At 63.5% G+C, this 53,869-nt stretch carries 68 protein-coding genes and 1 pseudogene; 47 read left to right on the forward strand and 22 right to left on the reverse strand.

Annotation, left to right across the window (positions count from 1 at the left end; translation table 11 throughout):
• Window positions 1–140: 140 nt before the first annotated feature.
• The 4 genes from AC3WTE_RS25370 to AC3WTE_RS25385 all read left to right on the forward strand — a co-directional run bounded on the left by AC3WTE_RS25370 (window position 141) and on the right by AC3WTE_RS25385 (window position 3,709).
• Window positions 141–419 carry a hypothetical protein gene (locus AC3WTE_RS25370; RefSeq protein WP_492441990.1) on the forward strand — a complete coding sequence of 93 codons (279 nt, stop codon included), beginning with the start codon at window positions 141–143 and terminating at the stop codon, window positions 417–419.
• 1,328 nt (window positions 420–1,747) lie between these two features.
• The gene (locus AC3WTE_RS25375) at window positions 1,748–1,999 is read left to right on the forward strand and encodes a hypothetical protein (RefSeq protein WP_492441992.1); all 252 of its coding nucleotides are present in this window, start codon (window positions 1,748–1,750) and stop codon (window positions 1,997–1,999) included.
• Window positions 1,992–2,753, forward strand: a complete 762-nt coding sequence (locus AC3WTE_RS25380; RefSeq protein WP_492441994.1) for an LppU/SCO3897 family protein — start codon at window positions 1,992–1,994, stop codon at window positions 2,751–2,753. The genes AC3WTE_RS25375 and AC3WTE_RS25380 overlap by 8 nt, the downstream gene beginning before the upstream one ends.
• A gap of 23 nt (window positions 2,754–2,776) precedes the next feature.
• Window positions 2,777–3,709 carry a hypothetical protein gene (locus AC3WTE_RS25385; RefSeq protein WP_492441996.1) on the forward strand — a complete coding sequence of 311 codons (933 nt, stop codon included), beginning with the start codon at window positions 2,777–2,779 and terminating at the stop codon, window positions 3,707–3,709.
• Window positions 3,710–3,992: 283 nt separating this feature from the next.
• On the opposite strand, the pseudogene AC3WTE_RS25390 reads toward AC3WTE_RS25385, so the two are convergent.
• Window positions 3,993–4,316, reverse strand: a pseudogene (locus AC3WTE_RS25390) (helix-turn-helix domain-containing protein); the annotation flags it as partial.
• A 703-nt stretch (window positions 4,317–5,019) separates the two neighbouring features.
• Here AC3WTE_RS25390 and AC3WTE_RS25395 point away from each other — a divergent pair.
• The 10 genes from AC3WTE_RS25395 to AC3WTE_RS25440 all read left to right on the forward strand — a co-directional run bounded on the left by AC3WTE_RS25395 (window position 5,020) and on the right by AC3WTE_RS25440 (window position 8,948).
• Window positions 5,020–5,361, forward strand: coding sequence for a hypothetical protein (locus tag AC3WTE_RS25395; RefSeq protein ID WP_492441998.1), 342 nt, complete (start codon window positions 5,020–5,022; stop codon window positions 5,359–5,361).
• A 37-nt stretch (window positions 5,362–5,398) separates the two neighbouring features.
• On the forward strand, window positions 5,399–5,764 hold the full coding sequence (locus AC3WTE_RS25400; protein WP_492441999.1) for a hypothetical protein: 366 nt from the start codon (window positions 5,399–5,401) through the stop codon (window positions 5,762–5,764).
• A complete protein-coding gene (locus AC3WTE_RS25405) occupies window positions 5,761–6,231 on the forward strand; it encodes a transcriptional regulator (RefSeq protein ID WP_492442001.1) in 471 nt (156 codons plus the stop codon). The genes AC3WTE_RS25400 and AC3WTE_RS25405 overlap by 4 nt, the downstream gene beginning before the upstream one ends.
• Before the next feature lie 30 nt (window positions 6,232–6,261).
• Window positions 6,262–6,462 (forward strand): hypothetical protein, encoded by a 201-nt coding sequence (locus AC3WTE_RS25410; protein ID WP_492442003.1) that lies wholly within the window; start codon window positions 6,262–6,264, stop codon window positions 6,460–6,462.
• Between the two features lie 208 nt (window positions 6,463–6,670).
• A complete protein-coding gene (locus AC3WTE_RS25415; protein WP_492442005.1) occupies window positions 6,671–6,871 on the forward strand; it encodes a hypothetical protein in 201 nt (66 codons plus the stop codon).
• Window positions 6,872–6,991: 120 nt separating this feature from the next.
• Window positions 6,992–7,393 (forward strand): hypothetical protein, encoded by a 402-nt coding sequence (locus AC3WTE_RS25420; RefSeq protein ID WP_492442007.1) that lies wholly within the window; start codon window positions 6,992–6,994, stop codon window positions 7,391–7,393.
• 2 nt (window positions 7,394–7,395) lie between these two features.
• Entirely contained in the window at window positions 7,396–7,830 is a 435-nt protein-coding gene (locus AC3WTE_RS25425) for a nucleoside triphosphate pyrophosphohydrolase family protein (RefSeq protein ID WP_492442008.1), read from the forward strand.
• A gap of 171 nt (window positions 7,831–8,001) precedes the next feature.
• On the forward strand, window positions 8,002–8,184 hold the full coding sequence (locus tag AC3WTE_RS25430; protein ID WP_492442009.1) for a hypothetical protein: 183 nt from the start codon (window positions 8,002–8,004) through the stop codon (window positions 8,182–8,184).
• Window positions 8,135–8,368, forward strand: a complete 234-nt coding sequence (locus tag AC3WTE_RS25435) for a hypothetical protein (protein ID WP_492442011.1) — start codon at window positions 8,135–8,137, stop codon at window positions 8,366–8,368. Before AC3WTE_RS25430 ends, AC3WTE_RS25435 begins: the two co-directional genes overlap by 50 nt.
• Window positions 8,369–8,510: 142 nt before the next feature.
• The gene (locus tag AC3WTE_RS25440) at window positions 8,511–8,948 is read left to right on the forward strand and encodes a three-helix bundle dimerization domain-containing protein (protein ID WP_492442012.1); all 438 of its coding nucleotides are present in this window, start codon (window positions 8,511–8,513) and stop codon (window positions 8,946–8,948) included.
• Between the two features lie 308 nt (window positions 8,949–9,256).
• Here the strand turns inward: AC3WTE_RS25440 and AC3WTE_RS25445 are convergent, their stop codons facing one another.
• A complete protein-coding gene (locus AC3WTE_RS25445; RefSeq protein ID WP_492442013.1) occupies window positions 9,257–9,517 on the reverse strand; it encodes a hypothetical protein in 261 nt (86 codons plus the stop codon).
• A 90-nt stretch (window positions 9,518–9,607) separates the two neighbouring features.
• Between AC3WTE_RS25445 and AC3WTE_RS25450 the strand changes: the two genes are divergently transcribed.
• A complete protein-coding gene (locus tag AC3WTE_RS25450; protein WP_492442015.1) occupies window positions 9,608–9,985 on the forward strand; it encodes a hypothetical protein in 378 nt (125 codons plus the stop codon).
• A 103-nt stretch (window positions 9,986–10,088) separates the two neighbouring features.
• Here the strand turns inward: AC3WTE_RS25450 and AC3WTE_RS25455 are convergent, their stop codons facing one another.
• Complete coding sequence (locus AC3WTE_RS25455; RefSeq protein ID WP_492442016.1) at window positions 10,089–10,766, reverse strand: helix-turn-helix domain-containing protein; 678 nt, start codon at window positions 10,764–10,766, stop codon at window positions 10,089–10,091.
• 178 nt (window positions 10,767–10,944) lie between these two features.
• Between AC3WTE_RS25455 and AC3WTE_RS25460 the strand changes: the two genes are divergently transcribed.
• The 4 genes from AC3WTE_RS25460 (at window position 10,945) to AC3WTE_RS25475 (ending at window position 14,924) form a co-directional block, all read left to right on the forward strand.
• Complete coding sequence (locus AC3WTE_RS25460; protein WP_492442018.1) at window positions 10,945–11,229, forward strand: hypothetical protein; 285 nt, start codon at window positions 10,945–10,947, stop codon at window positions 11,227–11,229.
• Between the two features lie 229 nt (window positions 11,230–11,458).
• Window positions 11,459–12,733 carry a PE-PPE domain-containing protein gene (locus AC3WTE_RS25465; protein WP_492442020.1) on the forward strand — a complete coding sequence of 425 codons (1,275 nt, stop codon included), beginning with the start codon at window positions 11,459–11,461 and terminating at the stop codon, window positions 12,731–12,733.
• Window positions 12,734–12,735: 2 nt separating this feature from the next.
• Complete coding sequence (locus AC3WTE_RS25470; RefSeq protein WP_492442021.1) at window positions 12,736–12,876, forward strand: hypothetical protein; 141 nt, start codon at window positions 12,736–12,738, stop codon at window positions 12,874–12,876.
• Window positions 12,873–14,924 carry a hypothetical protein gene (locus AC3WTE_RS25475; RefSeq protein WP_492442023.1) on the forward strand — a complete coding sequence of 684 codons (2,052 nt, stop codon included), beginning with the start codon at window positions 12,873–12,875 and terminating at the stop codon, window positions 14,922–14,924. Before AC3WTE_RS25470 ends, AC3WTE_RS25475 begins: the two co-directional genes overlap by 4 nt.
• A gap of 10 nt (window positions 14,925–14,934) precedes the next feature.
• On the opposite strand, the gene AC3WTE_RS25480 is transcribed toward AC3WTE_RS25475, so the two are convergent.
• Window positions 14,935–15,267: a hypothetical protein gene (locus tag AC3WTE_RS25480; protein ID WP_492442025.1), complete on the reverse strand. Its 333-nt coding sequence runs from the start codon at window positions 15,265–15,267 to the stop codon at window positions 14,935–14,937.
• A gap of 316 nt (window positions 15,268–15,583) precedes the next feature.
• Between AC3WTE_RS25480 and AC3WTE_RS25485 the strand changes: the two genes are divergently transcribed.
• Window positions 15,584–16,303 (forward strand): 8-oxoguanine DNA glycosylase OGG fold protein, encoded by a 720-nt coding sequence (locus AC3WTE_RS25485; protein ID WP_492442027.1) that lies wholly within the window; start codon window positions 15,584–15,586, stop codon window positions 16,301–16,303.
• A 111-nt stretch (window positions 16,304–16,414) separates the two neighbouring features.
• Here the strand turns inward: AC3WTE_RS25485 and AC3WTE_RS25490 are convergent, their stop codons facing one another.
• From AC3WTE_RS25490 to AC3WTE_RS25510, 5 genes are all read right to left on the reverse strand, one after another.
• The gene (locus tag AC3WTE_RS25490; RefSeq protein WP_492442028.1) at window positions 16,415–16,930 is read right to left on the reverse strand and encodes an Imm61 family immunity protein; all 516 of its coding nucleotides are present in this window, start codon (window positions 16,928–16,930) and stop codon (window positions 16,415–16,417) included.
• A 215-nt stretch (window positions 16,931–17,145) separates the two neighbouring features.
• Window positions 17,146–17,400, reverse strand: a complete 255-nt coding sequence (locus AC3WTE_RS25495; protein WP_155944266.1) for a hypothetical protein — start codon at window positions 17,398–17,400, stop codon at window positions 17,146–17,148.
• Window positions 17,397–20,474, reverse strand: a complete 3,078-nt coding sequence (locus AC3WTE_RS25500; protein ID WP_192830261.1) for an MMPL/RND family transporter — start codon at window positions 20,472–20,474, stop codon at window positions 17,397–17,399. The genes AC3WTE_RS25495 and AC3WTE_RS25500 overlap by 4 nt, the downstream gene beginning before the upstream one ends.
• Window positions 20,471–20,908, reverse strand: coding sequence for a DUF6188 family protein (locus AC3WTE_RS25505; RefSeq protein ID WP_020103722.1), 438 nt, complete (start codon window positions 20,906–20,908; stop codon window positions 20,471–20,473). Before AC3WTE_RS25505 ends, AC3WTE_RS25500 begins: the two co-directional genes overlap by 4 nt.
• 54 nt (window positions 20,909–20,962) lie before the next feature.
• Window positions 20,963–21,571 (reverse strand): TetR/AcrR family transcriptional regulator, encoded by a 609-nt coding sequence (locus AC3WTE_RS25510; RefSeq protein ID WP_020103723.1) that lies wholly within the window; start codon window positions 21,569–21,571, stop codon window positions 20,963–20,965.
• Between the two features lie 216 nt (window positions 21,572–21,787).
• Here AC3WTE_RS25510 and AC3WTE_RS25515 point away from each other — a divergent pair, with 216 nt between their 5' ends.
• Window positions 21,788–22,465: a TetR/AcrR family transcriptional regulator gene (locus tag AC3WTE_RS25515; protein ID WP_020103724.1), complete on the forward strand. Its 678-nt coding sequence runs from the start codon at window positions 21,788–21,790 to the stop codon at window positions 22,463–22,465.
• Between the two features lie 34 nt (window positions 22,466–22,499).
• Here AC3WTE_RS25515 and AC3WTE_RS25520 read toward each other — a convergent pair whose 3' ends face one another.
• Window positions 22,500–22,622, reverse strand: coding sequence for a hypothetical protein (locus tag AC3WTE_RS25520; protein WP_020103725.1), 123 nt, complete (start codon window positions 22,620–22,622; stop codon window positions 22,500–22,502).
• A 139-nt stretch (window positions 22,623–22,761) separates the two neighbouring features.
• Between AC3WTE_RS25520 and AC3WTE_RS25525 the strand changes: the two genes are divergently transcribed.
• Window positions 22,762–22,950, forward strand: coding sequence for a hypothetical protein (locus tag AC3WTE_RS25525; RefSeq protein ID WP_492442031.1), 189 nt, complete (start codon window positions 22,762–22,764; stop codon window positions 22,948–22,950).
• 67 nt (window positions 22,951–23,017) lie between these two features.
• Here AC3WTE_RS25525 and AC3WTE_RS25530 read toward each other — a convergent pair whose 3' ends face one another.
• From AC3WTE_RS25530 to AC3WTE_RS25550, 5 genes are all read right to left on the reverse strand, one after another.
• The gene (locus tag AC3WTE_RS25530) at window positions 23,018–23,482 is read right to left on the reverse strand and encodes a hypothetical protein (protein WP_020103727.1); all 465 of its coding nucleotides are present in this window, start codon (window positions 23,480–23,482) and stop codon (window positions 23,018–23,020) included.
• Window positions 23,469–25,607, reverse strand: coding sequence for a hypothetical protein (locus tag AC3WTE_RS25535; RefSeq protein ID WP_020103728.1), 2,139 nt, complete (start codon window positions 25,605–25,607; stop codon window positions 23,469–23,471). The genes AC3WTE_RS25530 and AC3WTE_RS25535 overlap by 14 nt, the downstream gene beginning before the upstream one ends.
• Window positions 25,604–27,337 (reverse strand): hypothetical protein, encoded by a 1,734-nt coding sequence (locus tag AC3WTE_RS25540; protein WP_052506453.1) that lies wholly within the window; start codon window positions 27,335–27,337, stop codon window positions 25,604–25,606. Before AC3WTE_RS25540 ends, AC3WTE_RS25535 begins: the two co-directional genes overlap by 4 nt.
• 137 nt (window positions 27,338–27,474) lie before the next feature.
• The gene (locus AC3WTE_RS25545; RefSeq protein WP_110789130.1) at window positions 27,475–28,917 is read right to left on the reverse strand and encodes a site-specific integrase; all 1,443 of its coding nucleotides are present in this window, start codon (window positions 28,915–28,917) and stop codon (window positions 27,475–27,477) included.
• Between the two features lie 51 nt (window positions 28,918–28,968).
• Window positions 28,969–29,223, reverse strand: a complete 255-nt coding sequence (locus AC3WTE_RS25550; protein ID WP_492442034.1) for an Imm61 family immunity protein — start codon at window positions 29,221–29,223, stop codon at window positions 28,969–28,971.
• A gap of 114 nt (window positions 29,224–29,337) precedes the next feature.
• On the opposite strand from AC3WTE_RS25550, the gene AC3WTE_RS25555 reads away from it, so the two are divergent.
• The 3 genes from AC3WTE_RS25555 (at window position 29,338) to AC3WTE_RS25565 (ending at window position 31,716) form a co-directional block, all read left to right on the forward strand.
• On the forward strand, window positions 29,338–29,802 hold the full coding sequence (locus AC3WTE_RS25555; protein ID WP_492442035.1) for a hypothetical protein: 465 nt from the start codon (window positions 29,338–29,340) through the stop codon (window positions 29,800–29,802).
• A gap of 4 nt (window positions 29,803–29,806) precedes the next feature.
• Window positions 29,807–30,340, forward strand: coding sequence for a hypothetical protein (locus tag AC3WTE_RS25560; RefSeq protein ID WP_492442037.1), 534 nt, complete (start codon window positions 29,807–29,809; stop codon window positions 30,338–30,340).
• Between the two features lie 287 nt (window positions 30,341–30,627).
• Entirely contained in the window at window positions 30,628–31,716 is a 1,089-nt protein-coding gene (locus AC3WTE_RS25565) for a DUF732 domain-containing protein (protein ID WP_492442039.1), read from the forward strand.
• A gap of 96 nt (window positions 31,717–31,812) precedes the next feature.
• Here AC3WTE_RS25565 and AC3WTE_RS25570 read toward each other — a convergent pair whose 3' ends face one another.
• A complete protein-coding gene (locus AC3WTE_RS25570) occupies window positions 31,813–33,408 on the reverse strand; it encodes an integrase (protein WP_492442041.1) in 1,596 nt (531 codons plus the stop codon).
• Window positions 33,409–33,762: 354 nt separating this feature from the next.
• Between AC3WTE_RS25570 and AC3WTE_RS25575 the strand changes: the two genes are divergently transcribed.
• Window positions 33,763–34,518 carry a hypothetical protein gene (locus AC3WTE_RS25575; RefSeq protein ID WP_492442042.1) on the forward strand — a complete coding sequence of 252 codons (756 nt, stop codon included), beginning with the start codon at window positions 33,763–33,765 and terminating at the stop codon, window positions 34,516–34,518.
• A 101-nt stretch (window positions 34,519–34,619) separates the two neighbouring features.
• Here AC3WTE_RS25575 and AC3WTE_RS25580 read toward each other — a convergent pair whose 3' ends face one another.
• Window positions 34,620–35,048 (reverse strand): type II toxin-antitoxin system VapC family toxin, encoded by a 429-nt coding sequence (locus tag AC3WTE_RS25580; protein WP_492442044.1) that lies wholly within the window; start codon window positions 35,046–35,048, stop codon window positions 34,620–34,622.
• 3 nt (window positions 35,049–35,051) lie between these two features.
• The gene (locus AC3WTE_RS25585; protein ID WP_492442046.1) at window positions 35,052–35,315 is read right to left on the reverse strand and encodes a type II toxin-antitoxin system VapB family antitoxin; all 264 of its coding nucleotides are present in this window, start codon (window positions 35,313–35,315) and stop codon (window positions 35,052–35,054) included.
• A 54-nt stretch (window positions 35,316–35,369) separates the two neighbouring features.
• Here AC3WTE_RS25585 and AC3WTE_RS25590 point away from each other — a divergent pair, with 54 nt between their 5' ends.
• Together AC3WTE_RS25590 and AC3WTE_RS25595 are read left to right on the forward strand one after the other, a co-directional pair.
• Window positions 35,370–35,711, forward strand: a complete 342-nt coding sequence (locus AC3WTE_RS25590) for a hypothetical protein (RefSeq protein WP_492442048.1) — start codon at window positions 35,370–35,372, stop codon at window positions 35,709–35,711.
• A gap of 75 nt (window positions 35,712–35,786) precedes the next feature.
• A complete protein-coding gene (locus AC3WTE_RS25595) occupies window positions 35,787–36,242 on the forward strand; it encodes a Panacea domain-containing protein (protein ID WP_492442050.1) in 456 nt (151 codons plus the stop codon).
• 490 nt (window positions 36,243–36,732) lie between these two features.
• Here the strand turns inward: AC3WTE_RS25595 and tnpA are convergent, their stop codons facing one another.
• Complete coding sequence (gene tnpA, locus AC3WTE_RS25600; protein WP_492442052.1) at window positions 36,733–37,161, reverse strand: IS200/IS605 family transposase; 429 nt, start codon at window positions 37,159–37,161, stop codon at window positions 36,733–36,735.
• A gap of 41 nt (window positions 37,162–37,202) precedes the next feature.
• Between tnpA and AC3WTE_RS25605 the strand changes: the two genes are divergently transcribed.
• Together AC3WTE_RS25605 and AC3WTE_RS25610 are read left to right on the forward strand one after the other, a co-directional pair.
• Window positions 37,203–37,826, forward strand: coding sequence for an RNA-guided endonuclease InsQ/TnpB family protein (locus AC3WTE_RS25605; RefSeq protein WP_492442054.1), 624 nt, complete (start codon window positions 37,203–37,205; stop codon window positions 37,824–37,826).
• 33 nt (window positions 37,827–37,859) lie between these two features.
• The gene (locus tag AC3WTE_RS25610; RefSeq protein ID WP_492442205.1) at window positions 37,860–38,462 is read left to right on the forward strand and encodes an RNA-guided endonuclease TnpB family protein; all 603 of its coding nucleotides are present in this window, start codon (window positions 37,860–37,862) and stop codon (window positions 38,460–38,462) included.
• Window positions 38,463–38,902: 440 nt separating this feature from the next.
• Here the strand turns inward: AC3WTE_RS25610 and AC3WTE_RS25615 are convergent, their stop codons facing one another.
• Window positions 38,903–39,166, reverse strand: a complete 264-nt coding sequence (locus AC3WTE_RS25615) for a hypothetical protein (RefSeq protein WP_492442056.1) — start codon at window positions 39,164–39,166, stop codon at window positions 38,903–38,905.
• Between the two features lie 101 nt (window positions 39,167–39,267).
• On the opposite strand from AC3WTE_RS25615, the gene AC3WTE_RS25620 reads away from it, so the two are divergent.
• The 5 genes from AC3WTE_RS25620 (at window position 39,268) to AC3WTE_RS25640 (ending at window position 43,519) form a co-directional block, all read left to right on the forward strand.
• The gene (locus AC3WTE_RS25620; RefSeq protein WP_492442058.1) at window positions 39,268–39,633 is read left to right on the forward strand and encodes a hypothetical protein; all 366 of its coding nucleotides are present in this window, start codon (window positions 39,268–39,270) and stop codon (window positions 39,631–39,633) included.
• A gap of 151 nt (window positions 39,634–39,784) precedes the next feature.
• Complete coding sequence (locus AC3WTE_RS25625; RefSeq protein ID WP_492442060.1) at window positions 39,785–40,021, forward strand: hypothetical protein; 237 nt, start codon at window positions 39,785–39,787, stop codon at window positions 40,019–40,021.
• Between the two features lie 17 nt (window positions 40,022–40,038).
• Window positions 40,039–40,317: a hypothetical protein gene (locus AC3WTE_RS25630; RefSeq protein ID WP_492442062.1), complete on the forward strand. Its 279-nt coding sequence runs from the start codon at window positions 40,039–40,041 to the stop codon at window positions 40,315–40,317.
• Window positions 40,314–41,120 carry an ESX-1 system-associated protein gene (locus AC3WTE_RS25635; RefSeq protein ID WP_492442064.1) on the forward strand — a complete coding sequence of 269 codons (807 nt, stop codon included), beginning with the start codon at window positions 40,314–40,316 and terminating at the stop codon, window positions 41,118–41,120. Before AC3WTE_RS25630 ends, AC3WTE_RS25635 begins: the two co-directional genes overlap by 4 nt.
• Window positions 41,117–43,519 (forward strand): EspK C-terminal domain-containing protein, encoded by a 2,403-nt coding sequence (locus AC3WTE_RS25640; RefSeq protein WP_492442066.1) that lies wholly within the window; start codon window positions 41,117–41,119, stop codon window positions 43,517–43,519. The genes AC3WTE_RS25635 and AC3WTE_RS25640 overlap by 4 nt, the downstream gene beginning before the upstream one ends.
• Before the next feature lie 11 nt (window positions 43,520–43,530).
• Here AC3WTE_RS25640 and AC3WTE_RS25645 read toward each other — a convergent pair whose 3' ends face one another.
• Both AC3WTE_RS25645 and AC3WTE_RS25650 read right to left on the reverse strand, forming a co-directional pair.
• Window positions 43,531–43,923, reverse strand: coding sequence for a type II toxin-antitoxin system VapC family toxin (locus AC3WTE_RS25645; protein ID WP_492442068.1), 393 nt, complete (start codon window positions 43,921–43,923; stop codon window positions 43,531–43,533).
• Window positions 43,920–44,177, reverse strand: coding sequence for a hypothetical protein (locus AC3WTE_RS25650; RefSeq protein ID WP_492442070.1), 258 nt, complete (start codon window positions 44,175–44,177; stop codon window positions 43,920–43,922). Before AC3WTE_RS25650 ends, AC3WTE_RS25645 begins: the two co-directional genes overlap by 4 nt.
• A 267-nt stretch (window positions 44,178–44,444) precedes the next feature.
• Here AC3WTE_RS25650 and AC3WTE_RS25655 point away from each other — a divergent pair, with 267 nt between their 5' ends.
• The 12 genes from AC3WTE_RS25655 (at window position 44,445) to AC3WTE_RS25710 (ending at window position 53,473) form a co-directional block, all read left to right on the forward strand.
• The gene (locus tag AC3WTE_RS25655) at window positions 44,445–45,134 is read left to right on the forward strand and encodes a hypothetical protein (protein WP_492442072.1); all 690 of its coding nucleotides are present in this window, start codon (window positions 44,445–44,447) and stop codon (window positions 45,132–45,134) included.
• Window positions 45,135–45,643: 509 nt separating this feature from the next.
• A complete protein-coding gene (locus AC3WTE_RS25660; protein WP_492442074.1) occupies window positions 45,644–46,267 on the forward strand; it encodes a Fic family protein in 624 nt (207 codons plus the stop codon).
• Window positions 46,268–46,435: 168 nt separating this feature from the next.
• A complete protein-coding gene (locus AC3WTE_RS25665) occupies window positions 46,436–47,620 on the forward strand; it encodes a Fic family protein (protein ID WP_492442076.1) in 1,185 nt (394 codons plus the stop codon).
• A 1,174-nt stretch (window positions 47,621–48,794) separates the two neighbouring features.
• Window positions 48,795–49,226: a hypothetical protein gene (locus AC3WTE_RS25670; protein WP_492442078.1), complete on the forward strand. Its 432-nt coding sequence runs from the start codon at window positions 48,795–48,797 to the stop codon at window positions 49,224–49,226.
• A gap of 144 nt (window positions 49,227–49,370) precedes the next feature.
• The gene (locus AC3WTE_RS25675) at window positions 49,371–49,916 is read left to right on the forward strand and encodes a hypothetical protein (protein ID WP_492442079.1); all 546 of its coding nucleotides are present in this window, start codon (window positions 49,371–49,373) and stop codon (window positions 49,914–49,916) included.
• Window positions 49,917–49,947: 31 nt separating this feature from the next.
• Window positions 49,948–50,343 (forward strand): hypothetical protein, encoded by a 396-nt coding sequence (locus AC3WTE_RS25680; protein ID WP_492442081.1) that lies wholly within the window; start codon window positions 49,948–49,950, stop codon window positions 50,341–50,343.
• Window positions 50,344–50,363: 20 nt separating this feature from the next.
• Window positions 50,364–50,699: a hypothetical protein gene (locus AC3WTE_RS25685; RefSeq protein ID WP_492442083.1), complete on the forward strand. Its 336-nt coding sequence runs from the start codon at window positions 50,364–50,366 to the stop codon at window positions 50,697–50,699.
• Between the two features lie 33 nt (window positions 50,700–50,732).
• A complete protein-coding gene (locus tag AC3WTE_RS25690) occupies window positions 50,733–51,179 on the forward strand; it encodes a hypothetical protein (protein ID WP_492442085.1) in 447 nt (148 codons plus the stop codon).
• Between the two features lie 28 nt (window positions 51,180–51,207).
• Entirely contained in the window at window positions 51,208–51,537 is a 330-nt protein-coding gene (locus tag AC3WTE_RS25695; RefSeq protein ID WP_492442087.1) for a hypothetical protein, read from the forward strand.
• 34 nt (window positions 51,538–51,571) lie between these two features.
• On the forward strand, window positions 51,572–52,360 hold the full coding sequence (locus tag AC3WTE_RS25700) for a hypothetical protein (RefSeq protein ID WP_492442088.1): 789 nt from the start codon (window positions 51,572–51,574) through the stop codon (window positions 52,358–52,360).
• Window positions 52,330–52,902, forward strand: a complete 573-nt coding sequence (locus AC3WTE_RS25705; RefSeq protein ID WP_492442090.1) for a hypothetical protein — start codon at window positions 52,330–52,332, stop codon at window positions 52,900–52,902. The genes AC3WTE_RS25700 and AC3WTE_RS25705 overlap by 31 nt, the downstream gene beginning before the upstream one ends.
• On the forward strand, window positions 52,871–53,473 hold the full coding sequence (locus AC3WTE_RS25710; RefSeq protein WP_492442092.1) for a hypothetical protein: 603 nt from the start codon (window positions 52,871–52,873) through the stop codon (window positions 53,471–53,473). Before AC3WTE_RS25705 ends, AC3WTE_RS25710 begins: the two co-directional genes overlap by 32 nt.
• Window positions 53,474–53,869: the final 396 nt, after the last annotated feature.

The following is a 53,869-nucleotide window of genomic DNA, read 5'->3' on the forward strand; positions in this document are numbered from 1 at the left end:
CGGCACCGACACGGCCTGAACATCTCCGCCCACCTCAGCCCCGTCCCCGAATTCCCACCACCCCAGGGGACTTAGCCCCGCACAGCGGCGCAGGCTGGCGCGCATCACTGGACGCATGGTTCGAGGCAACCAAGACATGCTTGACCGACCTCGCCGCAGCCGAACAGCACCTTCGATCCCGGACCACCACTACAGTCGGCGAAGACCTCGACCACTCGGTCATCGATCGAGACCTGGCCACCGCCTCATACCGCGCCGGACTCGCCGCCGGGGGCCTGGACGTCGACTGGTGGACCTGGCTCTTCGACCGCGCCAACCAATGGCCCGACAAGGCCCGCCGGGACTACCAACTGGACCTGATGACCTTGGAGCCCCGATACCGCGACACCGTCCAGCATCTGCCCATCTACTGGCGATGATCCACTCCACTGCGGGACGTCCGCAGCGACTCGTGTCAACGGTCTCTGAAAATTGAACCCCTGCGGATCTCGGGAAGTTGACCCACCCCAGGATCATGATTTCAGCGTCGCGCGCGTTTTGGCGTGCCGGGATCGACGCGAGCGAGGATCAAACGCGACGATTCTGACCCGCCGCTGCCCTCCCTGCCTACGTCGTTGCGGGACTCAGTCCAGCGAGGCGCGCGGTGGGGGTGGGCTTGGTTGCGATGTCTCGTGAGTTAGCTCACCGTCGGCGCCGCCGCCTCGCGGGGTGCCCGTGCCGACCGCGGGACGAAGCGAAAAGCACAGGCGAAGAGGGCGATCTCAGGTCTGATCGTCCGACGCCGCCGTTATTGATTGACACGGCAGTCCGCGTGTGTGAAGGTAGCTGAGAATGCGCTGGGGGGTGCAGTTCGCCATTTAGGGGAGGGATAAGCAGCTTGAAGGAACCATTGCGGTTGTCGCCGTGGCTGCGGCGGTCCAGTGTCGTGCTTGCCGTTGCGTCGGTCCTGGTGGCCGGGGTCACGGTCATCGACCGAGACCGCTCCGGCGGCGTAGGTCTATCGGCGCTGCCCGGAGCTACGGGGCAGCCGGCCCCGACGGGCCCGGCCGGTGGTTCTGGTGGTGGCTCCGGCGGTGGTGCTCCGCCTTTTCCTATGGAGCCGCCGAGCATGCCCAGTGGTCCGCCAAACGGCTACAACAGTGGCTCGTATCCGGCCCCTGACCAGGGCAATGGTATTTCCATCTACAACGGTGGTGCCCCGCAGAGCCCGAGTGGCCAGGGCGGCTACAACCAGGCCCCGAGCTACCCGCAGCAGTTGCAGCCCGCCAACGGATCCCAGCCGCCTAACTACGACGCTCCGCTTCAAACCCAACCGGCTCAGCCGTCGGTAGTGCCGTCGCAGGCACCGCACAGTGCCGCGCCGCAGCAGCCTCAGTCTAGCCCGGCGCAACAGCCCTCGCAGCAGCCAAGTTCGACGCAGGAACCGCAAAACACCCAACAAACTGGACAAGATCAGCAGCGGCAGACGCAGTGCCAGCAAGCCGCCGCTGAGGTAGCCGCGCAGTCCGCAGGGCCTGCAATACCCACGGGCGGCGGTCGTGGCCTGCTCCTGGGCGGCTTCGGTCGTGGCGGTCGGTGGAAGCTTGACCCACCTCCGCCGACGAACCCGTCGTGTCCTGACTGCCCGCCTTCAACGCAAAAGCAGGGGCCTTCTGACGCTAAAGGCAAACAGGCGCCAAAGATCGCCCAGAACTTTCACTGGTGGGGTTGGTCAGAGAATATCCAGAACAGCGAAGGTATGACCTCGATGTCTGACGACTTTGGTCACCTCGTCAACTGGATGCAGTATTGCGCTGGAGCTGGCATTGCCGAGGGCGCGCTCGCACCTCCTCCGTTCGATGCGGTCGGTATCGCAGCCACAGTTGTCTGTGCGGTCGGCGCAGGTGTCATTGGCGAAGAGAAGCAGGCCATTGATACTGCAGCCCGCGACGGGATGTGCATCACGCTGAACCAGACCTGGGCATTTGCATATTGGACTGAGAGGCACGCCTGTGGCTAGCGAGCGCCAAATCAAGTACGTACAAGGGGCACTGGTTATCGGCGCGATACTGGTGTGTATCGCCGCGTATCTCACACGCAATACCGATAACTCGCGCTGGGTGATGATTCTGATCATGCCGCTGGGAATCGCCAGTCTGGTGCTGGCTTTTCTACGTCGGCGTGGCCGATTGGACGGCAAATTTTATTGGACCGCACTGGCCGTATCGGTGCTGGTGGTGTGGGTGATTGTCATGTTCGTCATGGCGTCGACTGAAGCCCACCCTGTCCCGTCACCGTCACCCTCACCGGCAGCGGCGCTAGATTTCGGGAAGATTCCGGGGGAATTCCCCGTGGGTGAGCCTGTCGCTGCGGGGGCGCAGTTGGCACCGGTGGGTGCGTGCGTCAGCCTTCAGGGAGCGCCGCCTGAACCGTCGTTGTCGGTTGTTGATTGCGGATCGCCCAACAACGGATTCAAAGTCGTTCAACGGGTTTCAACGCCAGCTGAATGCACGTCTGACGTTGATCAGCGGTTCTACATGAACCCCGAAGGTGGCCAGTTCACGGCCTGTTTGGACTACGCCTGGAGCACCAAAGACTGCCTGAGCATCAGCAAATACACCGCCACGCGCGTTGCCTGCGATGCGGCCGGCGCGGGTGATCGAGAAAAACCAGTGAACGTGATCACTGATGCCACGTCGATCGCTGGCTGCCCGACCGGCGGCTTCGCCCACGCCGTGCGACGGTTCACTATTTGCACCCAGACAATGCACTAACGCCCAGGGACAAGCTGCTGGTGGTGGGTTCTCGGGTGGGTGTGCGGCAGGTGCGCTGGAGCGACGCCGAGTTGGCGGTCGCGCTGGATCGGTCGTTGACGGCGCGTGAGGCGGCGGCCCGGTTGCCGGGCCGGTCGATGTGGTCGGTGGACGATGTGCGCCGCACCCGCCGCGCAGACCTGGTCGAGCCGGGATCCACGGGGCCCACGCGCTGGAGCGATGCCGAGCTGGCGATCGCGCTGGATCGATCGTTGACCGCACAGGAAGCAGCGCAGCGATTAGGCCGTCCCATCACGGCGGTCCGGTCGGCGCGCTCAACGCGCCCCAATGGCCCCCACGACACCAACGGCCGTAAATATCGGTGGACCGACGCCGACATCGCGGTCGTGCTTGATGAATCGCTGACCACCGCGCAAGCGGCAGCCCAACTGGGCAGATCAGTGGGGGCGGTGTACTACGCCCGCCGCCGGTACGGACGTCCGGTGCCCACCGACGGCCACGGCACCTTGTTCGCCTGGCGGTTTCATGGCTGCACCTGCGACACGTGCCGCGAATTCGGCCGCGAGTATCAGGCCCGCACTGTCGATCCCGTCACCTACAGGCTCGAAGCGAGCCAGCGTTTCCAACGGCGCCAAGAAGCAACAATTCCGGGCGCGCACCGGCGCGGGGACCGCTGGACCCTCGAGGACATCGCCATCGCCTGCGACCCCGACCTCGCCACCCTGGACGCGGCCCGCATGCTGGGCCGCACCGCCGCCGCGATCACCGCGGCCCGGAACCGATACAACTGCGACGGCAGCACCAAAGACACCACAGGCGGCCCGCGCCGCGGCCGTTACAGCGCACTCGAACTGGCTATCGCACTCGACCGCACCCTGTCACTGCGCGAAGCCGCCGAACGGCTCGGCCGCCCGGTCGAATCGATCGAAGCCGCCCGCGCCCGCCACCGCCGCTAACCACCCCCATCAATGTTCCGCAGACACTGACCAAGCGTCACTAGCACAACAGCGAAGATGGTCAGTGGCCTTGTGATGACACCCTCGCGTGGCCAGTGCCCAGGCGAGGGTATGCCCACCCGGTACGCCGATTCACCATCTGCTGCATACAAATCCAGCCCTCGACGAAGTCATGGCCGAAGCTGCGCGTGTATTAGTCGTTGTTTGTCCGACTTTTGCCGTGGAGCTCGCGGCGGGTTCGGGTCGGGTAGGAATCGCCGGTGAGGGTTAGTAATTCGGCGTGGTCCACCGGGTCGATCCCCACATACTCCGGCCGGAGCTTCTGCAGCTCCTTCTTCAACGGCCCGCTCGAATACGGCCAACTGATCCGCTCAGCGATCACCGGGGCCGGCATCTTCGGCCACTCGGCCAGCAGCACCCGGATCTGCGGCTCAAATGCATCGGCCACCGAGCCCCGAGGTTTGCGTTCTTACTGCGGCGGCCGCTCCCGCCAGCGCCGACCGCACCGTATTCCGCGAAATTCCCAATCGGCGGGCCACCTCCCGGATCGGCACCCCTGTGCCCGATGCAAACGCCGAATCTCTGCCCAATCCTCCACCGCGATCATCCCTCCAAAAGACCACCAGGTGGGTCAACATTGCGGGACCCTCAGCGGTCTACTTTTCAGGAAGCTGCGACAACTCGTCAAAACCGCAGTGTCGCAACAAAAATAGAAGGGCGCCGGGAGGGGGTCCGGCGCCCTTCACGCGCAAAGGACAGATCCGATGCGCCCATCAAACCCAGATAGAAACTACCCGGGCGAGCGGCCAAAAACGGGGGGCTCTGGACGCTGCACAACCACAGTAACGACCCCACCACCGTCCCTCAACACCACCAAGTGCCCTGCGGTGTCGTCTTGAAAACACCTCCGATCGTGCACACGATCGAACGGTGAGAAACGGAGGGCGGTCGACATGGCAGCCACAGGATCAATGAACCCGACGACATCAACGCCTTCGCGGGTAGGCACCGAAACTCGCCCGACTCACCGCCACGGCGGTGTGTGCGCTACGCCCGGATGCGGCCGCGCAATTGAGCGCACTCTGCCACAACGATGTGGCGGCCCACCCACAAGCCAGCGACGAGGATGTGGCCGCTACTTCTGCGACGATCACCTGTTCGCCGACCTGAACAGCCACGCCTCCACACCTTTTCGCTGCCAAGACTGCTACCACCGGCCTGAAGCGCGGATGGTCGGCAACCGTCACCCCACTGCCATGGCCACCTGAACACACACTCACGACGATCAGAAGAGCGCGGATACCGAAGAGATGGCCACCACCACCACTGCCACAGCTCACAAGCTGTGCGCCGTACCCGAACTAGGTCAGTACGAGATCAATGTAGGAGCGCTCAACCAACGTCACCTCGGACGCACCATCGCGGTCCGGACCGGAACCGCCATCGTCGCCGGCCCGCTGGAGTCCATCAACGAATCCGCCGCGTACGGCAAGGGTCGCCTGGTCCTATGTATCCGTGGTGGCGGCAGCGTCGGCAACCTCGTTGTTGGACTGCACCCAGCCCACGTCGTCACGATCCTCGCCCGCGACCACACGATCAACGTAACCATCAGCACCGGCAACACCGATGCCGCAGTCCGCAAAAATCCCTGACCTACAAATGGATTGGACCAGCAAGGAGTTTTCACCGATGCCGCGCCTGATGAGTGTCGCACTCACCACAAACCAAGTTCGGAACCAACAGAAATCGGTCACCCGGAGAATCGGGTGGCAGATGCTCAAGCCCGGCGACCAGCTCACCCTGTGTCCGAAAGTCCGAGGCCGCCGCCCCGGTGAAGCGCTCGAGCGCATTGTCACCGTCGAGGTAGTCTCCACCCGACGCGAGCGCCTCGATGCCATCACCGCCTCCGACGTGACCGCCGAGGGATTCCCCGAGATGACCACCACCGAATTCATCGAATTCTTTTGCGCCACACACCCGGGAGTCACCGCAGACACCACGATCACACGCATCCAGTGGGCCTACCCGCACCAGACAACAAGAGGCCCGGCATGATCACCCACGAAATACGCACGCTCGGGTCCCTGCCCTGGCCAAACCGCCTGGGCAAACAATGCGAATACCCCGGCCTCGAACACCGGCTCAATCGCCTGCTCGGCGACCAATGGTGCACCGTAGAAGCCCATCGCCACGCCCTGGAAGACAACCCCCAGTACCGCACCATCCTCGATGACGCGTTCGCCGAGGCGCCCTGGCGGACAGGGCTGTTCGACGGCGTCCGCCGCGCGACCGAACTCGCACAACATTCACCGCTGCGCGGAACATTGCTCGTCGATGCCGGTCCCTGGCACCAGTGGGTCAACACTCTCGGTCCGCTCGATCGCGCGACCCGCGAGTGGCTGAAATGGCCGGCCCGCTTCGCCAACGGCCGCTTCAACGACGGCCGCCACCGCATCACTTGCCTGCGCCTACATCATGGCCCTGACCTGCCCGTCCTGGTGCGAATCACCCACCCGGACTAGTTGTCGGTCCCCGGTAGGACAATGGAACCCATGACTGACGCACCCAGCTTGTCCGAACGCCGGCCACCAGCTCGCCGACGCGACAACAAGGTCGCCGACTTCATGCTTCTGGTGCGCGTCCCTGGAAACCCCTCAGCGATCAAGGTATTCACTGCCGACGAGGCAGACGACGCGGCCAAGTATGCCGCAGCTACTGGCGGCGCCGTCGAAGATCTCTCGCGGATCAGCTGACCGTCCGCAGGTCCTCCCGCCGGGTCGTCCACCGCGCGGCGACAGCATGTCCCGTGGATCACCCACGACTGCCCCACCATGGTGGGGTAGACGGGCAGAAGCCGCCCTTTTCAGCCCGCCGGCCAATGGTGGTCGTGCAAACCGCGACTGCCCTTCGTAGCGTCGAGACAACCAGAAGAAACCACAACCTGAAGGAGACCGGGCCGACGTGACGACCATGCTGGCTGCGCTCACCGCGCATCCCCAAATTCTGATCGGCATCATTGTCGGCATCGTGCTGACGGCCGTCGTCCACATCGTCCGAGGTATACGACGACTGGTCCGTTGGCTTCTGGTGGCGGCATTGGCCGGCGGGGGAGCAGCCGGGGGCGCCGCCCCGATACTCGAGAACCTGATCCACCTTCGATAAAGGCACTGGGCGACGTTGATGCCGTAGGAGCGCCAACAGCCAATTTCAGCCCAGCCCCCGTGGTCTGGAACGTGCACGCCTATCCCGATACCGTCAACAACAGCGAAGGGAAAACACTTCATGCACGTGCACCTAGACGATCACAAAAAGCCGGCTACCGGGCAGTTCGCGATCCCGACCGGCCTACTCCCCGTTGACCCAGATTGCCTGCTCTTGCTGGTAAATGACGAACGCACCCGACGCTGGGAACTCCTTAACCACAAGGTCGCTCACACCGACAATCCTGCCGACCCTGCCGACATCGAATTGCCCTGCCAGTGGCTGCTTCTCGAATGTGACACACCTGGCTGCATCGAGCGCACTGAAATCGAAGCGCGCCAATCCGAGCCGATGCCCGACGACGGCGCGCTCAGCGCTGCTCTCGCCGGCCCTGGCTGGATCGCCGACGAGCACCGCGTCCGATGCCCCGCGCACTCGCCCGAGGCGACGACGCCGCGACGAAACAGCGCGGTCGGCCGGTAACCATGCAATCCACCGCCGAACACAAGACGCAGCAGCACGCAGAACAGGCGCGGTGGCACAACGGACTTCGCCAAATCGACTCGCTCGCCGACGCCGTCGTAGCACACCTGGACGCACTCGGCGTGCAACGATCCGACTGGACCCGGGTAGGTAAAGTCGCCGAAGAAGGCGGTGAGGTCATCGGCGCCCTCATCAAACGCACTCAGAATCGTGCCACCACCGACGACGTCCGTGACGAACTGGGCGACGTGATCTTGGCGGCCCTGGCAGCGTGCAAGCAGCTCGGACTGGCACCCGCTGAAGTGATCGCCCGACGCTGGGCTTCGGTATCTCAGCGAACGGCATCGACGTCAACCAAATCAGCTGCAGCTCAAGCAGATAACCGCAAAATCACTACCGCGATCCTCGACACCCGACCGAACGGACCCGCCTCGTGACCATCCCCGCCGTCGCACCCGCACTACCGACCTATCCCGTCTTCGTACCGGGCATGCGCATCCGGTTCGCTGAAGAAACGCAGTCTTACACCGTCCAAGCCATTTCCAGCACCGGCAGATACGTCGTGTGCACCACCTTTCAACGCCCGACGGACCGTCTTGTACACGGTGATGGACCTGGCCCTCGGCGTGCGCGGCCCCGGGACGAGCTGGGCCATCAGCTGCATGACGGTCGAGGAATGCCGCAGGACCGCAGCAGCTTTCGAGGCCACCGACGCCTACGCCGCGCTCGTCGGCGACCTCGGTGTGGCGATCGACGCAATGGCGCACCAACCCCTACCTGACCGACGCTGACGGACAACGGCTGCCGACAAATTGCCAGATTTCGTTCCGCAACTGGGTGTGGATCCGCCTCGATGACCGGCAGCGCGACATCCATACGGCGGCCTTGATCTCCGAGATTCGGGCGTTGGTTGCCGCAGCACCCCCACGTAACTACAACGACGACCGCAATCCACGCCCATCAACCGAGCCCTAACTGGCCAACTGGTCCGACGACAACACCGGCGCCGCAGCCTGGCCACACACCAGCGCAGCACCGGCCACCGTGAGGTCGTTGTCTCATGAGCGGCACGCGTACGTCGCCAACACGTAACCGCCACTGCGTACAGTCACTGGACATGCCAGCCGAATCGATCCGCGACCTCGCTGAGCAGACATTCCGCGAGTTCCTGACTGCAGCAATCGCGAACGGGCGCCGGCCATCTCATACAACAGCGCTCGGTGCCGCCAGCTGGATCGCCATCGATCTGTTGGCCCGTGAGCACCCGGATGCCTCGCCTGAACACGTCGTTATGGCCTACGACGCATTCGCATTCGAACATCGCGGAGCCGGGCAGCTACAGGCCCGCCGGCTCGCCGACCCAGCTACTGCGCGGGCCGCCGAGCGCGCCGCGATCGATGACCTGCTCGCTCACCTGCGCATCACCTACCCGGGCGTCGCCCCGACGGTGATGAACGATCTTGTTCGACGTATCCATGCTGACTTTGACGATCACCGTATTCGCGACTTCGTCCCGATGATCGTCGAACATGCCGTCCTGCAGAAGTTCGCCTAACGCACAACGTGGCCGGAACGTGTGCCCTGGCCATCTGGTCTTACAAAGAGCGAATCATGTTGTCCCGCTGGCGAAGAATTACCGCGTGCCCAGCGTAGGGGCGGGATGATCCGGCGGACTCGGCTCAATCAGCGGATGCGCGAGATACGTCAAGATCAACGCCACACCGACGCCCGCTGCGACTGATATGCGAAACGAGTTCCTCTGCGCACGCACCAACTCGGCCACGACGACGCCGGCCGCCACGTTCACGGTTCACGGCCACTAACAGGTAAACGATCACGATCCCCTCCCGAACGCCACGATACTTACTCGGCTGGTGAGTCGTCGGGGTTGATCTGCTCGTATAGGGCACGCATGCGTGCGACGACGCCGGGCCCTGGCGGCGGCTCATCGGCGCCAATCAACTGCAGGCCGAGGGTTAAGGCTTCGTCCAGGTGCGTTGACGCGCGCGAGAAGTGCGCTGGAGTCGAGTTGTACGCCAATCGGTTCACGCTGGCCAACGCGCGGAACACGCGGTCTCGGTACTCGGCCAGGAGGTCGTCCGCCGAACCGGGACCAGAATCCATGAAATAAGGCTATGACTTACTTTGATGTAAGGCAACACCTAACGCGGGCGTCTGTGTGACGACGTCAAACAACCAGTAGAGTAAAACGCTGTGTTCGACGACCTCACCGGTGACGACATGCGCGAAGCGCGCGACCTCATCGCTGGTGCGGGCATCGAGCAAGCCCGGCTATTGGCCGCGACTCGGTTGTCCGCCGGCCCCGCATCGGGTATGGGCGATCCGAAACGCCTGGTTGACCTACTGATGGCTCGCGACGTCGAGGACCCACGATGGGAACGCCTGGGCCCGTTTGAACTGCGGTGGTCGCTGCTCGTGCTGAAAATGCTCGACGGCGTTGCAAAAGATCCGGCCGCCGCGGTCCTCGACGCACGCAAAAGGGGAGCGACCTGGGCCGTTATCGCCCAGGCGTTGGGCGTAAAGACCCCATCGGCGCATGCCCGATTTCGGGCAATTGATCCCGCTACGTGATGCGGTAAAGCGGCTCCGTCGGACAACGCAGTGCAATGGCCCACTACCCTCGCCGAATGGGCAACCCGTCACGACTTCGGCTGTATGACAAGATGTTTCGGCCCTACTGGTCAGCGCTGTCGCCCAGAACCCGAGCGAGTTGATCGACGGCCCGTTTCGCTCGAGTGAGCGTGCCGGCATCCAGTTGCGGTATCACGGCATTGACGATGCCCAACGCGTGGATGATCCGGCCGCGAATATCGGTCAACGTCCGTTGGCGCCGTGCGGCATCGGGATCGTCAAGGGCTGCACGCACTGCAATCTGAGCCAGAGTGCCCACGGCGTCGGTGAGCCCCAGCAGTTGCTCCGCTGGTCCGCCGTGGCTGCGGTCGATGACCTGGCCCAGCCTGTGCGAGGTGACTGCGTAGAGACTGGCGAGGCCGGTCACCGCAGCTTCCGGTGGACGGGTGCGCGCGAGCTCCCATCTGGACACCGAGGTGGCGTCGACGCCGAGCTGCTGGGCGACAGCACCCTGGGTGAGTCCTGCCGCGAGGCGATAATGCCGCAGCGTCCACTCGCCGGCGGCTGGCAGCTCGAGAAAGTCCGCGACCGGCCTATCGAAAACCTCGGCGATGCGGGTGAGGGTTTCGAGCGACGGGGCTTTCTTGCCGGTGCGCATGGCGCTGACCATGTTGACGCGCACGCCGAGGCGTTCGGCAACATCGTGGCGGTTCAAACCCGAGTGGTCCATGGACTCACGGAACGCGCGCGACGAGAAGACGCCAACAGTGCTGTCAGACATCGCCGTATGCCGCTGTCACCCGAATCATCATCGCTGCCAGCCTAGCTCCGTGTCCGTCGGCGTCTGCGAAGGTCGTCTGGATTGGCCGATCAGCGTTCCCCCTTCGCGCCCTCCGCATCAACCTGGAGCACGCTAGCCACGTACGTGGCTAGACTTGTGCAGTCGCGCGGTATCGCCGATGGCATCCAGTGGGTTTTCAGGGGGAAAATTGCGCCGAGCGGATGCTGCGCGGGACGCGCTGCGACTTGCTGAAGATGTGCTCGCATTGGCTCAGGCCGCGATGGCCGCCAGCGAGGTGATCGAGGCTGACGAAATTCGTTGGCCAGTCGCGCAATCACTCTCCATTCTTCGAGGAACTGCGGCGCCGTTGACGGCCGATCGAGCGGCCCTGCGGGAAGTGATGGGCGGGCTATCTGAGGTCGTCGCGCAACTCGATGCGCGGGCGGTCGGCGACTTCACCTGATCGCGCTCGCGAATCGCTCGGGAAAGACCTCTAGAACGGTGCGACGCTAGAGTGTTATCGTCGTGTCGATACCGAGCAAGTCCTGAGCCGAACAGAGGCGACCGTGGGCATCACTCCGACAGACAACCCCAGGTTCCACAACCAACCCCGCGGTGAGAACGCTCATGCCGTCGACCACCACTTAGCGGCCGCACATCACTGCGGAGGCATCTCACAACCCCGAACAGGCGTGTCCTGGAGCCGAATCCGCGCAGCGGCGGCTGCGGTCATCGCTGGGATGCTGATCGCCGCCTGCGCACTCTCTGCTCCGGCGGAAGCCGCCGTAGTCGCCTTCTACCTACCGGGAACCTCGGCACAGCCGGCCAGCTCCGGATTGGTCGACGTGTCGGCCATCGGCACAGAGGCCGCCGGCTGGATCACCCAAGCTGAGCAGGTCGGATACCCGGCGTCGCTGCTTCCCGCCGAGGGCACCATGGCGCTGGACCCCTCCGTGGCCCAAGGTGTCGCCAACCTGACCGCCCAACTCGCCACAGTGCCCGCGACCGACACCATCCTGCTATTCGGGGTTTCGCAAGGCGCCATCGTCTTGACCAAGGCACAAACAGCGCTCGTCGCCGCCGCACACCCCAACAACATTGCCTTCATCCACATCGCCGACCCGAGCGGCCCCACGGGGATCATGGGCCGCAACGCCGGACTACTGCTCCCAGGAATCACCTGCGTTATCGCGCAACCCGATTCGCCATACAACACCGTATTCATCGTTCACCAGTACGACTTCTTCGCCGACTGGCCGGCACAACAACTGAATGTCGTTGCAGACCTCAACGCCCTGGCGGGAGGCTTTCTATTTCACAACTACGCCGCCTACAACGTTGACCTCTCGACCCTGCCACCCAGCGATGTCACCACCACCGTGAACTCGCTCGGAGCCAGCACCACAACGTATTTCATCCGCAACACCGGCCTCCTGCCGATGTTGACCCTCGCACAGAACGCTGGCGTCAGCCCCACAGTCGTCAACGCACTGCAGCCGATCCTCAAACCCATCGTCGACAGCGCTTACCAGCCGCTGCCCAGCACAGTCGGCCTGGCCCAGAAAGCATTCCAGACTGCGGTCAACACCACCATCGCCGCCGGCACCTGGGCAGTCAATGCGCTGCGCGGCACCCAAGCCACACTTTCAGCCGCCGCGACACGCCTAACGTCCACCATGCCGCCGCCGACCGGGGCGCTCTCTGCCGCCAGCCCGGCACGGTATCCCGCGTCGGCATCGCCGAAACCCGCGGTGAAAACGCCAGCGACACAGAACAACACCACCGCCACGCCCTCGGGGCCTCGGCCCTCGCCGAACGTCTCGTCGCCCGCCAGCGACGACGCCGCACGCGACGTCACTAACCCTCGGATCGAGCGCACCACCGGCCAAGCCAAAGGCGCTGTGGCGCAACCAAAAAACCAACAGCAACCCACTCGGCCGGTCACCGCCAGTCACGGCGGGCAATGACTATGTCCACCTCCACCGTCCTGATCGGGGCCTACGCGTGCTTCGTCGAACTGTGGGGCGTCGGCTATCTGATCGTCGGATTGACACAGGTGCGACGGAGCACCAACAACACGAACAAACCACCAGGGGAGGACCTTTCATGATCACAACTACCTCGCTGATGCGCGCCAAGATCGCAATCACCGCCTCCGCGATAGCGCTATCAGCATTGTCACACCCGAGTCCAGCGGCCGCCCCGCCGCCGATCGCGTCACCGCGCACAGTGTCGACAGGGGTCGAACTCGCAGCCACGGTCACCGCCGACGGCTCAGCGCAGACCGTAGGTGTCGCCGATGCCTACCTATACGCGCTGGATCAAACCCAGCTTGTCGCCCAGCTCAACGAGATTCAAAGCCTCGGTGTGACCGACCTACGCATCGTGGTGCCCTGGGTCTACATTCAACCCACGAGCGCGACATCGTACGACTGGTCGAAGATGGACAACGTGATCAACACCGCGCGCTCAATGGGATTCACCTTGACCGCGGCGATCACCGGCAACCCGACATGGGATGGCACACCCCTGGTAGGAGCGCCAAATCCCAACACCTACGCCACATTCGCCGCGGCAGTAGCCAAACGCTACAGCAGCCAGATCGCGGCCTACGAAGTGTGGAACGAACCCAATGCCTTAACCTACCTCGCCCCGTCCGATCCGGCGGCCTACACCGCCATGCTCAAAGCCGCATACACCGCCATCAAGGCCGTTCAGCCCAGCGCCACGGTCATCGCCGGAGTACTCGGCGCGGTCACCACTGTCCCCGGCATCTCCCTGGCCCCGCAGCAGTTCCTCGCAGGCATGTATGCCGCTGGCGCCCAAGGCTTTTTCGACGCACTATCGTTCCACCCGTACAACTACACCCTGCCCTTCTCCGCCGGCTCAGGAGTCACCAACTCGCCGCTGGAACAAGTCCAGGCCATGTATGCCTTGATGGTCGCCAACGGCGACAGCGCCTTGAAGATCATTGCCACCGAATACGGCAACCCGACCCAGCCGGGCGGGATCACCCAGACCCAGCAGGCGCAGATGCTGCAGGACTTCATCACCGCCTGGTCCAAGCTGCCATTCGCCGGGACCGCGTTCATCTACACCGCCAACGACCTGAACAGCGGATACTTGCTCGACGAAAACAATATGGGCCTGTGGAGTGACGCCGGCATTCCCAAGCTGGCGGCCCAGACCTTGGCCACACTGATCTCGCAACTGGCCACCGGCACGCTACCGGCCTACACGGCACCGCAAATGTCTGCAGCGCAGACGATTTGGATTCAGTCAGTCTCGCTGGGAATCTCCGTGATCAACGAGGCGCTGCTGATACCCAACATCATGACCCAGATGCTCTACAACGCCGCCCCGGCGCCGCTACAACAGGCATTCAGTGCCGCCGCACGCGCCGTATCCCTTTCCGTCGGAAACGCTTTGAACGCCATCACCCCGGCAGCGGAAACAGCGATCGGTCTCCTCACCACCTTCCCAACCACCGTCAACGCCGCCGCAACCACACTGGGCACCAACTTCTACAACACCGAACTCACCGTCCAAGGCGCCCTGGCGGCCATCGGCATCGGCGCGGGGGCGACTCCAACCGCAGCGGCCACGCACGCTACCTCAGCGACCGCTACCGCAGCGCCCGCGGCAGCGACGCCCGCCAAGGCTGCCCCCACCGATTCAGCCTCACCAACGGCGACGCCCAAACCCGTAACCACAGGCACCTCAACAACAGCCACCGCAACCGGAACCACCGCGCCTGAAACCCCCACTGCCAGCAGCACAGCACCGCTTGCGACCCCAACAACCACGACCGGCACCGCAACGCCAGCCGACAATCCCACGGCCGCAACAACACCAACGCCGACCAAGCTCACGACCGCCGCCAAGGCCGCCGCAACGATGCCGACGAAAACCACCACGACGCCGACCGCCACCAAGGCCGCCGCAACCGCGACAACATCGAAGACGACAGAAACCGCCGACACGAACACCGCAAAACACCCGTCCCGCAACAACTCAGAGCCGAACAACCCGAACAAGCCAACGGGGGCGGCCACGGGAGCCATCGCCAACGCCCACGCCACCAGCGAAGGAGCCAATCCTGCGGGTGCACTGACCGCGGCCCGCAGCCACCCGACGTCGAGCCCGGCCCGAGACTGAACAACCGAACCTAAGTCTCGCCCGGAGGCACGGCCTTGATGGCCCGGGCCGGACACCACTGACACAGATTGAGCCGGGCTTGGCCGTTGCCGGTAGTCACCTCGAAGGACACCTGAGCGAGCCATGCTCGACGGGTGGTTTGCGCCCACGCATGCAGCAGCCCAGGAGTGTCGAAGGTGAAGATGTTCAATCCGTACGATTTCACGGCGAGCGGCACGGTATCGAGTCGGAACGCGTCGTCGCGGCTGCCGAGAAGCATGTGCACGTCAACCAGCACCGGCCGCGGAGGGTCATACCGTCGCCGCGTCGCCACCGTCTCATCAGCCGAGAGATAATCGAACATCAGTTCTAATTATGCGCGCGATAGTGGCGCACGCGCACCCGGGCCACACACAGCTCCCTGTTGAACACCGCCACCGTCGGCCGCGGAACCGACTGAGCGGTCCACCGAAGAGCACACATCCTGGGCCGCGACGTATTTGATGACCCGCAGGAAAGGTCACCGGGGTGATGGCTCCTGCAGCAAGATTGCGGCGACTGGTGACCAGACACGGCTTCGAAGAGCGCGGCGGCCTGCAGTGAAATCCCCGCTACCGGAACGTATTACCCGATTCCATGCTTGACTTAACCTCGCCACCACCCTGACGAGGATGATGCCCATGACCGTCTCTCGCGACGCAGACAACTACATGCCACCTCGCAGATTGTTCGACGGTCAGCCGCCCTCCCGTGACGAATACGTGCTGAACCAAGGCTTCACGCGCGACCTCGAGTACTGCCGCCGGCAACTGCCGGACGCCAGGATGTGGGCACCGGAACTGGACCAACTCCCCGCCACCGACAACGGCCGCCACCGACTTACCCGCCGCGACCTGTTCGCGATCGCTCAACGCGCCGCCACCGACCCGGGCGACCCATGGGCGGCGATCCAGCTGCACGCCGCGATCACGTTCTGGGGTGCGCGTCCTGGACGATTAACCCAGCGCGCCGTCACGCCGCTCAACGACCCCAACGCGCCCCAGCACTTGACTGAAGCGTTGCGCGTCGTGCGCGGCGCCGGTCCCGAAAGCGCGTACAAGGCGATGGACCGCTACCAGCGGCTGTGGGTGCGCGGCCTGGGTTCGTCCTACTTCACCAAGTTCTTCTACTTCGGCGGCTACGGCGCGAAACCGCATATGTCTCAACCACTTATCTTGGATGACAACGTTCTCAAAGCGCTATCGTCGCTCACCAAGCAGGCATGGCAGGAAACCGCCGCGGACTACACCCGCTACCTCGATCTAGTCAACGACTGGGCGTACGGTCTCAACATCGAGCCCGATGTCGTCGAACGTCGCCTATTCGAACTGGGTGGCTGGCACGGCGATCAACAAGACTGAGCCCGACCGGCTCGTTGCGCCATTCCGCAGCGGTTACATGACGGCGCCGCGCAACGCGTCCGGGTCTCGACCCCGCTGGTATCCCAAAACGCTACATCGTCAGTCGGAGGTCTAGTGTCCTGAACTGGGCCTTCGCTCCCAACCTTGACCGTCGACGCCGCAGACAGACTCGCCTTGGTTGGGCCTCGCGTAGCCACCTGCACACAGCAGCGGCGCGCCCGTCTCGCTCATAAACGACATCCGCACCGCTTCGGCCGGCCACAGCAGCAGATGCGACAACGGCACCAAAGCCACCAAGCTCAGAACCGGATCAGGTGCCGCAGCGACAGGGCCACGCCCAGTGCGGGTCAGCGTGCGGTAGCCGCGGACTATCTCGCTGATTTCAAACCCGGGGGCGACCTGATCCGCCGCCCATGGGAGCGGCAAATATGGCAGGTCCAGATCCTCGCGGAGATCATCGGCGAAAATTCTATCGCTAGTAATAATTGTTGCACTGGAATCCCGTCGCTGTAAGCAAACTACCAGTTCGTAGACGTGGCTGCGTTGACTCGACCATACAACAGTTGTTCGGGTCCACCAGGGCATCAATGTAGACATCGCTGCAGCTGCGATGTGCCTAGTCGACATCGGTGAGGGTAGGCCGTGGGCAACTACGTTATCTGGGGTTGAATTCGGCCGTGTATTGCTGTTCCCGCTGAGGTGATGGTGGTGGGTTTGAGGTAGGCGGGAACAGCTGTGGTTGCGGGTGTTCCCGCTTTCGTTTGTCGATGTTGTGGTCGCTGGTGGGCGCAGGTTGTGTCGGCGTTGTCAGGTGGCGGATGGCGTGCCGGGGGTTGTGATGTTTAAAGCCGGTACATTTCGCGTTCCATGAGCGCTTCTCGGAAGAGTTTTTCGTGCTCGCCGTGGAAGTAGGGGTACTTGCCTTGTAGGAGGCGGGGCCAGTGGATCGGGCAGGGGCGGCGGCGCTTGGTGTTGTCCGGTGTGGTGGTGTTGGCGCCGGCTGGTGCGCGGGTGGGCTGGTCGGCGGCGACGCTGTCGATGGTTGGTTGGGTTTGGGTCGTGGCGGCTCGATGCCGGTGTGGGAGTAGCGTTTTCATGGCCGGGTCCGTGTGGGTTGTTTTTGGGGCCACCAGCTGGCTTCGCGCAGGAGGGTGGCGATGGCCGGAACGGTGAGTGTGCGCACGAGGAAGGTGTCCAGCAGTAGTCCGCAGCCGACGATGAGGCCGACTTGGATCATGATGGCGATGGAGCCGGCCATCAGTCCGAACATGCTGGCAGCGAAGATGAGTCCGGCGGAGGTGATGACCGAGCCGGTTTTGGCGACGGTGCGTAGGACTCCGACGCGGATGTTGTGTTCGGATTCTTCGCGTAGTCGTGATACCAGCAGCATGTTGTAGTCGGCGCCGACCGCGACGAGGATGATGAACGCCAATAGTGGTACGGGCCATGCGATTTGGTAACCGAGTATCCATTGGAAAACGACGACGCCGAAACCGATGGAGGCCAGGTAGTTCAGCACGACGGTGCCCAGGAGGTAGAGCGGGGCCAGCGCAGCGCGCAACAGCAGGACCAGGATGAGTCCGACGACGACGAGGGTGGCGACGGCCAGTTGGGTGAAGTCGGCTTGTAGTAGGTGCTGGATGTCGGCGTTGACGGCCGGGAATCCGGCCACGGAGATGGTGGCGTTGGTCAGGGAGGTGTTGGGGCGGGCGGCTTCGGCGACGGTGACCATGTGGTGGGCCAGTGCCATGGCGGCGCTGCTGTAGGGGTCGAGTGTGGATTCGATAATGAAGCGGGCGGTTTTTCCGTCGGGGGTGATGAATTGTTTGGCGACGTCAGCGAATTGGCGGTTGTCGAAGGCGGTTGGGGGTAGGTAGAAGCCGCTGGCGGTGTCAGAGTTGGCGCTGGCGCGTGCGGAGTTTTGTAGTTGTGCAGCGATCTGGCTCATCCCGGCGAGCAGTTGAATGTTGCTGTCGGCCAGGGCGTGCACGCCGGTTGCCAATGCTTGTGCTCCAGAGGCGAGTTGGCTGATGCCGTGTTGCAGGCGTGCGATGTTGGTCGCCACGTCGGCGGGGTCACCCAGAGTGCCCAGGGCATGTTGCAGGGTGGTGATTGAGGTTTGGACGTCGGCGAGGGTGGCGGTGACGGTGGCGTTGGTGGCGGGGTTGTAGTGGTCGCCCAGCTCAGCGATGCGGTCGAAGAATCCGTTGGTGCGCAGGGCGTCCAGGACGCGCATCTGGTCGCGGAGTTCGGTGCATTTTGGTGTGGTGACGCACCAGGGTGCGGTGTCGAGGATGTCGCGCAGTGGCGAAACGGCGGCGATGGCGTTGCGAGCCTGTTCGGCCTCGGGGCGTAGTCCGGGTCCGGCTTGGATGGCGTGATCGATGTCGGGGGCGGTGGCCGACAGTTGGTGCAGCAGCGGGGTGAATCGCTGCATTTGGCTGCTGGCGGTGTGCGCTTGGTTGAGCAGGCCGCTCAAGGGTGTCAGCGCGGTGCGCAGGGTGCGGTCGAGTTGTGCCAGGCCGTTGGCGAGTTGGTCAGCGCCGCCGGTGAGTTGGGCCAGGTCGTTCTTGCGGGCGTTGCCGTCGGCGGCGGCGGTGGCCATCTTGTCGCCGATTTGTTGGTTCTGCCAGGACAATTGGGCTTGTTCGAGTCGGGTGCCGCCGGGGCGGGTGACGCCAGATACTTTGCTCACGCCGGGCAGTTGGGCGATGCGGGAGGCGAGTTCGTCGAGGTCGGCGAGGCCTTTGCCGGTGCGCATGTCGGCGGGGTTTTCCACGACGAGGAATTGTGTGAAGACCATGTCGGTGGGGAAATGCCGGTTGAGCAGCTGGTAGCCCAGGTTGCTTGCGGTGTCGGCGGGTTGGCCTTTGCGGTCGTCGTAGCTGATCTTGATGGTGGTGGCTGCCGCGGCCAGGGCCAGCAGGATGATGAGGCTGACGGTGAGCAGCGGCACGGGTTTGCGCACGACGGCGACCGCGATGCGGTTCCAGTAGCGGCGGGTGCGGTCGGGCTGGGGGTCGCCGATGCCGCGGCGGGCGGCCAGCGCCAGTACCGGTGGCAGCAGGGTGACGGTGGCCAGAAATCCGACCATCACGGCCACGGCGCAGGCGGGGCCGAGCGCGGCGAACACGCTGAGTTTGGCGAAGGTCATGGCCAGGAAGGCCAGTGCGACGGTGGCCGCTGAGGCCAGGATGACTCGTCCGATGCTGGCGGTGGCGTCGATCGCGGCCTGCGGCGGGGCGATGTCGGCGCGTCGCTGTTCGTGATAGCGGCTGATCAGGAACACGGTGTAGTCGGTGCCGGCGCCGAGCAAGATCGCGGTCATGAACGCCACGGTGAATTCCGATACCGGTAAGCCGCATTCGCCGAGGGCGGAGAGCACCCCCCGCCCGACAGCCAAACTCAGCGCGATGACCAGCAGTGGCAGTAGCGCGGTGAATGCCGACCGGTAGACCAGCAGCAGGATCAGGGCGATGAGGCCGGCGGTGGCCATGGAGATGAACAGCAGATCGTGTTCGGCGCTGGCGATCTGATCGCTGAACGTGGCGGCGGGCCCGGTGACGTGCACGGTGGTGGTGCTGGCGGCGAAGACGCGGTGGGCGATGGCGCGCACGGCGCTGACCGATTCGGCGGCGGTCGGATCGCCGAGGGTGCCGGCGATGCCGACCGGCAGGTACCACGCGTGTCGGTCGGCGCTGATGGCGTGCGGTGCGGTGACCGGGTCGGCCAGCAGGTCCTGCACGAGCAGGACATGGCTGGGGTCGGCGCGCAGCTGCGAGACCAGCTGCGCGTATTTCTGGCGGGTTGGCGGGGTCAGGCCGGCGGGGTCCTCGAACGCGACGAACAGCACGGTCTTGGACCCCTGTTCGCCGAATGCTGCACTCATCCGGTCAACGGTCAGAAACGACGGCGCGTCGTGGGGCACCAAGTCCACCGACTGTTGGCGCACCACGGTTTCCAGTTGCGGAAAAAGCACCGCCAACAACACCGCGGCCCCGATCCACAGTCCGATCACCAGCGCCTTGTGGCGCAGGGTGAACGCCCCCAGGCGGGCCAGCGCGGGGCTGTATTCACTCGACGGCGCGGTCTCGGCGCGTGTGCGCCGGCGGCGCGGCGGTAGCCCGGGTGCGGCGGTGAGGGTCGGTCCCCCGCGCAGCGGATCGCTCACTGGCTGGCAGGGGCCGTGTCGTAGTCGGCGCTGTCCGCGGCGGGCACATCATGTCGGACCATCTGCACCCGGCCTCCGGGCATGCAGGCCATGTATCCGTGGCGCTTTCCGTACAGTTCCCATGCCGCCACGTGGGCGTCGGGCTCCACGTCGATCGAGTGACCGTCCGAGAACTGCAGGTGCAGGGCCCCATCGTCATCGCTGTGTGCTCGCACGCACACCGACCCGGCCAGGTCCAAAAGAGCGCGGTGCGCCGGCGCCACGTTCAGCGGGTCCAGCTCCACCACCTCGGCCGGGTACGGGCCCACCGGCGGCAACCCCAGACGGAGCCGCCGGGAGATGACCACCTCGTTGTAGTCCTCGAAGCTGAGCACCAGACCTTCATGCAGCGACACCCGCTGCAGGGTGCACCGTTCAATCCACTGATCGACCATGATCGCGTCCCCTGTCTCCGCACCAGCAAAACGATACTAAGCAGTATCGAAACGCTACACCGTGTAGCGATGTGGGGCAATGGTGGCGGGTTGGGCGCGCAGGATGAGAGCCATCGCCCGGTCGATGTTGTCCCGGGCGGCGGCGGCGGGCACCCGGCCGCTGATGAAGGCGGCCAGATTGGCCAACCACACGTCGCCGAGTAGGCAGGCCAGTTGCTGGTTGCGCGGCGACGGGGACGGGCCGCCCAGCGCGGCCGCTAGCAGCCTGTTGAGCACCGCCATTGTCCGCTCGACCTCGGCGGCCGCGGTGCTGTCGGCAACGACGAGCGCCCGGGTCAGCGCCTCGGTCAGCGGCAGATCACGCTGCCACTGCTCGTGCAGGCAGTTGCTGAGCGCGACAAGTCGCTGCTGGGGGCCGCCGGGCACCGCCGACCAGTCGCGCAGGGCCTGCACCTGCTCGACCTCGCGGGTTAGTGCGCAGACCAGCAAATAGGTCTTGGAGGGAAAGCGGCGGTAGATGGAGCTGACGGCGATGCCCGTGCGCTCGGCGACCGTGCGCATGTGTACTGCGTCGTAGCCGCCCATCGAGGCCACCGAGACGGCGGCATCGAGGATCGCGATGTCCCGGCCATCGCGAGCCGACAGGCCTGCCGCGCCTCTCATCGCTGCGTCCCGAGCCGGCGCCGATGCGGTGACAGCCATCCCCGGCAGATCGGGGTGCGCGGCGCCAAAAACGCTGATAGCCAGGTGTGATCAGGCAATCCCACATCTCCTGGTATAGGCGGTTTCGCTGCGCTACACGCGGTAGCATAGCTGTCCTGGGGTGTGGGCATCGACGATTCGCCACACCGGAGGCTGCGGACAATAAAGTGAGTGACTGTGAGTGAGTGGCCCGACTTCAGCGCCGACGGCTCTGATGATGACGATGATGTGGACCCGCGGCGTATCCGGTCACGCAACCGGCTCCTGGAGGCGGCCGCGGCCCTGCTGAATGCCGGCGGCGTTGAAGCGGTCACCGTCGACTCGGTCACCAAAGCCTCCAAGGTGGCCCGCACCACGCTGTATCGCCACTTCAAAACCTCCTCGCACCTGCTGGCCGCGACCTTCGAGCGGCTGCTGCCGCAGGTGACCCCTCCGGCACCACGCAGCGGACCGCTGCGCGAACAGCTCATCGAATTGCTCTCCCGGCAGGCAACGCTGTTCAACGACGCCCCGCTGCACATCACGACCCTGGCCTGGCTGGCACTGGGCCCGACCACCACCAAACCCGCCACCGAGGACCAATACCCGGCCGGCGCCGTCCGGGCCCTGGTCATCGACCAGTACCGCCAACCGTTCGACGCCCTGCTGCGCAGCGAGCAGGCCCGCGCCGAACTGGGCGACTTCGACCTGGAACGGGTGCTGTGCCAACTGGTCGGCCCCTTGGCCTTCGCCCGCATGACCGGCTTTCGCGTCATGGGTCACGACGACTGTGTCGCCATCGTCGATGACTTCCTGAGCGCCCACCGCCGCATCTCGCCAGCACCCACCGAAAGCGCCGACGCCACAGGTGCATGAGCCGCGCTGCGCGCGGTCACGCTCAGGTGGTGCCCTAGTGGCGGTCTTCGAGTTGCCCGTAGAGCAGTTCAATCATGGCTTGTTGTTGTGCCACGGTGGTTTTGAGTGTTCTGATCTCGTCTGATTGGGCGGTGATCTTGCGGCGCAGTGCGGCCACGATGCTGCTGTCGCGGCCAGGTTGCCGGCGTCACGGTGGTGGCGCTGGTGTGGGTGCGATGCGCGTCGATAACGGCCATCAGGTCGTCGTGCTTGTAGAAGACTGTGCCGCTGGCGATTTCAGGTACTCGCCGAATTCGGTGAACAGCAGTCGCACCGCGGCGGACCTGGTTGTCGTCGTCGGCACCCAAGCCCACGTCGACCCGGTCGGCGGCACCCCATCGAAGTCTGGGACACCGACGAACCATCCCTACGCGGCGTCGAAGGCATCGAACGAACGCGTCACCGACCTGCACGCACGCCTGACCGGATCACCTCAGTCACGCTGATCCAGCGCCGACCGCGGAGCGCCGCCGGGCGACCAAGCCCAACTTGTCGCCCAACGGTGATCCGGTGCTATTGCTTGCGTTCGCGCGACGAGGTTACGTTGCGCTTGGGGCGCCTCGCGGCCGATTGGAGCGGCGGTGTTCGACGTGACGCAATATCGGTCACCGGCCGGCTTTGCGTGCTCGTCGCTCGTTCCGTGGCCAGCAGCTGGATCACGTTGGCGTACAGCTTGATCTTCTGCTCCAGTTCGGCGCAGTGCGCTAGCAGCGCTCGATGTGCATCTTGCAGATCATCGAATGCGGCGGCGGTGCCCTGGAACGGAGCCGGCGTCCTACCCTCGTTGCGGACGCGCGCTTGAAACATCTCTTTGAGATCGACGTGCTGATGGGTGAGGTGCCACCGCGCCACACCGGCCTCGATGGCCAGCTGGGAGACGTTGAGCCGTCCGGTGGAGCGTAGCGGTTTGCCCGCCATCAAGCGGTCCATGGCGGCGAGGATCTTCTTGCGAACAGGGTCGGTTTCAGTGGCCTTCATCGTGCTCCCTGATGATCATGTCGATGCGAGCGAGTTCTCGTTGTTCTCGCTGATGCCGCAGTGGTGGGGCGGCACGATCGGCCACCGTTTCGGCAAGCCGATCTCGGTGTCGGCGGACTGTCTCCAGGTCACGATCGGTCCGGGCGATATTGCGGCAGCCGGGCCGGCAGTCGTCGACGTCGGGTGTCACCAGCGGATCGTCGCGAGCCCCCCGCAGCTGGCACGCGGCCTTCGTCGCGTCGAACACGCAGGTCATTCCCTCCCCGTGATAGATCTGCAGTAGAGGGTTGGCCAGCAGATCGCGAGCCTGCTTTTTGCTGGTCAGGGCATATCCGGCGAATCGACCGTTGGCGGCGCTCAGACGCTGGCGGTAAGTCTGTGAGGCCGGTCCGGATACGCGTTCCCCGTCGCTCAGGGCCTGTTCATCATCAGCGAATTGTTCCAACCGGGCAAGGTAGTCCTCGAATGCCAGCTCGTCGGGGAAGCCCGAGTCGTAGGCACCGGCGTAACCCTGAATCATGCGGGTATGCACGTGACCGTATTGGATCGATGCGGCGACCAGCCCGCGAGGCCGGCGGCGGATGAACCACGCGAGCGTTCGACGAAACCGGCTGATGGTCAGCTGGCCGTGTGGGTCCGACGGAATGGGGTCGATGCGGTGGTGAGCACACAGCTGGTCCACGAAATCGATGAACCGGTGCACGCTGTCGGTGGCGACCTGGGTGTTGAAGGCTAATCCCCCGGTACGGCGCTGCACGTAATTGCGGCTCAGGTCAATGCGGTTGGTGAACAGCAGGTCTTCGTCATGGAGCCGTTCAAGTACCTCGATCGCTCGCGCGACAGGCGCCACCACCACCCAAGGATCAGCCCGCGGCAGACCGGCGGGCACCTTGTTGCCGTGCTCGTCGACGGCATTTTTGAAGTACACGCCCGACATCAGGTACATATCGTTGGCATCGTCACGGTCGACGCAGCCACGACGCAGGTTCAACACCTCCGCGGGCCGAGCACCTGAGAGGTAGGCGACCACGATCAGGCCGGCGGTGTGCAAATGCCGCACGAGGTAGCGAGTCTGGTTGTAGGAAAAACGTCCGGGATGCCACGGCCGTCCCGCCACGGTGGCGGTGACCAGAGTGGACAGGTATGCGTCGTCATCGATCGGCAGACCGGAGGAGGCCAGCGCGGACTGGGCGGTCGCGTAGGACGCCCGTGGTAGCCGTGGGACCCCGATCAGCCTGCCGATAAACGGATAGTTGATTTCCCGCTCGCCGGCGTCGTTGATCCTGCCCGGCAACAAGCCTTGCTGTTGCCGAACCGATTCGGCGTAGTCGGTGACCAGTTTGATGGCCCCGCCTTGTGGCAATCGTGGCCGATCCGGTTCGTGCCCGGCCGTCACGTCCGGCCCGCGTGCATGCAGGAACACGAACTCCTCGCGGGCGGCGATGATGTCGTCGGCAAAATCTTCGACGAATCGCAGCGCCCACAGCAGCAGTGCTCCCATGGTGTCCTCATTGATACGTGGGGTGAGGTTCTCCATGTACGAGCGGACGTTGCCGAACAGCGCTCCGGCCGAATCACCGCCCCAGGGCGGCGTTTCGGGCAGCCGCATTGATTCCGGTAGCACCGAGCGGTACCCCCAGAGGCGGCGGACCTCGACGACGCATCGGTGCATCTGTCCCACGCTGTCCTGGTAGCGGCTCAGATATACCAAGTATTCGTCCAGCATCTCGGCTGTGACATCGCAGAACTGCCCAACACGGCGTTTGTGAAGCCAATTGAGGAAGATCCGCAGCGGATACCAGCACATCCTGACGGTGTACAACGACGGGCGAGTGGCCGTTGTGCGCCGCAATTGCATTGGCGGGTCGGTGTTGACCAGGACCCACACGTAGTGCTTTACCGCTTCTCGCAACGGTTTTGGTGCCAGTTTGAAGTTGATACTGATGATCTTCGAGCTCTCCTCGAAGATTCCTTGATCGAAGTGCCACACGTCGTCTGCGTACCGAGACAGCCCGGCCGGATCAGCATCTGGACGCAGCACCCGCCGCAAGAGCACGGTCGTGGATGGGTCAGGCCATTCCACGTGGTCGTCGTGCAACGCTGCGTGCCGCCGCTGCGTCGTCATCGCATGTCCAGTTCTCGGTTGAGGAAGCGGCCCACCATCTCTCGATGGGCATCGGTGGTTGCTGCTCGCACTGCACTGAGCTGCTCGTCGTCGAAGCCAGCGAGCAGATCGGATAACTGGGCATGCGGGAGTGCGAACCGGGTCGTCCAGGCCAACGGAGTCATGTGGTGGCGACGCTCAGCGAGACGGTCGAGCACCAACGTCTGCACCGGTAGGTGTCGAGGCAACCCGCGAGCGCACGGACAACTCAGGCACAGCATGAATGAGGCTCTACAGGGTTGGCCCGTGTCACCGTATGGCCCGTGCTGATTGTCAATGCACGCATTCATCACGGTGTCTAACTTGCCCTTCAGCATCCGGCGAACATCGGTGTGGGACAACGATAATTCCGACGCCAAAGTCGTCGGGTCGGCGTGCGCCTGAGCAACTTCGGCCGCCGAAAGCGCGGACATGAGGGGCAGTGCACGAGCCTTGGCCACCTGGTCCTGCAAGGCATCAGCGACAACGCGGCGGTACTCAACCAGGCTGCCGCGGTTTCGCCCCAGATAGTCATCGACGAGGGTCTGTTCGGTGTGTGCCACCGGTTTCTGGTGCAGCTCAAGGTATGTCATCCGCAATCGAACCAGCGACACTTCCAATGGTTTGGCAGGTGCGCCCTGGACCGCGTCACACAGCAGGCCCTGTTGGCGCGACCACGGCCTAACCCATCCCTCGGCCGAGCCGTGCGCACGAATACCGCGACCGTTGTGCCCATTTGCGCAGTAGGCAACCATCAGTCGGCCGCTGCCCTCGATCCGCCGGCTCGACGCGGTCAGCTCACACAGCAACATGTAGACGCCGAAGGCGGTGTGCAGTTCATCGCGGCGCGACATCGCGGTAGGGTCGTCAGGGATGCTGATCCAATCTGGAACGGCGGCAAGGGCCACATCCATGTCGGCGCGGCTGCCGCGGCGGGGCTTACGCATCTCGACAATCGCGGTCTTGGGTCCGCCTGCGTTGCCGTCGGCACGATGATGCCGTGCCGGACATTTCATGATGACGTACGGATTTTGGCCGGTCAGCACAGCCAGCAGCACTGCACCGGCGCTCACTTCCAGCGGACTCAGATGTGCCCAGCGAATGATGTCCCGGGTCCCGCCGAAACCACGCACCCACTTGGCCGTCAGCTGCGATTTGCTTGGGAAGTCGCCGCCACGGCGCGGCACGTCGGCATGACGTTCCACGTAGTCGAGCAACTCAAACCGGCGCGTTGGATCGTCGAGGTGACCCGACCGGTACTGCTCCAGCAGCACGCGGTTGCCTCGGATGCGTTGCGCGGCCCGCCGCAGGTCCGCGCGTGCAGCAGACGCTATCCGCAGGAACTCGGCACGGCTGTAGCTCTCGTGGCGCTTACCTGAACGCCGCGGCCGCGGGTGGGGCTCGGCGAGTTTGGCCACCATGGCCGGTTCCCACGAATCAAGCTGGCGTAGAATCATTTTCACTCCGCGCAGCTCCTCGGTGAGCTTCGCTGGCGCACCCGCGGCGCGACGCGCGGCCAAGAAGCCATCGATGTGGCGCGGAAGTAGGTCCGCCTTGCGGGCGGGTGGACGCGGCAAACCCGCGAGGTACCGCGTGAACAGACGCATCGATCGGAACGCGTCCCCGATCGACGACATTGACCGTAGACCGCTGCCGGGTCCGGTGCGTTTGGCGAACGCCTCGGCAAACATGCGCTGCAGCTCTGGGCTCACCGTCAACAGCGAACAGTCGAAGTCTTTCGGCTGGCTATTACCGTCCTCAAAGCAACGTACCGTGGTTCCGTCGGTGAGAACACCGCGCAGTGTCGCAGAGCCAGATTCAGGAAGCCGCGCGGCACGACCACGACGATTCATCGGCGCGCCACCGGATCTCCGAGAACCATCGAGTGATTGTCGAAAAGCTCGGCCAGCAATCCCGACACCGGCAATCCCTGTGTCTGGGCCAGCAACACCTCCACGTCGAGCGCTCGGAACGGTTCCAGGTATACGTCCCTGGTGGTTTCGACTCGACGGTGTCCCAACATCGTCTGCACCAGATGCCAGGTGTCACCGAATTGGACTCGGAAGTCGCGTGCCTCCACGTCCGAAAGGTGGCCCAGTCGCGACGAATAGACCAATTTGCCTACCGAGAACCACCGCAGGGCGAAAGAGTGTCGCAGCATGTGCGGTGTGCAGGTGAAGTTCTCCACACCCTGCGCTGCGATACGGTCGTTGGCCTCAGCGAAGGTGTGGTGCCATCCGTGTGGGTCGCGCGGGAGGCCATTTTCGTTCAGCCACAACCACAGTGGCTCAAGACCAGCTGGAGTGCGGCGAAATAGTCTGCGGCGCAACGCCAGACTAGTGATATTCCAGGCGCGATCGATGAATCCGCCGTTGCCGTCGGGCAGTCGCACCGATCCGGGACGCTTCGCGTCACCCACCTCGATCGTATCGCTCAGTTCCGCATAGCGGCCGCTGTCTTGGGCGCCGCGGATAGCTCGGGCACGGGCACCCTCCGCGTACGCATACATCCCGGCAAGCACGTGCCGCGGCATCCAATACGGGTGCCCATAGCCACCTTTGGCGCATTTGTCGGCCAGGTGACACTTGTAGAAAGGCCGGTCCGCACCGAGCGTTGGAAGTTCATCGATCGTGACCGAGGCCCATTCCGACAGCCGCAACCCTGTTCCATAAAGTCCGTCAAAAAATGCGACATCGCGCTGCTCATTTCGAGTACGGCACGAGCGGTCCCTGCGCCCGTGGAGATCGCGGCCACGCAACCCAACGTCGCGCCATCGATCTACCGCGGCAGGATCGAGCCATCGAACTCTGGCCGACCGCTTGGACGGCGGCGAAGCGACGTATAGGAAGACGTCGACGACATCTGCAAACCTCTCCGCTGTCCACGAATAGAACTTTTTGCACGCTGCAATATCCTTCGAAAAAGCAGAAGCACCAACGAGACTCGGGTTGTTCGGGTCGGTGCGCCTCCAGAACTCGAAATCCTCTGCGTCTTCCTCGGTCGCTTCAGACCACACGCGTCCGCTGGTCTGCAAGAAGTTCAGCCACAAACACAGCGACTGTGCGTAGTCACGGTTTGTGTTACTCGCTAGCGTTCGCATGCGAGCTGAAGACAGGAAGGCATTGACTCGTACGTCGACAAACCCATCGTTGCGTATGAGGAAGCGCTGTCCGTCAACGGCCCGCCAACGCGCCAACACGTCTCCGATATCAGGAATCGGACCCGTGACCTCCGTCGGCCAATCTGCGGCGAGCACATCAATGTCGTAGCGCACAACCGACCATGTCTGCATGTTGGCTCCCAGCCCGAGGGTGGCAGGAGCATAACAACAACAAGCCAATGGCTATAGAACATAAGGTCCCAGCAAGTAACGCTCCAGAACCGAAAGCTCGGCGACGAACAACACCGGCCGCTCGCCGTCGTCATCGGACAAGCTCAGCTCCAGTCTGCCGGTGCCCCGGCGACGGATGAAATACCGTGTCGAGAAATCAATTTCGGACCGGAACACCACGGTTCCGTCCTCATCGCCGGCCAGCGCGTAGTTCGCCGCGCGCGCCCAGTCGCGGCACTCGGGGCTAATTTCCGGCGGCGCTGTCACCTGGCAGATGCTACGGCGCCGCCTCTCGCCGAAGCCCTGGGCTGGTTGCGGTGGACATGCCGGGAAAATCGAATTGTTGGCTGACGTGCAACGTTGGCGCCGTAACCTCAGACCGTGACCGAGACGCTGCTCGCCTGGCATGCAGGTCCGGGCTGGCTGGACACGATCCTGCACGGCCTCGGCGTCTTCGTTATTTCCTCCGGCTTTGGCGGCGCCGGCGCCCTGGTCGCGGCGTCAATCGCCGCCTACCAGGTCCACAAAACTCGGACACAAGACACACTCAGCAAGCAGCGCGACGCTTTGTGGTCCCGTTTCCAATGGGTCATCGACCAAATTCGCCCCGATGCAAACGGCAAACGCACCCTGAACCTGGGTGATGTCGGCGACATGCTGGAAGCGATGAAGGTCCGCGTCGACGACGTCCAAGACACACACCTCAAGCAGCTCATCAGCCAAGTCCAAGCTTCCATCGTCAAGGAAGTACTCGCCGAACTCGCCGCGCCCGGCACCGGCAAGCACCACAAAAAGGAAACGGACGCCGATCAGAGCGGCATCCCTTCGCAAGACAGAGGACACTAGCGGTATGAGCATCAGTGACCTGGTCCAACAGAGCGACCCAAACGATGCCGCGCGAACCGCACTGTCGGCCGCTAAGTCAATCCTGGCCGATACCTCAGCCCTTGATGACGCGCGCGAACAAGCCCAACAACTCGTCGACTTCGCCAAAAACAACGACATCGCGGCAACCCTGCGCGGACAACGCGTACACGCCACCGACGATGCGGCCACCCCCGAGACCGCCCAGCATGACACCGCCCACCCCGATATGGAGCTGTTCTTCGATGGCGACGACCTCGTCGTAAAACTGGGCGGATACGCAGCCAATGATCTTGGCGTCGACTTTGTCGCCAACGGCACAAGGATCGAGGTGAAGACCACTGGCGCTGAACCGCACCGAGTCCTGCAAGCGATCGACGTGCACCGGCCCATCGCCGACTCGGACCTCACCACAACCGTCACCGACGACGGCTTCCATGTGGTGCGCGTTCACCACTACCAACCCGAAGCCAAGACCGCCGGCCGTAGCTGGCTTGGACTCAGAGCACGTCGCCGCTAGTCCAGAAAGACGCTCGACCAGCGCCTCCCCTGATATAAACGACTCACAACCGAGCCAGGGCGTACGATCGCGCAACACTACGGGGGCTGCCAGTGGCTTCAAACAAGCGCTCCCGCCGAGCCAAACCGGCCCCTAAGAAGCCGAGGCCACCTGCCGTCGGCCCCCGCCCACGGGTTCGACAAACGACGCCAACTCAACCGTCAAACGAACCGAACCCTCGCCAGCAACAACGCCTACCGCCAACTTCGAACGCCTCCCGCGGCGCCGAACCCCAACAGCCCAATCGGATGTCACGCGGAATCGTATTCGCCTGGGACGTCGTCGCGACACTTCTACTGTCCGTCATCCTGGTATTTTTCATCCCCAAACGGATAGACCTGATCCTCGCCATCGCCGCCATTGTCTTTGCGGTAGTCGCGTTGGCCACCGGAACGATCTTCAAACCCGAAATCGATAATCTAAAACTCTCCAAAATTGCAACGAAGCGCAATTTAACAGCCCTCACCGTGAGTGTCATCGCAATCATGGCCATCGGAATCTACGATATAGCCCGCCCAGCGCCCTCCGGAAACATATACGGCGATAATATATGGATGAACGGCGCGGCATTCTCAGGCACCAGCTCCCGCCAAGTGAACGCACAGGACGCAAAGCCAAACGAAATCCCTCACCAATTCACACAGTTTCCCTGCCCAAACCCCGCCGACTCACCCTGCAGCGCCGCATTCTTCCACTCCGAAATCACAAACGACACAGACCACACCATCAACATCGTGTCATTCAACGCAGTGATAGACGGCAAGAACTACCAACTCAACTTCCAGCGCAAAGGCGACTGCTACAGCACCCCATTGACCCTCGAACGCGGCGCAAAAACCCTCATCGCATTCCTGATACCCGCCCTACCTAAGAAACTGGAGGACGAATACGGACGCGAAAGCCGGGCACCCACCATAGTCATAACGACCTCGACAAACGAACACTTCAACCTGATAAACCGAGGCACGCCCTCGGATAAACAACAGCATGAGGACCAGTTCTTCGAAATTGTCCGCGAATGCGTCGACGTCGACTCGAAACTAATACCAACCGACCAGCGAAACTCCCGATACACACAAGCAGACCGCGACTTCATCACCACAATGATCAACGACCAAGGCATCACCATCAACGATCAAGACGTCGACGACAGCCTCGACCAAGCACACAAGGTCTGCGCAACCCTCACCGCCTCCAACGGCAAGGGCGTCGACGGCCGAGTTCTGGTCAACCAACTCCATCAATGGCGCCCAGACCTCAACCAGATACAAGCTGGCTTCTTCGCCGGCACCGCCGTGAAAACATACTGCGCCCCGCTGTGGGCGCAAATCCACTAAATGCGGCGTACCGGGCGTGCCGAACTGAAATCCCGAGGATTGTCACCGAGCCCGGTAGAGCATATTCGGAGGCGCAAACCCTGGGGCCGCGGCTCCTCAGAACTCCAGCAGTTCCAGAAGTTTTCCCGCATCGGTCGAGGTACTCGGGGCCAGGTAGTGGATGCGCGATTCGGCGATCGCCGACAACTCAATCGGCCGCACCTGGTACTTGAGGCCGACGTGAACAACACGGTCAATACCGGCGCCGATCAACGGCGCCAGGGTTTCCGACAGGGAGTGCATGCTGCTTTCCTGGATCTGGCCACCGTGAACGATCATGTTCCGCTTGCGGTAGAGCCGCGTGAATTCACGGGTCAGTATCTCGGTGATCTTCTCGATCTCACCGCGTGGATCGGCCAGTGCGGGCCGGATCCGACCCAGCGCCAGCATGTCCATCGCATCCAAGTTCAACGGCGCGCCAGTGTGCAGAAGTTTCTGAAAAAGCTTGGCGCGGTCCAGATTTTCGCTGCATTCACGCATCTCGTCGGCCGCCGGCCCCGTGTGCTTGAGCACGTACGAACGGGACAGCCAGGACAGTTCCGCGCGAATCATGCTGGCCGCGACGATGAGAGCGAACCGCCGCGCCGCGATGACATCCTGCTCATCGGCAGGGCCGACCATCAGCGATTCGATTGCCGCCCAACCGTTGACAACCGCGACGTGCGGAGGCCCGGTCTGCACCGCCTGCACCAGCGCCAAGGTGTTGGTGATGTAGTCGACAGTGTCCAGGTCGTGCAGATGCCCGAGACGCTCGAAGGCGTGCACATTGATCATGCGGTTGGTGGCATGGGCGGGGAACTCGTTGCCCTTTTCCTTCGACCACATGCTCGGGTTGAGGACGATCGGTCTTTTCGCGCCCAGCTGCAACTTGGTCGCGAGGTTCGCGATGCGGGTGCGGGCCCGGTCTGCGGCAGTGTTGATGTCATGGGCCGACACCTCGATCAGCACCGAACCTTGCTGGGCCACGCCAGGCGCCTTCGCAGCGTACTGGGCTTTCCACTCGGTCGTCTCGCGCGCCGTCTGCCAGCCAAGCGGCGGCGCGCCCCCGTCGAACTTCGCGGAGGTCTGAACCGGAACGCAAAAGGTGTAGCTCTTGAGGGGCTTCTTCAGGCGAGCGTCAGCCTCGCGCAGAAAATCACCGATGGACAAGCTGGCGGCCGGATCGTCCCGAATGGTCCGCAGCCAGGCGTAGACGCTGCTTTTGTGCATCCCAGAGTCCAGAAGGTGCGCGGTGATCCGCCGAGCGGCGCCCTCGACGTCGATGCGGCGGCGCGGATCGGAGTTGGGGGGAGCGTCGAAAGCCGCCGCCCAGGTCAGCAGATAATCCTGGTTGTAGCGGTCGAGGTGCTCGCGCAGACTCACCCAAGCGTGATCGGAGTACGTGAGGCCGGGTTTGATGCCCGCCAGATTGCCCAGGGCCTGGCCCCGGTCAGCGATGCCGCAGTCTGTTTGCAAGCTGTGCCGGCAGTGCTTGCGCAGATCAGCGATCGCCGACTCCGGCGTGCCTGGCCGCACACTCTCATCGCGCAGCTCGCGGGCGATCTGCAGTGTTCCCGCCCGCCACAGCCGGCGGTGCCACGGAGCGCGAGTCGAGCAGACCTCCATGATCCGCGCGGTGAAGTTAACGTACTCCGGTGGTTCCTGGATGGGCATGTGCTACATTTAAGGCGTAAACGAGCTACATGCCAGGTTCACCCGAACATAAGCTCGTTTTTTCTTCCAGAAGGTTCGAAGAGAATATAAAGGTCGGATTACCCCTGCCCGGGGCAATCCGACCTTTTCTCTATGTGGCCGCCTACCGGCTGGCCAGAACCACGGGAGCCGAGTCGACAGGTTGCCGGTGTGATGGCTCACGAGATCGATCCGGCACGCGCGCTGGGACTGGCCCGACACCCGACCAAGCCGCGCACATCGCGGTTCTCACCTCCAGTTAGACGCGCTGGCCCCAGACGAAGGCGCTGGCCGCGGCTCCAAGGGTCTTCCTCCCCATCTGAAACAATGTTGGGCGTGACAACCGCCGCCACCGACACCATCATGCTCATCCGACCGAGGACCCGGTACACCAGCAGCGGTGGGTCCCAGTTCGACGCCATGATGACGTGGCGCGCGGACCTGGAGCTGAGCTACCTCGACGAGTACGGCAACGAGAGCGACACCCCGGCCGTCGTCGGCGGCTCTGCCGAGTTCCTGATCATCAATGTCGGGCAGCACCCGATCGCCGACCTGCTCGAGTCACTGTCGCAGGACGCGATGCAGTTCGCGGGCCTGTTCGACGGTGAGGAGGTCGCTCAGGCGATAGAGGAGCAGTTCGCGGATGCGACGGTCAATCGCGTCCTGATCGTTACCCTGGTTGAGGTCGCCGAACCGTTGCGCGGCAATGGCTTGGGGGCGTGGCTAGTGGCCGAACTGGTCGAGCGAATGGCCAGCCCCACCGACACCCTGGTGCTGCTACACCCGGCCCCCGCAGGGCCGCAGCCGAACAAGGCTGCCGAGCTCGCCGCAGCGCGGGCGTTGTCCCGGTACTGGCGGCAGTTCGGGCTCACCCCAATTGAACATCGGCCCGAGTTTCTTGGCGCTGCAACGGCATACGCGCATCTATCGCGGGCCCGCGATGCGCTCCGCGCACTTGAAACAGCCGTATTCCCCGTGCCGCGGTCGCTGATCGGCATGGAGCGGCCGACCGAACCCCGCCACACCATAGTCTCTGATCCGAAGCCTGTGGGTCTGAGGCTCGTCCGCAACACGGTTTCGCACCCGCACTGACACTGCCGGCGAAGTCGGCCGTCTCGATCAACGCTCAGCGCCGGTTGGTCGCTGATACCCGTTGAGCCCATGCCGATTTCGTCGCCGTGGTCTCAGACCCGCTAGCCGGCGGTGCTGGGTGCCGGCCAGTAGCCGACGATGCCTTCGTCGAACTCGAGGTCCGTTTGTGGGAAGTCATCGCCGATCGCCAGAAGCGGTTCGTGGGCGAGCTCGGCCGTGGCGTAGCTCATGCAATCCCCAAAGTTGAGGCTGGCGGGGTGCCGGGAGCGGCCGAATTTCAGGTAGGCGCGCTGGGCGGCATAGGCGTGTTCGGCAGTGTATTCGGCTACGCCTAGGTTGATTTCGGCGCTGAGGCGATCGAAGACGGTACGTGCGACGGGGCCTTGTCGGGCGGTGAGCACGATCAGGGTTTCGGTGAGGGTGGCGGCGCTGATGACTGGGCTGCGGGCGCCGGCGAGGGCCGCGGCGACCGGCTCGGCCGCGGGTTCGTTCTGGATGAGCGCGATGAGCGCGGAAGAGTCGACGATCACGATTCAGATCCCGATCTCAGGGTCGTAACCCAGGATTTGCTCTCGTTCGTCCTTGGTGATCGGCGGCTGGGCCTGCAGGAGTGGCCAAATCTCGGTGTTCATGACGTCGAGGAGGCGGGTGGTTCGGTCGTCGTACTGGGCTTGCAGGAGGGAGAGTTGAGCGCGCAGCGCCTCGCGGATTGCTTTGGTTTTGTTGTTGTGGCCCATGCGTGCGGCGAGTTCTTCGGCGAGGCGGACCAGTTCGGGGTCCTTGATGTTGAGCGCCATGGGTAGATGGTACCGCGGAATAGGTAGCTGGTGCCTCCAAGGCGAGAGCGGGAAATGCTCGCGATAGCTGTGACCTGCAGGCACACATCACCAACCCGCAACAAGCGCGATGGCGAACGCGAAATACAGCGCGAAACCAAGCGCGATATCGAACGCGACATGAAGCGCGATCAAGCACCACGAACTGCTATCGGCACGCCCTCGCAAAGAACCGCAGACATGGAAATCGCGGTACGCCCGGCCCGGCCCGCGCCGCGCTACGGGCGAAAACTGGCCGCAAGATGCCCGACAGGCGTGCTTTTGTGCACGGCGATCGAGCTGGGCTCCGGCGTCGCCGCCGCCAAGGTCGCAACATTCGACGATCCAACGGTCGGCCCCCGCGGCGCGCGCACCTGATCTGTCGGTGATGAGTGCCATGCTGAAGTCGATCCCGGCAGCACGCACCCGACACCTGGAAGGAGAGGTTCACCAATGGCTACATACCGAGCTCGAGATATCGCGCGCTGGTTCATCGCGTGGGCGGAGAACCTCGACGCCGAGGTGTCGAACCTCAAGCTGCAGAAGCTGCTGTACTACGCGCAAGGGCACCGCCTCGGCGCAACCGGCGAGCCGCTGTTCAGCGACACCATCCAGGCGTGGGCTCACGGCCCTGTCGTCGCCGACGTCTACCACGCGTACAAGGAGTACGGCAAAGGTCCGATCGACCCTGACGTCGCACTTGGAGACGACTTCACCTGGGACGACTTCGTCGAAGTTGAAGACTTCCTCGTGGATGTGTGGGATCGCTACGGATCGCTGGCCGCATGGGCGCTGCGCGAGCGCACCCACCGGGAGGCGCCGTGGAAGGACGCCTTCGACGACAACACACGTGATGTCCAGATCACCAACGACGCGATTCGGTCATACTTCGCCGGGCGCTCCCTCTGAGGCGTGAGCGAAAAGAATCAGAAGCGCCGCGGCACCGCCCCCAACCGCCGCGCCGATCCCCATCCTCCGAGCGACACCGAAGAGATCGCTCTGCTATCAGGCCACCCAGTCCTATGCCTGCGACACGTGCAGGACGGATGGGGTGTCGGCGAGCTGACCGACTCGCAGTGCCGAGAGTTCCTCGTCAAGTGGGAGAAGCGCGCCAAGCTGACCTGGAAAGAGCTCGTGCAACACCCAAAGCACGGACTCGGCTCTGAACTACTTCCCAGCGGCAAGTTCAACGCCTCAGCGCCCGAAGAACTTGCGCGAGACCGCTACATGGTGTTCCGCCACGAAGGAAATCTCCCGTTCGCCGGATTCCGCGCCGGCGATACCTTTCACGTGTTGTGGATCGAGAAGCACTACCTCGATTCTTGCGCGGTGCTCCGTCCTTTAGGGCGGGGGTGTAGCGCATCCCGATCTTTGGTCCCGCGGAGCGGGGCCGGTTGGGTTAGACGGGTCGTTGCTGGTTTTCGATGTATTGCTTGACCACAGTTAAGGGTGCACCGCCGCAGGAACCGGCGAAGTAGGAACCGGACCAGAAATGCTCTCCCCACAGGTATTTGCGGACATGCGTGGGGTATTCCTGGCGTAGCCGGCGGGCGGTAACCCCCTTGAGGCTGTTGACCAGTTTGGAGATCGCAACTTTCGGTGGGTAGTGCACCAGCAGGTGCACATGATCATGTTCACCGTTGAATTCACGCAGCTCGGCTTCGAAGTCGGCGCACACCTCGCCCATGATCTGCTCGCAGCGGGTGAGCATCGGGCCGGTGAACACACCCCGCCGATATTTTGTGACGAAGACCAAATGCACATGAAGGTTGTGTACAACGTGTCGTCCCGTGCGTACATCCTTGTTTGGTTCCCACCGTGGTGACATAAACCAATGATACTGTCGGTGGTGTGGGCGATACTGCCGGTGTGAGCGAACTGATGGTGGTGAAGCGGTGCGTGAAGTACCCGCTGGCCCCGTCACGTGCTCAGGAGCAGATTCTGTACGAGCAGGCCGGCGCGGCGCGGGCGTTGTGGAATTTGATTCACGCGCATCACACTTTCCATGAGGCGTCGAAGCGGTGGCCCTCGTGGGCTGAGTCTGATGCGGCGATCCGGCAGGCCCGCAAGGACATTGACTGGTTGGCGATCCTGCCGGCCCAAGCCGCTCAGCAGGTACTCAAGGCATATAAGCAGGCGTGGTCGAACTACTGGAACGGCAGCCACGGCCGGCCAACGTTCAAGACCCGCCGAGCCCGGCGCGCGGTGGATGTGCCCCAGGCCCGGGATCTGAATGTGACCCGGCTCAACGGCAAGTGGGGCACGGTGGCGATCCCGAAGGTCGGTGTGGTGAAAGTGCGTTTGCATCGCGCCGTGCCGGACCGGGTTACCGGGGCGCGGGTGGTGCTCGAGGCGACCGGTTGGGTGCTGGTGGTCCGTGGAGAGAATCAGGTGGTCAAACCCCGGCAGCGGCGGGCCGAGCGGGGCAGTGTCGGGATCGATCGCGGGGTCACTCATACGCTGGCGTTGTCGGATGGGTCGTTCCTCGACTAGCCCGCCACCCTCACCGCGGGTGAGAAGAAGCGGCTGTACCGGCTGGAGTGCAAGGCCGCCCGTCAGCGGGCCGGCAAGCCACGCGGAAGCAGACCCAGCGGACGGATAGGGCGTACCTACTCCCAGATCGGTGCTCTCAAGGCCCGGCAAGCCCGCCGCCGTTACGAGTTCGCCCACCAGGCCACGGCGGCGCTGGTGGGCGCCGGGGCCGCGGTGTTGGTGGTTGAAGACCTGCGGGTGACGAACATGACCCGCAGCGCCAAAGGCACCCTCGAAGTGCCGGGAGTGAACGTGAAGCAGAAGTCCGGGCTCAACCGGGCCATCCTCGATCAGGGGTGGACCCAGATCGCGACGCTGCTTACCTACAAGGCAGATCAATCAGGGGCGCGGGTCATCCGGGTCCGGCCACACGGCACGTCCCAGACGTGCCACCGATGCGGGTCCACCGCAGCGGGGCAACGCGAAAACCAAGCGGTGTTCCGATGCGCTGACCCTGTATGCGGGTGGACCGGAAACGCTGACACCAACGCCGCCATCGTGATCAAACAACAGGGCCAGGAAGTGGCCTTGCAGGACGTGGAGCCCAACGCCACCAGGCAGGCTACGAAGCGTCAAAACCCGAAAACCGCCGCCTAACAACGGCAGCCAGTACGGAAACCGCCACCTTCAGGAGGCGGAGACTTCATAACGACCTCTATAACCACGGGCACGGCACGGCAAAAACTGAGTCCCGAACCGCTGTTACTCGGAACTCGCCGCCTGCAAGGCCGGAGCGCTCGGATAGAGGCGATGCCAATGAAAACCATTGCCCGCCAGTCGAGTCCACGCTGCCATCAGCGCGACCAAGCAGGACCTAGGACCGATCCCTGGCCAATTGCGCCATATCGTCATCGAAGATCAGCCCCAGGCAGGTGCCACGTTGTCAGCGCACCGGCAGTGGCCAGACCACCCACGTTCGGTCAGTCCAAGTCGAGGCTCACGCCCCTCAGGGAAACCCAGGAACGGTCGAAAACCAGGAACCGTCACGGCGGTGGAACGTATAGGTCTGTCTTTATCGTCGCAGGGTTGCGTCTCACTCAGTGGGGTCCTGCACCTCGAACCAAGTCGCGCACCTGTTCAACAATCGCCGGGCCCGCCGGTTCGTCGGCCCCGACTAACTGCAAGCCAAGGGACAACGCTTCGTCCAAATGTCGCGAGGCGCGGTGAAACTGCTCGGGCGTCCCGTGGAGGATGAACCGGTTCACGCTGGCCATTGCGCGGAACACGCGATCCCGATACTCCGCTACAAACCGATCCTCCTGGAGGCCCAACGCCAGCGCACGTTCGGCAGAATCAAACATCACATTAGAGTAAATCAAATATCACTGTGTTGGTAGATCAAACGTAGGGGTCTCAGGCGGCCCTATCGCACATCCGACGCAATCGGGGTTACTGTTTGCGAATGTTCGATGACCTCACCGACGAAGAACTCGTGCTAAACCGCGAGATGGTGTCGGTTGCAGGCCTCGAAGCCGCCCGTCAACTCTCAACGGAACGGCTACTGAACGGCCCGGGCGCCGGACTCGGCGACAGCCAAACCGTCCAACACTTGCTCATGACGCGAGCGAGCGACGCTCCCGAATGGGAACGACTCGCACCGTACGAAATACGTTGGTCACTGCTCGTTCTGCGGCTCGTTGCAGACCCGCAAAGCCGAATCGCTGCTATCCGAGACGCAAAACAACGAGGAGCCACCTGGGCCGCCATCGGGAGCGTCCTGGGCGTCACCGCGTCGACGGCGCACACACGCTTTGCAAAGTTCACCTGAGAATCATCGACAGAACATTCCGAGAGCCCCCGACTCGCCGCGTGCCAGAGCCCGCCGCATTACGGTTCCTGACCTGCTTGTTTGCATCTCTGTCGAAATGTCGACAAGCCGCATAGACTGGCTATTGAAGGGGAAATGACAGGGGGAGTCCATGAACTCAGACGCCAACACCGTCGGTGCGCAGGTCGCGCGCTCTGTCGGCGTGCACATGGAACCTGTCGAACCGGTCGAACTCTCAGGCAGCGACCCAAAGAGTCGAGCGATCATCGCCGCGCTGCAAGACGCCATCGATACCGACAGGACTCTTGTCGCCGACTACAACAACCGTCTTGACGACGCACGATGCAGCATCAAAGAATCCGTTGACCAGCAATTCACAGCGAACTGAGGATAAGGAGCCCACTTATGGACGTCCGCGGCGACACCACCGCTGGAGCCCAAGCAGCGCGCTCTCTCGGGATGCACTTGCAACCACTCGAACAGATTGAACTCGCGGGCAGTGATCCCAAGAGTCAAGCGATCGCGGCGGCCGCAAAAGGAATGATGACCATTGCGAACGCTCAGATTGGCATTTACAACACGAGCGTCGACCAACTGCGTCAAGGTGTGCAAGCCGCCGCCGACCGGATGACCGCCGCTGACCAGCACGGCGCCGAGCTAGTGAACGGAGTGCGCACGATATGACCACCTACGCCGCGCCTCAGGCCGCGCCTGGCCGCTGGGTCAGCGCCGCTGAGCTCGCTCACGAATCCGGCCTCCGCGAGGACCTGGTCCGCCGCTTCATCCCGGCCAACGACACCGGCCCCGCACCGATGTACACCGCCGCTCAGATCCCGCTGGCCAAGCTTGTCAAGCGGCTCGCCGACATGTCACTGCCGGCCAACGCCATCGACACCGCGGTCCGCGAACTCAACATCAATCCGGCGCAGCTCATCGCCATCGCAAACCAGAACGAGTCCGGCAAAGGCCGTAGCCGTTGGCTTGCGATCGCAGGCGGGGCCGCGGCCATCGCGCTGATTGTCGGGGGGATCGCCGGCGGACTCATTGGCGCCGCCAACCGCAGCGACGCCAAGTCCGCGCCGGTCACCGTGACCGCCGAGGTGCCTCCAGCGTCAGTGAATGCTGGCGTGCCGAACGCCCCCGATCCGGTGTGTGCAAAATGGGCTCCGCAGGTGGATTCGTATAACGCCAAGGAGGCCTCTTGGACGAAGACGGATCCGCGGCTGTCGGCCGACCAGTGGACGCCAGATCAGCGCGCGCTGTCAATGGCAGTCATTCCTGTGCTTCAAGCTGAAGCGGCTGATATGCGGAGGCTTGCAGCGGAGGCGAGCGATCCCTATTTGGCTGGCCTGATGAAGGGGCAGGCGGCCTACGAAGCTGAGTACGCGACAAGACTGCCGAATTATCAGCCTAGCGACCAGCGGTTCTGGGATGCGGTCATCTCGTTTAACGGGGCAGTCAAAGCCGTCTGCACGGCGACCAAATGATCGAAAAGCCGCCCAGTCCGCACGATCTGATTGGCAGCAACTGGCCAGATATTGATGAGCTCGCGGTCGCCCACGTCGCCGAAGCCTTGACCAAGGCGGGCGCGAGCAGCAGCGTCGCAGAACGTAAGGCCAACCAGGACGGTGCGGCACTAAAAGGGGTTTTGCAGGAAGGTTTCGACAACCAGGTCGACGCGACGTTGACCGTGGGTGGAAAAGCATCAGATCTCGGCGGATGGATGGCAAAAGGTGCTGGCGCCATGGGAGCCGCAGCCGAATCCGTCGCGCAGACGAAGATGATGATTTCTACCGAGACCGCCGTGGCTGAAGCGATGATTGATGCCCGCGAATTTGAAATTGCAATTCTGGAAATGGCAGATGGCTATGCCTTGGAGGCGCGGGCCGAGCGCATCCGCCAACTCCGCGCGGAGATCAAGACCATCACAGACGACGCCAAACAGGCCAACAAAGACCTGTACAACGGCATCAACGTGCCGGTGATGCCCGACTCACCGAACCTGCAGCCCCTAATCAACAATGCTCCGCTGGGACAGAAGTACACCTACGGTGGCGTGAAACCGGTCGACAATACCGTCACTTACGGGGACAAGGCGGGGTCGCCACCGGCGGGCCTGGGCGAACAAGGTGCTAAGGACAGCGCTAAGCCGAGTACGTCATCGTCTAACCAGGGCGAGAAGAGCTCTTCGGCAGGGCCGAAGACACAGGGTGAAAAATCCGGATCCTCGCCGTCGGGCCAATCTGAGTCGGGCACTTCGACTCAGGGATCGAAAGCTGGGTCGACGCCGACCGGAACGGCATCGCCTGCGAGTTCAGGAACAGTTCCTTCGTCCCCGGAACCGCGCGCAGGCGGCAGCGTGCCTAGCACTTCTGGCGTGTCGCAGATGAGTAGTGCTGGATCCATGTTGCCGAAGGGCGGTGGCGTGCCGAGTCCGTCGTCGGCTGGTGGTCTTGGCAGCAGCGGGATGTCGGGTCTGGGGCGTGGAGCGTCCGCGCCGTCGTCAGCGTCTCCGGCGTCGTTCAATCCGTCTCAGCAGTTCCTGTCCGGTGCGGCGCAAGGACTTTCGAAGCCTCCGATTGGTACGGGCGCAGTGCCACCGCAGGGCAGCCAGCCGTTTAAGCCGGCCGCGGGGTCCACTGTGCAGGCGGCTCCGGTAGCGCCGACTCCGCCGGCAGCGTCGGCGCCGGCGACGGGTGCGCCGCAGGTTCAGGCCGCTGCCGCCGCGCAGGCCCCGGTTGCGCCCGCACCCGCTGGAACTGGCGGCGGTATGGGGGGTGTTCCGCTGGCGCCGCCGGCGCCGGCTGGTGTTCCGAACGCGCCGACTGCGGCGACGCCGCCGGTTGCGCCGAACCCGGCTGGTGGATCATCTCCGGTTGGTCCGCCACCGTCGGCTCCGCCGCCCGGTTTGATGAACATGGGTGCGGCGTCGGCGGCCTTGAAGGCGGCGAAGATGGGTTCCCACTCATTTGGTGAAGGTTTGCGTGCGACACCGGAATTCGGTGCTGCAATGGCTTTGGTGGGGGCGTTGAATGATCCGGAGGCCCCGGGCGGCTCGCTGTTGCCGGGCGGCTGGTCGTGCGCGGTGTTCGGTTCCGGATTGTCGCAGCGGTTCGTGATCGCTGAACGTCATGGCATGTCGTGGATTCCGGCAGGTGTGTATCTGCCGGCTGGGGTGACGGTGGCTCACCTGGACGAGCAGGTGCCCAACGATGTGCGGTGGAGCTGGCGGGGGATGGAGCCGTCGGCGCTGGTACTTGGTGAGTATGCGAAGGCGATCGGGGAGAACCCGCGGTTTGTTGTGACCCGGACCTGGGCCGATGCCAAGCGGGGGTACTTCGCCGAGAAGGTCGTTGTTGTTGCCGACGAGGGAAGTCATGTGATTATCCCGAATCCGTTGCATAACAAGGCAGGTCGGCACCGGCTGCAGCTTCTGGCTCCGAGTCGTTGGCAGTGGATTCAATCGTTGCCGGAGGATCCCGATCATCTGGTTGAGCAGATAGGTGCTGTGGCGCAGTGGCTCGTGGGGGAGCACAACGCGACGTTCGTTGGTGACCCGCGTACGTTCGATGGCCGGCGTATGGCTGAGGATGCGCAGCTGCGGGTGGCGGCGGTGTCGGAGATTGGTCGCCCTGGTGCCGCCGCGATGGCCAAGCTGGTTCTTGGTCGTATGCAGGAGCTTTCGGTCGGCTTGATCGGTGCGCCGAGTGTCGATGAGCCGCAGTGGGTGGCGCACACTAACAACGAGATGATGCTGCGGGGGTTCGAGGCGCTGCTGTTGGCGTTGGGAGCCGCCCCCACGCGGGCGACGTTGGCGGATGTGTCGTATGCGGGGCTGATGGCTACGCAGCGTGTTCTGCCGGAACGGGCCGAAGCGGTAGCCTGACGGCTGTTTGTTTAGGCCACCACGCCGATGCTCAGTTTCTTCGCTGCTGAGGCTAACGCGTCGTCGAAGGTAGCGATCTTCGCGACGTCAGAGCCCAGCTCGATTGCCGTGTACAGCACGCAACAGTCGGGCATCTTGCAACCGGTCTTTGCCCGTAGTCCAGCAAGAGTCGGCCAGCCGTCAGCGCCAATCCCGTGCGATTGGATCTCCAGGTCGAGGATGCCCTGACGGGCTGCGTCGACGGTCCCCAGTCGGGTCGGGCCTACCAAAAACTCAGCGAGAGTGATTGTGTTCGACCAGAACTCATATTCGGCGAGCTCGCGCAGAAGCGCAGTGGCCCGCTGATGATGCGCGTCGGCGGGCTCGAAGTGGGCGATCAGGACGCTCGCATCGAAGACAATCATTCCGCCCAGTCCTGTCGCAGGTCGTCCAAATAACCCGGACCGAAGGTGCCGGCCAGCGATCCGGCCGTGGCTTCGATGGCATGACGTCGACGCGATGTGCGGTCGTCGATGCTCCGTTCTCCGGCGAGGATCAGCTGACGTAGCAGCGCGGTGGGCTTATCCGACAGTTCGGGCCAGACGCGGCGAGCTGTGCGGAGCGCGTGGGTGATCTCGTCGGTCTCGGTGATGGGATGGCGAGGGCGGACCGTGGGCATTGAACAAGTGTAACACTAATGGGTGCGCGGTGTGACACCACTGATTTGGGCTGGCTGTCGCACCGGACGGCTGAAGGCCCGGTTCTGATTGCCGCGCAGCAGTTCTGCCGGAACAGGTCGAAGCACTCGCAGTAGCGGTGGTGGTCCGTGTGTATGGTCGAAGAAGCATTGAGCTGGTGACAAACATCCCGGGGGGATGGCATGGAGTTTGGCGTGGATCGGCCTGTGTATTGGCACGGTCTGGGGCGGTGTTCGGATCCTGCAGCGGTGACGGCCATTTACCCGGAGTCGCAGCTTGGAGAGCGGGAAGCTTTCCGGTATGAGAAAGCGCCGGATTCCGAAAATTACGTGCACGCCAGCACGTCTAAGGACGTTGCCATCGCGTTCAGTGTGCTCGGCCATGGACATGCTGTGTGTCAAATCGATCCGGGCGCATTGCCCGCCTGCGTGGATCCTGACTTTCCTATGCTCGGTGTCAGGTTTCGAGGTTCAGTTCGGGTTGTGTCGACTGAGTTGATTGACCGGTCTGCGTTACCGAGCGCTAGGCAGATCACCAAGACCTTGGCCGCTGATTATCTGTGGCCCGATGGAAGTTCGCGGTACGTGGAGAGCGGGTTTCTTCGTACCCCACCGTCGCTGAGGCATTTTGGTTATGCCGATTCGGATTTCGAATGGCTAGGTCGTTGGTATCCGCTCGACTTCCTTTATCCGTTTGAAGAGGGCCAGGTTATGGCCCTGACTGGCGACGGGCACTACTACCTGATGTTTCCATCTGGATTCCCGCAAGCTGAAGGACGGCGATGCGTGCCGATTGGGACGGTCGAGCATGCGTGGAACGAGCCGGGCTACGTCCCGGCGGGCCGCGACGTGTTGAACGGTTACCGGATTCGTGTGAAGTGGGAGCCCCAGAAGCTGTCCGAGGATGTTCATCTACCGTGGGAACAGTGGTCGGCCTAACCATTTCGGGGACGACTTCCCGCTATGCGACGGCATCGTCGACTAACCGGCCCACACCGCTAATCACCGTCGGCTGATGCTGGCGGTCAATCGGCCGGCGACGGCCACCCCGCCGCTACCTTCGGCACCGCTGCGCTGATCCCCAGCGGAGCAGCCCGCGCCGGCGACACTTTCACCAACCCAACGAATCCGGAACGGATGTTCGATTCGGCCAACAGCGCAGATCATGGCCCCGTACGCCTCAGCCGGTATCATCAATACGTGAACGTAGACGTCGCCACAGTGGGAGGTGCAGCAATGAGCCAGCCAGGTCAGCAGAGATCAGGCGGGTCAGTGAAGGCTGCCTCCAGCGCCAAGGCGACGCCAGTGAAGGCAGCCGCCATCAAGAAAGCTGCCGCTCGTGCAGCCGCGGCATCGACGAGCTTGGAGAACCGGGCCGTCCCGGCCGGCCACGTTCGTTCCCGCGGCGTAAAGGCCCTCCTAGCTGAGCGGCAGGCCCGCAAGCACTGATGCCGCTGGAACCCGGCTACGGCGAGACTCCGATCCCCGGTGACGAGCTGGCCGCCTTAGTGCCGCACGTCATCGACACCCTCGCCGCACCGATTACCCGAGCCGACATCTACGACCTCGAGTCGGCGGTTCTGCAGGACGTCACCGAAACCCAGTTGGCCGCAGCCCTCGACGGCTCCCTGACCCTCGACGACTTGCTCAACGACTACTTCCTGCGCGACCTGCACACCCAGCTCTACGGCGATATCTGGATGTGGGCCGGCCGCTGGCGCCAACACGAAGTCAACATCGGCGTCGCCCCTGAACACATCGCCGTCGAGCTCCGCTCGGCCATGGGCAACATCGGTTACCGGTGGGAGCGCGCAGCAGACTGGACACCACGCGAGCTCGGCGTCGCTGTGCACGCAGAGACTGTGCGCGTGCATCCGTTCACTGACGGAAATGGCCGCACTACCCGGCTTCTCGCCGATCTCGTGTTCATCGCAGCGCAAGACCCGGCTGAGCTCCAATACGACTGGAATATCGACAAGCGCGGCTATATCGAGCACCTGCGAGAATTCGACCGGCACCGTAACGTCGCCGACCTCGCGGCATTCATCGGGGTCCAGCCGATCGAGGACTGATCCACACCGCCCGGGGCGGTCCGCCTGTGCTGATTCCGGTTCGTCGGCGGTCGCAGTCTGGGGGCCGGCACATCGATTGGGCGCGGACGATGGACCGCATGACATATGTTATGACGCTAAAGTACGATAAGAATGAGCTAGGTGACGCTTATCGGAAAAGGGTTTGGTATGGGATGGCCAGCGCACGGGAGTCACACCTATCCGTGGGTCCCGCGCGGCCGCCAAGGCAAAAGAGAAGACCGCACCCTCGCCGAATATGCCGCCGCGATCCCACCGACGATCGCCAACCTCCCATACGATCCCACAGGCCGCACTGCTCGCGCCCACGATGCGGCACTGATCGAAGTCGCGCGGCTAGAAGCAGGGTGGGGCGAATATCTGGTTCCGGTAAGGGAATTCCTCCTGCGCAGCGAGTCGATTGCCTCGTCGCGCATCGAGAAGGTCGATGCCGGCTGGCGTGCCTTCGGCAAAGCCGCGGCCGGCGGCAAGGCCACCGAGGCCGCCCAGTCTCAGCTCGCGGCGGTTCAGGCGCTCAGCGAGCTGGTGGCGTCGGCTGATGTCGGGCCGATCTCGCTGCCGTCGATCCTGGAGGCCCATCGGCTGCTGATGGCGCCGGATCCTTACGCCGACGAGCCGGGGCAGCTGCGCAGTGTGCAGAACTGGATCGGCGGTAGCGATTACTCGCCGTTGGGGGCGAGTTTCGTTCCGCCACCGCCGGATCAGGTGCCGGAGTTGATGGAGGATCTGCTGGCGTTCGCGGCCCGCGACGATCTGCCGGTCGTGGCCCAGGCCGCGATCGTGCACGCTCAGTTCGAGTCGATTCACCCGTTCATCGATGGCAACGGCCGTATCGGTCGGGCGTTGCTGTCCGCGGTGCTGCGACGCCGGGGTCTGACCCGCGTGGTGACGGTGCCGGTGGCCTCGGTGATGCTTGCGGACACCGAGACATATTTCGCGCGACTGGGGGACTTTCGGCGCGGTGATGTCGACAGCCTGGTCGACTACGTGGCCACCGCGGCTGTACATGCCAGCGCGGCAGCGCAGGAATCCGCGCGCCGCCTCGCCGATCTGCCGGCCCGTTGGCGGCAACTGGCGCGGCCGCGCGCCGGATCGGCGGACGAGGCACTGATCGACGCGCTGTTGCAGACCCCGATCTTCAATGCCGATACGGCGCAAAGCCTCACGGGCACAACCGATGCCAGCACCTACCGGGCGCTGGGACGCCTCGTTGAGGCCGGAGTCGTTGAGGTGTTGTCCTCGGGATCGAGAAACCGAATCTGGGCGGCGAGCGCTGTTCTGGCCGAACTTGAGGTCCTTAGTGAGGCGATCGGTCGGCGCGCGCTCGGTTTGTGATGCGATGTCCGGTATGCCTGTGATCAGTTTGGTGTGAAAGCCGTTGTCGCGCTTCGATATCCTGGGCGCGGTGCCATCGTGTGCATGTTCATCACTCCTGTTGCTCGTGTGAGGGGCAGATTCTCCACCCTGCATGGGCCTATCCTTGCGTACCGGACCGACAGATCGGTACATCGAACGGGCTTTTCCGCCAAGCTGTTTCAGCGCAATCGCTTTGGTTGGTTGACGGCCTTGACGAACGCTGGTTGACGCGCTTGACCGCTAGGGCGGGTAGTCGTCGGCCTGTTGAAGACTGCGCGGACTCATGCGACTGTCGAAATCGTGGAACTGGATACCACCAACCCGATACTTGAGCTGCGAAAGGCCGCCCCGTGGCCTCGGTCCTGACCTCCCGCCGGCGGCCGGGCACCAGGGCGTGCCAATGGCATGGGCAGCACCGCGGGGGAGTCACTGCGGGCGTGCTCATCGGATGGCCGTGTGGACACACCGACGGTCGCCCTACGGCGACGTGCGCCGGGCATCTCAACCACCTTCTCTCTCAGGGCGGCCGCGCCGACAATCCCGCTCCCTGCCCGGTATGCGGAACGCTAGGCTTTGCCGCCGTCGCCGACACCCAGGATCTCAACACCGTTTGAAGCGCGATGTCGGTCTGCGCGCGGGTGTAGCGCAGGGGTTGAACGGCCGGGCGTGAGGCCCTACACGCGGCTTTGGGGTAGGCCTGTTGAAGACGGCCCGGACTCATGCGACTGTCGAAAACGTGGAACTGAACGTGCACGTGCTGGCCGGTGCGGCGGCCTGTGGGGTGGTGGTCTGGCTGCTAGTGAGAGCCGTTCAGTGCCTTGTGTCGTGGCGGTACACGGGCCAGTTCAGTGATCCGCCAAGAGATTTGACGGCCGCCGATCTCTGTGTGGCTGCAAGCCCATACGACCCCGACCGTGTCGTTCACGCAGTCGGACGGTGGGAGTACCTCAAAGAGCGCCTTGAGTTAGGTCGCGGACCGGTCGCTCTTTGCGGCTACCGGCTGTACACCGATGCTGACGAGCCGGCCGAGGATTTGCCACACGACGCACCTCGGTGCCCCGAGTGTGCCGTCATCGGCTAACCGGACTCCAATTAACAGGAACCAGAACATGGAAGGGGATCGCGAACGATGGAGACTACTGGGCACCGCATCGTGGTCGACGAGTCGGGCAGCGTCGAGTTTGTCTGTGAGGCACTCGCCGGTAGTGAATGCCGACTCGGCTGTGTAGCCGACTGCGAGGATCAGCACCGGGCCGACTGTGACCGATCGCGTAAAGATACCGGCGGCTGCGGGGCGCTGCCTTTCCTCCAATCCGAGGAAGCCTTTGACACGTACATCGGCGCGACCGAGATCGCCGACTGGGTGAGCGGCCCCATTGAAACCGAGTGGGACGGGTATTACGAGACATGGGTGTGGCGGTTCCCCGCTGAACAACGCGAGCTGCCAGGCAGCCGCCGGCAAGAACGGGTCCACTTCGACCTTCTCGGCCTGACGGAGAGGAACAAGTCAGCCAGCTTCCCCTTCGTCGGTGCCCTCGGATCAGGTTCGGCGCAACAGTCAATCCGTAATGGAGAAGCGCGATGAGCAGCTTTCAGCGGGGCCGTCGGGGTAAGACCGAGCAAGTGCTCGAAGCGCTGATTCATGTTCAGCGCGGCGGGTTCTCAGTGGTGACGTCCCAAGTCGCACCTGAGGCGGCGCGTCCCATCTGCAGGGAAGGGGACTCCGAAGATGGGTAGGCCGTCCCCGCGGACCGTCGCGATGCGCGATCAGATCCTTGCCGCTCTGCGGACAGAGTGGCCGCGGCCGATATCGACGCGCCGGGTATGCGAGCTGCTGGGCGCGAACCGATACGACGAGACCGGTTACCGGGTTTACCCGCAACTGTGCGCGCTTGATCGATTAGGCGTGGTGGAGCGGATCAGGCGTGGCGCGGATTGCCCAGATGTCTTCTGGCGGTTTGTTGGTGACCCCACGGACGCTGATTTGAACGCGGCCGTAGACGCAGCCGATTCGCCTCGACCGGCGCTCCCGGTGCCGCCGGGCACTAACGACGAACTCGCCCCTGACACAGAGGCGATCCTGTCGATGCTGGACAGCTACATCAAGGCACTCGACGACGCCGAGCGGCGGGTCGCCAGCGCTGCCGCTGCTGGCGATCGAGGCGCCAAGGCGGATGCGGCTGACGCTCTGGTTGCCCTCGTACGGCAGTTCGTCGACGTCTGTAACAACTGGCCGGCGGCATCGACGATCACGACCAGCGACAGTGCGAAATAGCCAACCATCAACACACGTAGGGGGTTTGGACATGTCTGCCACACCGGAGCTGGACAAACAGCGAGAGATCATCGCTAGTGGCGAATCGCAAACGGTCGGAGATTTTCTCGATTGGCTCCGTGACGATCAAGGGCTCCGATTGGTTAAGCAGGTGACGCATAAAGTTGAAATACCCTGCACTGGAACTGTACTGGCATTCGGAGACGGCTGCGTCCACGGAACACTGAGGGGCTATCTGGGAAACGAGAAGGGGAAGTGCCCGCAGTGCTCTGGCACCGGCTGGGTGACGGTCACCCGAACCGAGGACGTTCAAGACCCCCGCAGTCCCTTGGCCCTGATCGCTGACTACTTCGGCATCGACCTTAAGAAGATCGACGCCGAACGCGAACAACTACTCGAAGCACTTCGCTCCGGCAGCCCGGTCTAGATACGTACATGGGAGACAGGGTGACTGAGGAATCGACGCAGACAACCACCGCCGCACATCGGTATCCAGACGATCATCCGATCTTGCGTGACCATCGGTTGTCGATCGTCCAGAACGGGCAGACGACGGAGTACGTCACGCGAGACCTGTGGGAGGCAACGGCCGCCGAACGTGACGAGTTTCGCCGTGTGCTGGCATTCATCAGCGCCTGGCGGCTGACCAGCTACACGCGCGACGCCGAGTTGGACCGCCTGTTGGCGCGCGTGGGCGAGGACTACGGGAGCGCCCGCGCCATGCAGGGGGTCATCGAGTGGGCCCGTTCGGAAACGGCCAAGAGCGCGGCCACATCGGCGTAGACGTCAGCACCAAGAGACAGAAGGAGATTCGTAATGGGCTGGTCAATTGGCTATGACTTCGGGTCGAAGCGTGACATCGGATACGCGGTGCCGACGTACTGTGAGCACCCCGACTGTGACGCTGAGATCCACCGAGGAATTGGTTACGCCTGCGGCGGAGACCATCACGGCAGCGATAGGACCTGTGGAATGTACTTCTGCGAAGCGCACCTCAAGTACAGCTACAGCCCTGATGGGATGCACGATCTGCGCGACGAGAACGGCGAGGTCTATCCGGCGCGTTGCGAACGCTGCGTAGCGGGTGAAGAACCGTTCAGGGTGAAGCCGGATCATCCAACTTGGATGAACTGGAAGCTCATGCACTCAAGCTGGAAACAGTGGCGTGACGAAAATCCCAGAGAAGTGAGCGAGTACCTCGCAGCCCTTTCCGCTCTGGGGATCACACCGACGCCGGTCGATGACGACGAGCAGTCCGCGTAAGCGCCACGGAAGAAAGGAAATTCGGAACATGACCGCTGAGTCTTGTGAGGTACGGTCAATCGCGGAGGACCTGGAGGCGATTCGTCGACCTCATGATTTCGACTCTGCGGATGCGCGGCACCAACCCGAGGTTCTGTTGTTCGCCCGAGCAGCTGAGCGAGTGGCGACCGAGCTTCAAAAGGTGCCGATTACCGTGACCGCCGAGGTCCTTCCGGGCAAGGCTGACCCCATGGCCGAAGCGCGCTTTGCGAACTCGTCTAGGGCCGGGCAATACGCGAAATTGCTTGAGGCTACCCGCGATTACACAGTCATCTATGTCAACGATGGCAAGACCAAGTGGGTTGTGAACGGTGTCTAGGCCGACCGGTGAAGGTGCGAAAACCCAAGGAGGTATGACGATGCAGGAGCATGATGTAGCGGCCAGGGAGGTACTGGGTGATGCGCATTCGGATTCGGCAGCGAAGGAGGCGGGTCCAGACTCCCCGAAGTGGCTCGTGATTGACCCAGATGGGCAGGAGTATCTGGAGGACTTAGCGACAATGGCGACGGCGCCGCCGGGAGTTGTTTGGTTGCCCAACAGAGTGTTCCATTCGAGCCCGGAGTCGTTCGAGCTTTATGACAGCCTTGACGGCTACGACTGGGCTGCCGTCGAGGTATGGGATATGTGGCACAGAAATCCGACGGGCTACCGCGCGGTTCGGGTGGTCGCGACCGGGGAGGCCCGCGGCGGTGTCAGCCAATATGCCGCCGTCGAGGATCGCCTACTGCGGGATTGGCTCGTCGATCCGGCGAGTCCTGAGTACTGGCGGTTGCATGAGGTTGCCTGTCGGTATGGCTCCACGCCGTACGACTCGTGGTACGCCGGAGAATACGGTAGCGGCGAGCACTTCAACACGGGGTCTGAAGCGTCACGAGCGGCCGAAGTTCTCGGCAAGGTTGGCGGTTTCGAATGGCTGCTCTCCCACCGGGAGTGCACGGGTACAACAGACCCGTACCTCGCGCTGGCCGTGCGCCCACACATCGGGCGATTGATCGACCAGCAGGCCTACGACGCGCTGCGCCGGGGCTTCGAGGAGCAGCATGGCGAGCTACTTCATCCTGATGACCAGCCGCTTGCTGGCATCAGGTACCGGTCAGCTCAGGCCGAGGTGTGCGTATCGACGCCGGCGCACCGCCGCTGACTCGTCAGGTGCCGCGCAATTCGGAACAGAAGGGAGCCGCCGTGGGGACTTTTCGTCAAGCGCATGCGTGCTGCGTCTGTGGTGTCACCAAACACCAATACTGCTACAAATTCGAGCCGACAAAACTACCCGGATCCGGCTGGCGGTGTGCCAACCGGAAAGCGTGCCAGGGCCGCGTCCGCGCGATCGTTCAAGCGCAGCAGCAACACAATCCGTGCTCCGCGGCCGATGCACTCTGCGTTCCTGCTACGGCGGAAGCGCTTGCTGCAGAACTGCGTTCACGCGGCTGGGCCGCCAGCACCACGACCTTCAACACCGGGCAGTGGGGCGAATATCCAGTGTGCGAGATCGAAACAGACGGTCATGGGCAGCGCATCGAAATGCCTGTCGTCTTCGACCGCTTCGACCATGTCACATGGTTCGACTACAGCGAACAGAACCGGTGCGTCACCATCTGGGTCAGTTCCGAAGACCTAGCGGACTTGGTCATCACCTCGGTCGGTGACGGATATGTCCACGCTCCGGACGGCGATGATGACTGAGTTCTCGCTCGGGGCCATTTGGGGCCAGGGCCCGGCCGGTGACCGGCTGATTCGGACCGACCTATCAGCAGATGGAAGTCAGGGGAGCGAAGTCCTGCTGGTCAATCCTGTCGACCGCGCTCGCCTTCGTCGTGCCGTGCTGCTTCACCGGGTGATCTGGTGGGAGTTCTTGTGGGCGAGCCTCATCGGACTACTTGCGGGGCTCTTCCTGAACGCGCGCGACAAGCTGTCCGCACAGGTGATCCTCGGCTTAGTCATCGCCTATGCCGGGGGGACAGTGTTTGCCGTGGTGGCGCCACGGTTGCCGATCGTCCCGACGGCTCCACTGACACGTTCGGAACTTGACTCCTACCCGGCGGATGTCGCCACCGCTATTCGGCTCGGGCTGGCATCCTTGATGCCCGCGGGGATTGACGTGGGTCAGTGCCGCCCCACGGATGTAGCGATAGATCCGGCGCTAGCCGCTTTGCACGCTCAATGCTGGTTGCTTGTCGACCGCGCGCGGTTAAACACAGGCGAACGGTCCAGATTAGGCGGAACGACAGCAAGGACCGGTGATGACACTTCATGAGGCGACGGCGGCTGATGCGCTAGCCGTGCTCCGTGCCGAGATTGAATGCCTCGCAGGAGCAGCAGCCGCAGCCAGTATCCGGACCAACCCACTGCGGGTAGAGGTTTCGGGGCGCGAACCCAATGAGTACAGCACCGAGATTTGGTATGAGGACCGCACCTTCAAGGTGATCACGTGCGATGGATGCGTCGGCATTTCTGGCGGGCCAGGGCGGGGGCTGGACTGGTGGCCAGACTTCACGCTCATAGACACCGCCCAGATTCGAGGAGTCGTCTCCGGACTGCTGTCAGCTCATCAGTGGGTGCTCCGCCGTTCAGCCGGCGGACCAGCGCCTAGCGACATCCGGTGAAGGTACGAGCAAGGGAGGCAACAGCCATGACAACACCGCAGCAAGCG

Source organism: Mycobacterium sp. FW102-FHT13B02 (assembly GCF_058790275.1).

Excerpts from the sequence above, each read along its gene's own strand:
- AC3WTE_RS25375 (WP_492441992.1), top strand. The coding sequence starts at position 1,748 with ATGTCTGACGACTTTGGTCACCTCGTCAACTGGATGCAGTATTGCGCT.
- AC3WTE_RS25395 (WP_492441998.1), top strand. The coding sequence starts at position 5,020 with ATGGCCACCACCACCACTGCCACAGCTCACAAGCTGTGCGCCGTACCC.
- AC3WTE_RS25400 (WP_492441999.1), top strand. The coding sequence starts at position 5,399 with ATGCCGCGCCTGATGAGTGTCGCACTCACCACAAACCAAGTTCGGAAC.
- AC3WTE_RS25405 (WP_492442001.1), top strand. The coding sequence starts at position 5,761 with ATGATCACCCACGAAATACGCACGCTCGGGTCCCTGCCCTGGCCAAAC.
- AC3WTE_RS25410 (WP_492442003.1), top strand. The coding sequence starts at position 6,262 with ATGACTGACGCACCCAGCTTGTCCGAACGCCGGCCACCAGCTCGCCGA.
- AC3WTE_RS25420 (WP_492442007.1), top strand. The coding sequence starts at position 6,992 with ATGCACGTGCACCTAGACGATCACAAAAAGCCGGCTACCGGGCAGTTC.
- AC3WTE_RS25425 (WP_492442008.1), top strand. The coding sequence starts at position 7,396 with ATGCAATCCACCGCCGAACACAAGACGCAGCAGCACGCAGAACAGGCG.
- AC3WTE_RS25430 (WP_492442009.1), top strand. The coding sequence starts at position 8,002 with ATGGACCTGGCCCTCGGCGTGCGCGGCCCCGGGACGAGCTGGGCCATC.
- AC3WTE_RS25440 (WP_492442012.1), top strand. The coding sequence starts at position 8,511 with ATGCCAGCCGAATCGATCCGCGACCTCGCTGAGCAGACATTCCGCGAG.
- AC3WTE_RS25445 (WP_492442013.1), bottom strand. The coding sequence starts at position 9,517 with ATGGATTCTGGTCCCGGTTCGGCGGACGACCTCCTGGCCGAGTACCGA.
- AC3WTE_RS25455 (WP_492442016.1), bottom strand. The coding sequence starts at position 10,766 with ATGTCTGACAGCACTGTTGGCGTCTTCTCGTCGCGCGCGTTCCGTGAG.
- AC3WTE_RS25460 (WP_492442018.1), top strand. The coding sequence starts at position 10,945 with ATGGCATCCAGTGGGTTTTCAGGGGGAAAATTGCGCCGAGCGGATGCT.
- AC3WTE_RS25470 (WP_492442021.1), top strand. The coding sequence starts at position 12,736 with ATGTCCACCTCCACCGTCCTGATCGGGGCCTACGCGTGCTTCGTCGAA.
- AC3WTE_RS25475 (WP_492442023.1), top strand. The coding sequence starts at position 12,873 with ATGATCACAACTACCTCGCTGATGCGCGCCAAGATCGCAATCACCGCC.
- AC3WTE_RS25480 (WP_492442025.1), bottom strand. The coding sequence starts at position 15,267 with ATGTTCGATTATCTCTCGGCTGATGAGACGGTGGCGACGCGGCGACGG.
- AC3WTE_RS25485 (WP_492442027.1), top strand. The coding sequence starts at position 15,584 with ATGACCGTCTCTCGCGACGCAGACAACTACATGCCACCTCGCAGATTG.
- AC3WTE_RS25490 (WP_492442028.1), bottom strand. The coding sequence starts at position 16,930 with ATGTCGACTAGGCACATCGCAGCTGCAGCGATGTCTACATTGATGCCC.
- AC3WTE_RS25495 (WP_155944266.1), bottom strand. The coding sequence starts at position 17,400 with ATGAAAACGCTACTCCCACACCGGCATCGAGCCGCCACGACCCAAACC.
- AC3WTE_RS25505 (WP_020103722.1), bottom strand. The coding sequence starts at position 20,908 with ATGGTCGATCAGTGGATTGAACGGTGCACCCTGCAGCGGGTGTCGCTG.
- AC3WTE_RS25510 (WP_020103723.1), bottom strand. The coding sequence starts at position 21,571 with ATGAGAGGCGCGGCAGGCCTGTCGGCTCGCGATGGCCGGGACATCGCG.
- AC3WTE_RS25530 (WP_020103727.1), bottom strand. The coding sequence starts at position 23,482 with ATGAAGGCCACTGAAACCGACCCTGTTCGCAAGAAGATCCTCGCCGCC.
- AC3WTE_RS25535 (WP_020103728.1), bottom strand. The coding sequence starts at position 25,607 with ATGACGACGCAGCGGCGGCACGCAGCGTTGCACGACGACCACGTGGAA.
- AC3WTE_RS25545 (WP_110789130.1), bottom strand. The coding sequence starts at position 28,917 with ATGCAGACATGGTCGGTTGTGCGCTACGACATTGATGTGCTCGCCGCA.
- AC3WTE_RS25560 (WP_492442037.1), top strand. The coding sequence starts at position 29,807 with ATGAGCATCAGTGACCTGGTCCAACAGAGCGACCCAAACGATGCCGCG.
- AC3WTE_RS25565 (WP_492442039.1), top strand. The coding sequence starts at position 30,628 with ATGTCACGCGGAATCGTATTCGCCTGGGACGTCGTCGCGACACTTCTA.
- AC3WTE_RS25570 (WP_492442041.1), bottom strand. The coding sequence starts at position 33,408 with ATGCCCATCCAGGAACCACCGGAGTACGTTAACTTCACCGCGCGGATC.
- AC3WTE_RS25585 (WP_492442046.1), bottom strand. The coding sequence starts at position 35,315 with ATGGCGCTCAACATCAAGGACCCCGAACTGGTCCGCCTCGCCGAAGAA.
- AC3WTE_RS25590 (WP_492442048.1), top strand. The coding sequence starts at position 35,370 with ATGCTCGCGATAGCTGTGACCTGCAGGCACACATCACCAACCCGCAAC.
- AC3WTE_RS25595 (WP_492442050.1), top strand. The coding sequence starts at position 35,787 with ATGGCTACATACCGAGCTCGAGATATCGCGCGCTGGTTCATCGCGTGG.
- tnpA (WP_492442052.1), bottom strand. The coding sequence starts at position 37,161 with ATGTCACCACGGTGGGAACCAAACAAGGATGTACGCACGGGACGACAC.
- AC3WTE_RS25615 (WP_492442056.1), bottom strand. The coding sequence starts at position 39,166 with ATGTTTGATTCTGCCGAACGTGCGCTGGCGTTGGGCCTCCAGGAGGAT.
- AC3WTE_RS25620 (WP_492442058.1), top strand. The coding sequence starts at position 39,268 with ATGTTCGATGACCTCACCGACGAAGAACTCGTGCTAAACCGCGAGATG.
- AC3WTE_RS25625 (WP_492442060.1), top strand. The coding sequence starts at position 39,785 with ATGAACTCAGACGCCAACACCGTCGGTGCGCAGGTCGCGCGCTCTGTC.
- AC3WTE_RS25630 (WP_492442062.1), top strand. The coding sequence starts at position 40,039 with ATGGACGTCCGCGGCGACACCACCGCTGGAGCCCAAGCAGCGCGCTCT.
- AC3WTE_RS25635 (WP_492442064.1), top strand. The coding sequence starts at position 40,314 with ATGACCACCTACGCCGCGCCTCAGGCCGCGCCTGGCCGCTGGGTCAGC.
- AC3WTE_RS25640 (WP_492442066.1), top strand. The coding sequence starts at position 41,117 with ATGATCGAAAAGCCGCCCAGTCCGCACGATCTGATTGGCAGCAACTGG.
- AC3WTE_RS25645 (WP_492442068.1), bottom strand. The coding sequence starts at position 43,923 with ATGATTGTCTTCGATGCGAGCGTCCTGATCGCCCACTTCGAGCCCGCC.
- AC3WTE_RS25650 (WP_492442070.1), bottom strand. The coding sequence starts at position 44,177 with ATGCCCACGGTCCGCCCTCGCCATCCCATCACCGAGACCGACGAGATC.
- AC3WTE_RS25660 (WP_492442074.1), top strand. The coding sequence starts at position 45,644 with ATGCCGCTGGAACCCGGCTACGGCGAGACTCCGATCCCCGGTGACGAG.
- AC3WTE_RS25665 (WP_492442076.1), top strand. The coding sequence starts at position 46,436 with ATGGGATGGCCAGCGCACGGGAGTCACACCTATCCGTGGGTCCCGCGC.
- AC3WTE_RS25675 (WP_492442079.1), top strand. The coding sequence starts at position 49,371 with ATGGGTAGGCCGTCCCCGCGGACCGTCGCGATGCGCGATCAGATCCTT.
- AC3WTE_RS25680 (WP_492442081.1), top strand. The coding sequence starts at position 49,948 with ATGTCTGCCACACCGGAGCTGGACAAACAGCGAGAGATCATCGCTAGT.
- AC3WTE_RS25690 (WP_492442085.1), top strand. The coding sequence starts at position 50,733 with ATGGGCTGGTCAATTGGCTATGACTTCGGGTCGAAGCGTGACATCGGA.
- AC3WTE_RS25695 (WP_492442087.1), top strand. The coding sequence starts at position 51,208 with ATGACCGCTGAGTCTTGTGAGGTACGGTCAATCGCGGAGGACCTGGAG.
- AC3WTE_RS25700 (WP_492442088.1), top strand. The coding sequence starts at position 51,572 with ATGACGATGCAGGAGCATGATGTAGCGGCCAGGGAGGTACTGGGTGAT.
- AC3WTE_RS25710 (WP_492442092.1), top strand. The coding sequence starts at position 52,871 with ATGTCCACGCTCCGGACGGCGATGATGACTGAGTTCTCGCTCGGGGCC.